This window comes from Caballeronia sp. LZ032, assembly GCF_031451315.1.
Classification (GTDB): Bacteria; Pseudomonadota; Gammaproteobacteria; order Burkholderiales; family Burkholderiaceae; genus Caballeronia.
The window spans coordinates 2294633-2352303 of record NZ_JARUXP010000001.1 but is presented as its reverse complement, the minus strand read 5'-3'; the positions used below and the strand labels follow the sequence as shown (position 1 = coordinate 2352303).

At 61.3% G+C, this 57671-nt stretch carries 53 protein-coding genes, 1 other RNA gene and 1 pseudogene; 37 read left to right on the top strand and 18 right to left on the bottom strand.

The annotated features are described in order from the left end of the window. Window positions 1–177 precede the first annotated feature (177 nt). The 6 genes from QCE69_RS11035 (at window position 178) to QCE69_RS11010 (ending at window position 3859) form a co-directional block, all read left to right on the top strand. A complete protein-coding gene (locus QCE69_RS11035) occupies window positions 178–387 on the top strand; it encodes an AlpA family phage regulatory protein (RefSeq protein ID WP_309930693.1) in 210 nt (69 codons plus the stop codon). Beyond that, a complete protein-coding gene (locus QCE69_RS11030; protein WP_309930691.1) occupies window positions 388–687 on the top strand; it encodes a hypothetical protein in 300 nt (99 codons plus the stop codon). It abuts the gene before it with no gap. Next, the gene (locus QCE69_RS11025) at window positions 671–1546 is read left to right on the top strand and encodes a Rha family transcriptional regulator (protein WP_309930689.1); all 876 of its coding nucleotides are present in this window, start codon (window positions 671–673) and stop codon (window positions 1544–1546) included. The genes QCE69_RS11030 and QCE69_RS11025 overlap by 17 nt, the downstream gene beginning before the upstream one ends. A gap of 284 nt (window positions 1547–1830) precedes the next feature. Next, entirely contained in the window at window positions 1831–2409 is a 579-nt protein-coding gene (locus tag QCE69_RS11020) for a hypothetical protein (RefSeq protein ID WP_309930688.1), read from the top strand. Further along, window positions 2406–2780 (top strand): hypothetical protein, encoded by a 375-nt coding sequence (locus QCE69_RS11015; RefSeq protein ID WP_309930686.1) that lies wholly within the window; start codon window positions 2406–2408, stop codon window positions 2778–2780. Before QCE69_RS11020 ends, QCE69_RS11015 begins: the two co-directional genes overlap by 4 nt. A 356-nt stretch (window positions 2781–3136) precedes the next feature. Next, a complete protein-coding gene (locus tag QCE69_RS11010; RefSeq protein WP_309930684.1) occupies window positions 3137–3859 on the top strand; it encodes a hypothetical protein in 723 nt (240 codons plus the stop codon). A gap of 368 nt (window positions 3860–4227) precedes the next feature. Here QCE69_RS11010 and QCE69_RS11005 read toward each other — a convergent pair whose 3' ends face one another. The 8 genes from QCE69_RS11005 to imuA all read right to left on the bottom strand — a co-directional run bounded on the left by QCE69_RS11005 (window position 4228) and on the right by imuA (window position 14664). Next, a complete protein-coding gene (locus tag QCE69_RS11005) occupies window positions 4228–4818 on the bottom strand; it encodes a recombinase family protein (protein WP_309930683.1) in 591 nt (196 codons plus the stop codon). A gap of 518 nt (window positions 4819–5336) precedes the next feature. Beyond that, a complete protein-coding gene (locus QCE69_RS11000; protein ID WP_309930682.1) occupies window positions 5337–6113 on the bottom strand; it encodes a hypothetical protein in 777 nt (258 codons plus the stop codon). After that, window positions 6097–6753 carry an orotidine 5'-phosphate decarboxylase / HUMPS family protein gene (locus QCE69_RS10995; protein ID WP_409021204.1) on the bottom strand — a complete coding sequence of 219 codons (657 nt, stop codon included), beginning with the start codon at window positions 6751–6753 and terminating at the stop codon, window positions 6097–6099. The genes QCE69_RS11000 and QCE69_RS10995 overlap by 17 nt, the downstream gene beginning before the upstream one ends. Beyond that, on the bottom strand, window positions 6750–7166 hold the full coding sequence (locus QCE69_RS10990) for a phosphoribosyltransferase family protein (protein ID WP_309930678.1): 417 nt from the start codon (window positions 7164–7166) through the stop codon (window positions 6750–6752). Before QCE69_RS10990 ends, QCE69_RS10995 begins: the two co-directional genes overlap by 4 nt. A 695-nt stretch (window positions 7167–7861) precedes the next feature. Continuing rightward, window positions 7862–8605, bottom strand: coding sequence for a hypothetical protein (locus QCE69_RS10985; RefSeq protein ID WP_309930676.1), 744 nt, complete (start codon window positions 8603–8605; stop codon window positions 7862–7864). 794 nt (window positions 8606–9399) lie between these two features. After that, entirely contained in the window at window positions 9400–12549 is a 3150-nt protein-coding gene (locus QCE69_RS10980) for an error-prone DNA polymerase (RefSeq protein WP_309930673.1), read from the bottom strand. Between the two features lie 14 nt (window positions 12550–12563). Next, a complete protein-coding gene (locus QCE69_RS10975) occupies window positions 12564–14027 on the bottom strand; it encodes a DNA polymerase Y family protein (RefSeq protein ID WP_309930671.1) in 1464 nt (487 codons plus the stop codon). Next, entirely contained in the window at window positions 13951–14664 is a 714-nt protein-coding gene (imuA, locus tag QCE69_RS10970) for a translesion DNA synthesis-associated protein ImuA (RefSeq protein WP_309930669.1), read from the bottom strand. Before imuA ends, QCE69_RS10975 begins: the two co-directional genes overlap by 77 nt. A gap of 506 nt (window positions 14665–15170) precedes the next feature. Between imuA and QCE69_RS10965 the strand changes: the two genes are divergently transcribed. From QCE69_RS10965 to QCE69_RS10950, 4 genes are all read left to right on the top strand, one after another. Continuing rightward, window positions 15171–15527 (top strand): hypothetical protein, encoded by a 357-nt coding sequence (locus tag QCE69_RS10965; protein WP_309930667.1) that lies wholly within the window; start codon window positions 15171–15173, stop codon window positions 15525–15527. Window positions 15528–15565: 38 nt separating this feature from the next. Further along, entirely contained in the window at window positions 15566–16525 is a 960-nt protein-coding gene (locus QCE69_RS10960; protein ID WP_309930666.1) for an SOS response-associated peptidase family protein, read from the top strand. 608 nt (window positions 16526–17133) lie between these two features. Then, on the top strand, window positions 17134–20562 hold the full coding sequence (locus tag QCE69_RS10955) for a hypothetical protein (protein WP_309930663.1): 3429 nt from the start codon (window positions 17134–17136) through the stop codon (window positions 20560–20562). Continuing rightward, window positions 20559–21446: a hypothetical protein gene (locus QCE69_RS10950; RefSeq protein WP_309930662.1), complete on the top strand. Its 888-nt coding sequence runs from the start codon at window positions 20559–20561 to the stop codon at window positions 21444–21446. The genes QCE69_RS10955 and QCE69_RS10950 overlap by 4 nt, the downstream gene beginning before the upstream one ends. 659 nt (window positions 21447–22105) lie before the next feature. On the opposite strand, the gene QCE69_RS10945 is transcribed toward QCE69_RS10950, so the two are convergent. Next, entirely contained in the window at window positions 22106–22399 is a 294-nt protein-coding gene (locus QCE69_RS10945) for a HigA family addiction module antitoxin (RefSeq protein ID WP_309931626.1), read from the bottom strand. Window positions 22400–23437: 1038 nt separating this feature from the next. Between QCE69_RS10945 and QCE69_RS39520 the strand changes: the two genes are divergently transcribed. The 5 genes from QCE69_RS39520 to QCE69_RS10925 all read left to right on the top strand — a co-directional run bounded on the left by QCE69_RS39520 (window position 23438) and on the right by QCE69_RS10925 (window position 26432). Next, entirely contained in the window at window positions 23438–23656 is a 219-nt protein-coding gene (locus QCE69_RS39520; RefSeq protein WP_409021180.1) for a helix-turn-helix transcriptional regulator, read from the top strand. Next, a complete protein-coding gene (locus QCE69_RS10940) occupies window positions 23653–24111 on the top strand; it encodes a hypothetical protein (protein ID WP_309930660.1) in 459 nt (152 codons plus the stop codon). The genes QCE69_RS39520 and QCE69_RS10940 overlap by 4 nt, the downstream gene beginning before the upstream one ends. Then, window positions 24108–24362, top strand: a complete 255-nt coding sequence (locus QCE69_RS10935) for a hypothetical protein (protein WP_309930659.1) — start codon at window positions 24108–24110, stop codon at window positions 24360–24362. The genes QCE69_RS10940 and QCE69_RS10935 overlap by 4 nt, the downstream gene beginning before the upstream one ends. Window positions 24363–24366: 4 nt before the next feature. Beyond that, complete coding sequence (locus tag QCE69_RS10930; protein ID WP_309930658.1) at window positions 24367–24873, top strand: hypothetical protein; 507 nt, start codon at window positions 24367–24369, stop codon at window positions 24871–24873. A gap of 80 nt (window positions 24874–24953) precedes the next feature. Next, window positions 24954–26432, top strand: coding sequence for a hypothetical protein (locus QCE69_RS10925; protein WP_309930656.1), 1479 nt, complete (start codon window positions 24954–24956; stop codon window positions 26430–26432). A 126-nt stretch (window positions 26433–26558) separates the two neighbouring features. Here QCE69_RS10925 and QCE69_RS10920 read toward each other — a convergent pair whose 3' ends face one another. The 7 genes from QCE69_RS10920 to ompA all read right to left on the bottom strand — a co-directional run bounded on the left by QCE69_RS10920 (window position 26559) and on the right by ompA (window position 31661). Continuing rightward, complete coding sequence (locus QCE69_RS10920) at window positions 26559–26984, bottom strand: DUF29 domain-containing protein (RefSeq protein WP_309930655.1); 426 nt, start codon at window positions 26982–26984, stop codon at window positions 26559–26561. Beyond that, window positions 26981–27139: a hypothetical protein gene (locus QCE69_RS10915; protein WP_309930654.1), complete on the bottom strand. Its 159-nt coding sequence runs from the start codon at window positions 27137–27139 to the stop codon at window positions 26981–26983. The genes QCE69_RS10920 and QCE69_RS10915 overlap by 4 nt, the downstream gene beginning before the upstream one ends. 320 nt (window positions 27140–27459) lie before the next feature. Continuing rightward, a complete protein-coding gene (locus QCE69_RS10910; protein WP_309930653.1) occupies window positions 27460–28704 on the bottom strand; it encodes a phage integrase central domain-containing protein in 1245 nt (414 codons plus the stop codon). A gap of 165 nt (window positions 28705–28869) precedes the next feature. Next, window positions 28870–29228: a transfer-messenger RNA gene (gene ssrA, locus QCE69_RS10905) on the bottom strand. Window positions 29229–29318: 90 nt separating this feature from the next. Then, window positions 29319–30083 (bottom strand): phosphoglycolate phosphatase, encoded by a 765-nt coding sequence (gph, locus tag QCE69_RS10900; protein WP_309809321.1) that lies wholly within the window; start codon window positions 30081–30083, stop codon window positions 29319–29321. Window positions 30084–30087: 4 nt separating this feature from the next. Next, a complete protein-coding gene (gene ubiG, locus QCE69_RS10895; RefSeq protein ID WP_309902286.1) occupies window positions 30088–30786 on the bottom strand; it encodes a bifunctional 2-polyprenyl-6-hydroxyphenol methylase/3-demethylubiquinol 3-O-methyltransferase UbiG in 699 nt (232 codons plus the stop codon). 212 nt (window positions 30787–30998) lie between these two features. After that, on the bottom strand, window positions 30999–31661 hold the full coding sequence (gene ompA, locus QCE69_RS10890) for an outer membrane protein OmpA (RefSeq protein ID WP_309809318.1): 663 nt from the start codon (window positions 31659–31661) through the stop codon (window positions 30999–31001). A 741-nt stretch (window positions 31662–32402) separates the two neighbouring features. On the opposite strand from ompA, the gene gyrA reads away from it, so the two are divergent. The 16 genes from gyrA to cysM all read left to right on the top strand — a co-directional run bounded on the left by gyrA (window position 32403) and on the right by cysM (window position 50506). Further along, window positions 32403–35042 carry a DNA gyrase subunit A gene (gyrA, locus tag QCE69_RS10885; RefSeq protein WP_309917896.1) on the top strand — a complete coding sequence of 880 codons (2640 nt, stop codon included), beginning with the start codon at window positions 32403–32405 and terminating at the stop codon, window positions 35040–35042. Window positions 35043–35242: 200 nt separating this feature from the next. Next, window positions 35243–35854: a DUF2059 domain-containing protein gene (locus QCE69_RS10880; protein WP_309811638.1), complete on the top strand. Its 612-nt coding sequence runs from the start codon at window positions 35243–35245 to the stop codon at window positions 35852–35854. Window positions 35855–36041: 187 nt separating this feature from the next. Continuing rightward, the gene (gene serC / locus QCE69_RS10875; RefSeq protein WP_309931625.1) at window positions 36042–37124 is read left to right on the top strand and encodes a 3-phosphoserine/phosphohydroxythreonine transaminase; all 1083 of its coding nucleotides are present in this window, start codon (window positions 36042–36044) and stop codon (window positions 37122–37124) included. Window positions 37125–37149: 25 nt separating this feature from the next. Next, window positions 37150–38232 (top strand): prephenate dehydratase, encoded by a 1083-nt coding sequence (gene pheA / locus QCE69_RS10870; protein WP_309930652.1) that lies wholly within the window; start codon window positions 37150–37152, stop codon window positions 38230–38232. A 20-nt stretch (window positions 38233–38252) separates the two neighbouring features. Beyond that, on the top strand, window positions 38253–39233 hold the full coding sequence (locus tag QCE69_RS10865) for a prephenate dehydrogenase/arogenate dehydrogenase family protein (RefSeq protein WP_309930651.1): 981 nt from the start codon (window positions 38253–38255) through the stop codon (window positions 39231–39233). Window positions 39234–39269: 36 nt separating this feature from the next. Then, complete coding sequence (aroA, locus tag QCE69_RS10860; RefSeq protein ID WP_309917884.1) at window positions 39270–40574, top strand: 3-phosphoshikimate 1-carboxyvinyltransferase; 1305 nt, start codon at window positions 39270–39272, stop codon at window positions 40572–40574. A 75-nt stretch (window positions 40575–40649) separates the two neighbouring features. Beyond that, entirely contained in the window at window positions 40650–41357 is a 708-nt protein-coding gene (gene cmk / locus QCE69_RS10855; RefSeq protein ID WP_309930650.1) for a (d)CMP kinase, read from the top strand. A gap of 119 nt (window positions 41358–41476) precedes the next feature. Beyond that, the gene (rpsA, locus tag QCE69_RS10850) at window positions 41477–43207 is read left to right on the top strand and encodes a 30S ribosomal protein S1 (protein ID WP_309809303.1); all 1731 of its coding nucleotides are present in this window, start codon (window positions 41477–41479) and stop codon (window positions 43205–43207) included. Window positions 43208–43230: 23 nt separating this feature from the next. After that, a complete protein-coding gene (locus QCE69_RS10845; protein WP_309809301.1) occupies window positions 43231–43560 on the top strand; it encodes an integration host factor subunit beta in 330 nt (109 codons plus the stop codon). A 311-nt stretch (window positions 43561–43871) separates the two neighbouring features. Continuing rightward, window positions 43872–44165 (top strand): LapA family protein, encoded by a 294-nt coding sequence (locus tag QCE69_RS10840; protein ID WP_309809299.1) that lies wholly within the window; start codon window positions 43872–43874, stop codon window positions 44163–44165. 48 nt (window positions 44166–44213) lie between these two features. Further along, window positions 44214–45389, top strand: coding sequence for a lipopolysaccharide assembly protein LapB (gene lapB, locus QCE69_RS10835; protein ID WP_309809297.1), 1176 nt, complete (start codon window positions 44214–44216; stop codon window positions 45387–45389). A 79-nt stretch (window positions 45390–45468) separates the two neighbouring features. Continuing rightward, window positions 45469–46872, top strand: coding sequence for a UDP-glucose/GDP-mannose dehydrogenase family protein (locus QCE69_RS10830; RefSeq protein WP_309917878.1), 1404 nt, complete (start codon window positions 45469–45471; stop codon window positions 46870–46872). Beyond that, the gene (gene rfaE1 / locus QCE69_RS10825; protein ID WP_309930649.1) at window positions 46838–47824 is read left to right on the top strand and encodes a D-glycero-beta-D-manno-heptose-7-phosphate kinase; all 987 of its coding nucleotides are present in this window, start codon (window positions 46838–46840) and stop codon (window positions 47822–47824) included. Before QCE69_RS10830 ends, rfaE1 begins: the two co-directional genes overlap by 35 nt. A 23-nt stretch (window positions 47825–47847) precedes the next feature. Beyond that, window positions 47848–48840, top strand: coding sequence for an ADP-glyceromanno-heptose 6-epimerase (gene rfaD, locus QCE69_RS10820; RefSeq protein ID WP_309809291.1), 993 nt, complete (start codon window positions 47848–47850; stop codon window positions 48838–48840). Between the two features lie 74 nt (window positions 48841–48914). Next, the gene (locus tag QCE69_RS10815; RefSeq protein ID WP_309917875.1) at window positions 48915–49301 is read left to right on the top strand and encodes a helix-hairpin-helix domain-containing protein; all 387 of its coding nucleotides are present in this window, start codon (window positions 48915–48917) and stop codon (window positions 49299–49301) included. Between the two features lie 302 nt (window positions 49302–49603). Next, window positions 49604–50506, top strand: coding sequence for a cysteine synthase CysM (cysM, locus tag QCE69_RS10810; protein WP_309917872.1), 903 nt, complete (start codon window positions 49604–49606; stop codon window positions 50504–50506). Between the two features lie 77 nt (window positions 50507–50583). Here cysM and mltB read toward each other — a convergent pair whose 3' ends face one another. Continuing rightward, window positions 50584–51756 carry a lytic murein transglycosylase B gene (gene mltB, locus QCE69_RS10805; RefSeq protein ID WP_309917868.1) on the bottom strand — a complete coding sequence of 391 codons (1173 nt, stop codon included), beginning with the start codon at window positions 51754–51756 and terminating at the stop codon, window positions 50584–50586. 385 nt (window positions 51757–52141) lie between these two features. On the opposite strand from mltB, the gene QCE69_RS10800 reads away from it, so the two are divergent. Beyond that, complete coding sequence (locus QCE69_RS10800; protein ID WP_309930648.1) at window positions 52142–53065, top strand: histone deacetylase family protein; 924 nt, start codon at window positions 52142–52144, stop codon at window positions 53063–53065. On the opposite strand, the gene QCE69_RS10795 is transcribed toward QCE69_RS10800, so the two are convergent. Then, entirely contained in the window at window positions 53062–53964 is a 903-nt protein-coding gene (locus QCE69_RS10795; protein WP_309930647.1) for an alpha/beta hydrolase, read from the bottom strand. The two genes, QCE69_RS10800 and QCE69_RS10795, sit on opposite strands and share 4 nt — an antisense overlap. 160 nt (window positions 53965–54124) lie before the next feature. Here QCE69_RS10795 and QCE69_RS10790 point away from each other — a divergent pair, with 160 nt between their 5' ends. From QCE69_RS10790 to QCE69_RS10770, 5 genes and pseudogenes are all read left to right on the top strand, one after another. After that, complete coding sequence (locus QCE69_RS10790; protein WP_309930646.1) at window positions 54125–55159, top strand: methionine ABC transporter ATP-binding protein; 1035 nt, start codon at window positions 54125–54127, stop codon at window positions 55157–55159. Next, window positions 55149–55802 carry a methionine ABC transporter permease gene (locus tag QCE69_RS10785; protein WP_309809278.1) on the top strand — a complete coding sequence of 218 codons (654 nt, stop codon included), beginning with the start codon at window positions 55149–55151 and terminating at the stop codon, window positions 55800–55802. The genes QCE69_RS10790 and QCE69_RS10785 overlap by 11 nt, the downstream gene beginning before the upstream one ends. Before the next feature lie 34 nt (window positions 55803–55836). Further along, the gene (locus QCE69_RS10780) at window positions 55837–56628 is read left to right on the top strand and encodes a MetQ/NlpA family ABC transporter substrate-binding protein (protein WP_309917856.1); all 792 of its coding nucleotides are present in this window, start codon (window positions 55837–55839) and stop codon (window positions 56626–56628) included. Between the two features lie 179 nt (window positions 56629–56807). Further along, window positions 56808–57557, top strand: a complete 750-nt coding sequence (locus QCE69_RS10775; protein WP_309809274.1) for an electron transfer flavoprotein subunit beta/FixA family protein — start codon at window positions 56808–56810, stop codon at window positions 57555–57557. 15 nt (window positions 57558–57572) lie between these two features. Further along, window positions 57573–57671, top strand: a pseudogene (locus QCE69_RS10770) (electron transfer flavoprotein subunit alpha/FixB family protein); the annotation flags it as partial.

Sequence of the window (57671 nt, the reverse complement as noted above, 5' to 3'; positions counted from 1 at the left end):
TACCGCGCTTTGCAGCGCCATCCGCGAATTTCATCGCTGTTCATTGCACTCCCCGGCGGACTTTGTGCAGATGCCCCCTGGGAGACCGCGAAGAACTCTTTTCCACAACATCATTGTGTCCACAACCGCCACAAGAGTCGTGACGGTGTACTACCTCCATTGATCTCGGAGATGAAAATGATGAACGGCGAAGATCGTCTCGATATGAAAGCGACCAGCGCACTGGTCCAGGTCGGCGATTCGACAATTCGACGCTGGGTTGCCGACGGCTGCTTTCCGAAACCGATCGTTCTAGGACCCCGCTCACGCTTTTGGCTGCGCTCGACAGTAGAGTGCTGGCTCGCGGATCGCGGCGTCAGCGTGGGCACTGGCGGGGAGGGCAAGTAAATGGCCAGCATCGAATGGACCGCCGACCTGATAGCCGAGCGCGCGGCTGAGTACATGCGCGTCAGGATCGTGCTTCGCGACGCTCGGTACGCGTATCGGCAGGCTTGCGCCCGCTTCAAGGATCGCCGCAGTGGTGATTTCGTCGACGTAGCTGATCCGGCCTTCCGCCGTGCGACCCGCAAGACCTACGCCGCATACCAGCATGCTCGTGCAGAGGAACGCAACGCCGGGCGCCGACTCGAGACTGCTGTTCGCGGTAGCCAAGTGTTTCACGAGATGTGCAATGACCGCCGTCGTTAATATTGTTGCCGCCCTCGAGGCAGATCGAGGCCTCCTGCGCGTGCGCGACGGCGTACCGGTGGTCGACAGCCTGGTGATCGCGCGCGAGTTTGGCCGACGGCATGACAACGTGCTCCAGACGCTCGATTCGCTGGTTGCCGACGGCACGATCAACCACCTTGATTCCAAGGCCGTTGAATACCGCGATGCTAAGGGCGAGAAGCGCCGCGCGATCGAGCTCGATGAGCGTGGCGCGCTGATCGTGATGCCGTTCGTTGGTGGTCGCAAGTCTCGCCTCGGGCAGAAGCGGCTGGTCGACGCGTTCCTCGAAATGCGCGATCGACTGCGTGCGACGGCCGAGGCTCAGAAGCAGGCAGCGCTGGCGCCCATGTTGAAGTCTCCAGTCGGGGACCTCGCGTTGGCGGAGAGTATCGGCCGCCTGCTGAACGTTTCCCCGAGCGGTCGCGTCGAACTGCTCCGTCACGTGGCCAAGAACCACGGCCTCGACGAGAGCCTGCTGCCGGCCTACGTGGTCGACGCGCCGGCAGACGCCCCGCCGGGATCGAGCGAGGCCACGGCGCCGATAACGCAGCTGCTGAAGGAGCACGATGTGCAGATGGGGCCCGTGGCCTTCAATCGACTGCTGGAGCACGCAGGGTTGCTGGCTAAGCGTATTCGTTGCACGACGCAGGCACGTTTCGAAGGAGGCGAGAAATCCTTCTGGATGATCACGGGAGCCGGATTGCGCTTTGGGAAGAACCTCGTGGATGTGCGTTCGCCGCGCGAGACTGCGCCGCACTGGTTCGTGAGCCGCTTTCCGGACTTGCTTTCCTCTCTGCGTCCGGTGTATCGGAAGCTTCGCCAAGAGGGCTCGCTGTAATGATCAGCGAGGACGCGAAGGCTACTTGAATCGGGCCGGAGAGACTGAACTGGACGGATTCTAGGACCTCGATAGAGTCTCGCACTGGTTTTTCTCGTAAAAAACGCGTGTCAGAGTCTGACACTCAGCGACGTCTATACGTCGGACGCATTGTGAAGGCGGCGATTCTGGACTTTCAGGCTTGATGTGGACGCCCGTCTACACAGCTCGTCTACAAAAGCGCTCGTGATGCGATCGTCTCCCCATCCAATTGCTTGCACTTGAACCACATGGTCTCCCACCGTATGAACGCTGAGAATTGGCAAAACGCTCGCATCCAGTGGGAGAGTGAGCCAACCGCCAGCTATGCACAAGTCGCTGATTCGTTTGGAGTTTCAAAGGCCCTTGTTGGGCGAAAGGCGAAAGAGCAGGGCTGGCAAAAACGTCTCTCGGCAGACGTTGCCGCCGATCGCGCGCATGAAATCGCAGCTTCTGAATTTACACATTCGGCTATTGGGCAACCCGGGCAAGCGCCGGTTGTAGACGCGAATCGCTCCGGAATTCGGCCCGGCTTGCCGACGGTGAGCAGCGGCGTTCCGGTCGACCAAGCTCGTGCCGCTGCCGCGGCATCAGCTGTCGGTCGCCGCGCTGAAGTCGAAATTCGGCACGGCCAGGAGCATGCCGCGGCTCGCAGTCTTCTCTATGGGGCGATGAAGTCTCGGGACTTCGAATCCACAAAACAGGCAAAGCTTGCTCTCGAGAGCTTGAAGATTCTGCATGATCTCGAGCGCCGAGCCTGGCGACTTGATGCTTCTCCGGCGAACGCTCTGCCGGCAGTGTCGATCACGATCAACCGGCGCTCGCGCGCGAAGGACAACACGTGAAGAAAACCAGCACACTCGAAGGCCTCGAAGCCATTGAGATTTCGATGCAACCGAGAACCGATCCGGTGCTGGATCTTTGTTCCGTTGCCGCGCGTGCGCACGTGGCCGCTGATTCGCTCATGAGCGACGATCCACTGCGACACGCTCTCGATCAGGAACTGGATGCGATGCTGTCATCACCGGGAACTGTCGCGAACCAAGAGCGGAACGCCGCATTGCTTGCGCGGCAGCGGGCCGATTGGGAGACCGTGCGCACGCTCGCGGTCGCCGCTGCACGAGCCCGTGACGTCAATGGCGCTAGATGCGCACGCGACGCAGCCGAGGCCTTGGCTTTTGCTTACGCGGGACTGCGCAGCGGGCTCGCGGCATGACTCCGCTGGGTGTGCTCGCAGATTTCCTGGAAGAGGCGGCTGCCGACGCCATTCGGACCTCTATACTCGGCCATCTCAATGTCTCTTGCGGGAACTGACCGGTCGTTCGAGTGACTGGCCACCGGCGGCGGCCAGCGACTAAGGCTGGCCGGAGGCCGCTAATCTACCGTTGGCAATAGCGTTCAGTGGTACGTGGGCATCACCACGTTTGAGAGCGAATCAAGCCGTCGCACGGCTTCTAAGTACGCGCTGGCCTGCCGGTAAAAGGACGAGCAAGAGTCCGTCTTTTTCGCTGCAGCAAATCTCCAGCGCAATCAGATAAACTCGCGGCAAGCAAATCCAACGACGAGGCAGCAGTGGCGGAGGACCCAAAAGAGATTGTCATTGGCGACATCTCAGTGCGACGACTCGAAAGCATAATGCTGGCTGCGGAAAGGCATTTTCAAGGCCGCACGCTTCAATACGCCAATGATAGATTCATCTATGTAAAGCGGGGCACGGACTGGTCGGATCTCGAAAAGCGAGGCATTGACCATGAAGAGTTGCTTCTTGTCTGTGCACCAACGAGTGACCCGCTCATCTCCTACCCGGACACTACCTGGTGGTTCAAGCTGACCTATACGCCTGGCGGAAGGCTCGAGGCTCCTCCAACTGATCGAGGCGGTGGCTACGATTACGTAGCACTCGAGGGCACAAAAGACAGGATGGGTAACGACTACTTAGCCCGGTTTGGCTTGCTGTTCCATTACGGCAACGGAAAACACTACGATGAATTCGCCCATGGGGATTTGCTCACATTAGAAACGCATCTTTCTTTCCTGACTCAGACAACCCTGACGTTGAAAAGATGGGCGCACTCTGGGTACAGCATGATGGTGCGTTGTGGCATCGTAGGATGCGAAGGCAGACGTTCATCAACCGAAATTTCCAACGAATATCTGAATCGATTCTTGGCGCGGAACTCCTACCCAAATTTCGCGACGCTTCGCAATAAATTGGTCTGCAAACATTGCGGCGTACGCCAAGCGGAAATGCAATTGCCCCCAGACGCCTTCTGCTGGCCATTGCTCGTTACATAACCGGATTGATTCGGATGACGCGCGTTGGTGCGTCATCTGCGGAGCAGTTGGTGTAAAGGGCTGCACCGCGGCCGTCCGAGCCCATAAGCGCTCACCGAGTACAACATCCCACATGTACGCCAGCTATTCGAGTGACCGCTCTTCGTGTCGGACCAATGGCGGAATGTGGTCCGACCTCGGACCACCGCACGAATCCTCTTGGAAGATCTACGAAGAGCGAGGAATTGGGGGAGGCTTCGGTCGTTTTGCGGCGGCTCGTGCGCGTATGAGCGCTACCATCACGGCAGTCATGTCAGCTCGTTGTTCTGCTGGAAGCGTCGCAAGGCGTGCTCGCCAGTTAGCGACTGCTGCTGAGACCGATCGCGATTTCATGCGCTTACCTGCATAGCGCGATCGCGGATTCGCATAACAGTTGGCCGCGAGACCGCAAGTGCGCGGGCGATGGCTGAGACGCTTTCGCCTGCAGCCAGGCGGTCGAGAACTGCGTCGCGTTGCTGCTCGCTAAGCGCGCGAGGACGGCCCATGACCTTTCCTTCCGATCGAGCGCGCGCTAAGCCCGCTTGAGTACGCTCGATCAACAGATCCCGTTCGAACTCTGCGACCGCGCCGAGCACGCCCATTGTCATCTTTCCTGCCGCGCTGGTGAGGTCCACGCCACCGAGCGCCATGCAATGCACGCGCACGCCGATGCTCGCGAGGTGCTCGACGGTCGCGCGTACATCCATCGCGTTGCGGCCGAGCCGGTCGAGCTTCGTGACGATCAGCACATCACCATCCTCCAGCCGATCGAGCAGTCGGGAAAAGCCGGGGCGCTCGCGCGCGGCGACGCTGCCGCTGATGTTCTCGGCCACGATGCGGCGCGGCTCGATTGCGAAGCCGGCGGCTGCGACTTCTGCCAGCTGGTTGGCGGTGGTCTGATCTGCGGTGCTCACGCGCGCGTAAAGGAACGTCCTGCTCATTGTGCCTTTGTTCTCCAGATGTCCAAAAACGGTGTACCGATTATGGCCGGTGAACAAAACAAGTCAAGGCTAGTTTTTGAACACCCCTTGTCGGGATGCACATAACCGCTCATTTTTATGCAGGGTTGCGTGTCTATCCTCGGAGTAAGGGATGCTCCAGACGTCTTGATATTTTGAGCTCGAAACCGCGAGCAGACGAGAGCAGAGTGCGTCAGCGCTGGAAGAAATACTTCTGCTTTATGCGATTCGATGCAAGGTCTGTCGTCAGGTCGGAGTGCCCTTCAGCTAAGCAACATGCGCGCTGAGAAGGCAGAGTTCGGCCCGTTTCTGCCGCTCGCACCAGTCAAAGGAAGGCGCTCAAATGAATGAATTACTCCGATACTCGACCAAGGTGCAACGCGCACCTGTCTCTTGAGGTAATGCACGAAATGCAGCTTGATGCACATTTGAGATCAGGAAGCCAAGACAGCCGCCGCTTAGTATCCAATCCGTCGTTACCCCCGAGGGCTTGTTCCGTGTCAGCGGCTGGTAGCTCCGGGTGTGCTGAGGGTTTGCCGAGCAACCGAAAGCACCTGGTAATTGATTGTTGATCCCGTTTTTACAGGGGTTGCACTCTCCCAAAGCACGTCAAAGTATTTCCGAACCGCATCGACTTCTGCTTTTCTGTAAAACTGTATCCCGAGACTAATTTTGCGCGGCGATCGAAGTTCCGGAAAGCTAAATGCTGCCCCTTTTCGCCCAATGCAAATTATCTCAGGTATAGCTGGCGATAGATCAATTAAAAATCGCAAGTTATAATTGTCAAACTTCTTATATTCTTTTAAATATTCTTCCATTCGATCGAGATCTGCGACTGAACGCAGGTGCCATAAGCGTTTAACTAAATGGCCGGAAGCAATTTTATCGAGTATCTGTGCTCTGAATTCTCGACGTGCTCGCGACTCCTCTGATAGATCCCAACTTGTAACCCGAGTTGAAAGAAAATCGTCAGCCGAGTCAGTGCAATGAATTCTTACTAAAGCAGCATTGCGCTGCATTACTGTTTCTCTGTCTAAGTATGTAACCGCACGCTTAGAATTATTGTGAAGGAGTATCCACGGGACTGCAAGAACGCAGAAAACGCTGATTCCGCTCATAACAATCTGACCTGTGCTGAGCGAGATTTTGAACTGTCGCACATCACCAAGATTATCAAGCGATGGCCAAAGTACAAGTGCTGCAACACTAATTAGAAGCGAGATAACCCAAGCTACGAGATTTTGGGCAATTGCTCGAATATCAGCCGGATTGATCATGAGTCAATATCTCCCGTAACCTCTCTATCGATTTCACAGGTTCCGGCGATTCCATCACTGATCTCCCAACAATCACTCCACTAATTGGACGCTGTCGTGCCATCAAGATATTTTCGGCATTAACCCCACCAGCTAGAATGAGATTAGCGCTCGAAGGCAGGGTGGATCGTTGAAGCTTATCTATGGCCCTTGAAAATGCTTCATTGGGGTCAATGCCTTCTCCGTGCATGATAAAATTCCGATACCCCAAGGTAAAGAGACGTATGTTCGCCTCATTAGCTGCTTCCAACGAGAGCCCCAATGCACTGACATATATCGTTATTCCGCGCTTCCCAGCCAGAGCAAGCAGTTTCTTCGCTTGGGGTGCCTCTAAGAGTGCGTGAATACTCAAATGTTTCGCCCCTGCCTCGACGAACGGGAGTAATTGTTTGTCCCATAGATCCAAGCATTTGACGTCAACGTATATCCGATCCGCGTCGAGATGTTTAAGAAATTTTCGGAATATGCCCAGCCCAAACGCGGTGATCAAAGGGGTGCCAATTTCAATTAAGTCGGCTTGTGTTTTGGCTAGCGATTTAACGACACCTTCAAATTTTTGAAGGTTGGGATCGTCGATTGCAACTTGTAGAGTTGGCGTCATTCCCAAGGAAAGCTCGGCGGTAGTTGAAGATGATGGACAAAGAAATCTGGACGCTCAAGGGTTCTGTCTGTGATAAATATGCTCGCCGTTTGAACGAAATTTTTTTCTCGTTCCAGAAGACGCTTCGCTTCTACGAGACTCCTGCCACTCTCTAAACAGTCTTCGATCAAGAGCAGCTTTTTGCCATTTGGCATTGGAGACGGAAGCGAATAGGCAACGAGTGTGGTTCTGTTCGTATCTGCATATCGCAAGCCGACGCTCAAAATTTCCTTCACGCCAAGTTCATCCGAGAGAAGACGGGTCGGAATCCAGCCGCCGCGTGCAAGACCGACAAGATAATCTGGACGAAAACCAGATGCACTAATTCTGTTAGCGAGGGACTTAACGAGACCCAGTACCTCAGAAAAGTCCATCGGTGCCTCGCCTGATGAAGACAGATAAAGTCGATAAAAAGCCGCCGAACAACGACATGCTGGGCTTGGGGTTCGATCTATGGTGTCGGATAACGTCCGGCTGATATGCCAAGATAGTTGAAGGAAATCTCGGCATCTGTGAGGGCAACCCCTCATTATTGATTTGGTCTAAACGTGAGCTAACGCACAGACCATGCCCATAGTGGAATGTTCTTGATCGCTCGTCCGGTACCTTGCAGGCAATGATAGAAGAGAAGAGCTTTGACAGCCGTTGCTGTTTCAGCCATCCGCATTGCCCGATAAACGCCGAGCACGGATGACCGGGCCAGTTACTTAGCTATCCTTGAAAGACCAACTGTGCGACCTGCACGAAGCTTTCGAGTTATGCCTTCGCATGCCACGCGCAAGGTTGGCGAACGTCGATTCGTTCATTGAGCACTCGCCGGCCATGAAGCGTCATTCGTCTGGGCCTTCACTCGGTCATTCGGGTGTCGGCTCGCCTCAGGAAGCGGCCGCGGCATTGAGCGCTCGGACGGCAACTCTGGATTAGGTTCGTCGTGTTCATAACTTGATGAGTGCCATTGTGTACGGAAAACTGCACACTGCAAAACATCGGGATGGGCGGCCGCCTGCGTCCGGTGACTTCGGACAATACTTCTGCGAGTTGGGAGACCAACGGAGTAAAGCCCGAAGGGCTAGGGTCGATGCTTTGCTGTTCTTGCCGAAGCCGCCGTGTGACTGGCAGTACTCGGGGACGAGGCGGGGGCGTTCGCCGGGGGCAGACCCAAGATTCCAGGATTCGATGTCAACATGGGAAGCGTCTGCGGAGGAGGCGAAGCCGCGGTGTTGGCGGTGCTCTTGTCCTCGACGACCGGATAAACCGATTTCACAAAGACAAAGAAGAACGCGAACGACGCCGCGAGAATTAGCAGCCCGACATATGACGATTTGAGCGAAAGTTCTGAACGCCGGGCATTCAGGGTCACTTCACTCGCGCTATCCATCGAGCCCTTGCCGGTCGACGCAAGCTGGTAGGCGGCCATCAACTGAAGCCCGGCAAGCAGGACGCCCGAGAATGTGATGATTACAACCATCCACATCAGTACGATGGTTTCAAACTGCTGGGACACGTAAATCAGCCGCCGGATGTTGAAATCATTCAGCGCAGCCTCGACACTGATACGGGACATACACTGCGCGGAAATCTGGCTTTGTGCTGTCAGATCTGCAGTGCTAGCCCCCATGAGCTTCATCGACTGTCCCTGACAAGCCTGGATTCTGCCCATATAGTCGATCGGTTCGATGTGACTGGCGGGCGGCGCTGGGAAGTATCGCGTGGCGATGTACCCTAGTAGTCCCCCAACAATGAGGGTGATCAGCCACGGCTTGAGCAAAGTCCTTACCCCCTTGGCGGGCAAAGCGATAGCGGAATCGTCCATAACCGGCAGCTCTCTCACTGAACAGAGCCAACATAATTCTGACCGTTGGCGCTGCAATAACAGGCAGCGCCGACCGGGCCGGGCCCGCTAAGGCGACAGTATCCGACGCTCGTTACGCATGTGACGCCCAAGGGCGGCACGGCAGGCGTGGGAATCGGGGGGGCGGGGCCGCCCGCGTTCGGGAGGCATGCCCCGAGCGGACTACTGTAGTAGCCGTCGGGACAGGACCAACATGGCGTAGACGCGAGGGAGACGACGCAAGCCAGCAAGCTCTTAACCAAGTTATTTTTCATTCTGATGCCTCACGACGTGTAGTTGTTTCGCTATCAGATACCGACTGGCGGTGGCGAATAGTCCGATTTAGACGCTTGTAGCGGCCGCGACCATCATCCGCTTGAATCAACTTCTGCTGACGATCGTAGTAAACGCTTGATGCAAACCCTTCGTTTCCGAGGACCGCAGGGATGGCGGACCGGATCCGGCATAAGCTGCGCCGCCCTCTTTAGCATAGGCGCCCGCAGCCCATTTCACCGCGTGTGGAGCGTCCGGAATGTGTCGAAGTTGGTGGGATGCTATGAACGTGGCTGCTGAGCCGTTCGCTGTTGCGGCTGTCTGCAATGCGGCCCACTGCTGACCTTGGAACGCAGCCGGGACGAACGGTGGCTAGGGCCGACGAAAATGTCGACAAGGGCCGCGCTCGACTGGCCGGTCCAGTTTTATCTACAGACGCTCGGCGTACCGAGGGTCGAACGGCCGAGGTGGGTCGTCATGCGCCGGTCGACCTGCAGGGAGAATCAACAGAAGTTTCGGCTGACGGCCGTAAGGCCGCCCAGAAGGTGTGACATATCCACCAGCCGTTGAGCGACAAGGTGTCGGACTTCTCCCTCACATTGCCAGGTACCGTACACAGCCAGCAGTGCGGCGCCCAAAGCCTCTCTGCGTTGCTTCTCAAGCAGCGATGGCCAGATGATGACGTTCACATTCCCCGTTTCGTCCTCGAGCGTGACGAACATTACGCCCTTCGCCGTCCCAGGTCGTTGCCGTACGGTCACAAGTCCACAACCGCGAGCCAAACGTCCATTTCGGAAGGTGCGTAGCGTCGACGCCGGCATCAGTCGCTGCTCGAGAAGCGTGGGACGCAAAAGCGACAAAGGATGTCGCCCAAGAGTCAGCCCTGTCGAGTTATAGTCGCTGACAATATCTTGCGCTTCAGAAGGCGCGCCGAGGGCTGGCGTCTCGTCGTCGATCCGAGTATCAGCCAAGAGATCTCGGTCAGGAACGGCAGCGGCCGACTGCCAGAGCGCGTCGCGCCGGTTGCCCGCGAGCGATTGAAGGGCGTTAGCAGCCGCTAGCACTTGCAGATCATGGCGGTCGAGTTGCGCTCGGCGCGCCAGGTCGCTCACGCTCCCAAACGGTCTCACGGCTCGGGCGTTCTCGATGCGTTGCGCGGCGCCATCGCGCATTCCCTTCAACAGTGAAAGTCCGAGACGGACAACTGGTGCCTGGCAGCCTGGCTGAAGTTCGAGCGCCGAATCCCAGCCACTGATCGTCACATCAATTGGCACGACTTTGACGCCATGACGCTGCGCGTCCTGTACGAGTTGCGAAGGCGAGTAGAAGCCCATTGGTTGCGAATTAAGCATCGCCGTGAGGAAAGCAGCCGGTTCATGGCATTTGAGCCAGCTGCTCGCATACACCAGCAGCGCGAAGCTCGCCGCGTGACTCTCCGGGAAGCCGTATTCGCCGAAGCCTTTGATCTGCTCGAAGATCGCTTCCGCAAATGCCTGGTCGTAACCGCGTTGCTGCATGCCGTTGACGATGCGATCGTAATATCTTTCCAGGCCTCCCTTGCGCTTCCACGCGGCCATTGCCCGTCGTAGTTGATCCGCCTCCCCAGGAGTAAAGCCGGCAGCCAGAATGGCAACCTGCATCACCTGCTCCTGAAAAATTGGCACACCGAGCGTGCGGCCGAGTGCGGTCTCAAGCTCCGGGCTCGGATACGAAACCGGCTCGATCTTCTGCCGCCGCCGCAGATACGGGTGGACTGCGCCGCCCTGGATCGGTCCCGGTCGAACGATGGCCACTTCGATCACGAGATCGTAGAAGGTCTTGGGCTGCATGCGTGGCAGCATACTCATCTGCGCCCGCGATTCGATTTGGAAGACTCCGACCGTATCCGCCTGTGAAATCATCTCGTAGGTTACGGGGTCTTCAGGCGGAATATCCTGCATCTCGAAGCGCTCGCCGCGTTGGTCGGAGACGATATCGAGCGTGCGCCGGATAGCCGAGAGCATGCCAAGCGCGAGCACGTCGATTTTCAGAAGGCCCAGCGCTTCAAGGTCGTCTTTGTCCCATTGAATGGCGCTGCGATCGGCCATCGCCGCATTCTCGACGGGCACGAGCCGCGTAAGCTTGCCGCGGCTGATAACAAAGCCCCCCGAGTGCTGCGATAGATGTCGCGGGAAGTTGAGAATCTGCGCAGCCAGTTTCGCCCACATCGTGATGAGGGGGTTCTGCGGGTCAAGCCCAGACTCCTCGAAGCGGCGTAACAGGTCCTGTGAGTGATCGAACCATTGATGGCTCTTCGCGACCTTGTCGACGATCTGCGGATCGATGCCGAGCGCCTTGCCGGTTTCGCGCAACGCGCCGCGCGGCCGATACGTGGACACCGCTGCCGCGATGGCTGCGCGATCCCGTCCGTATTTGCGATAGATGTACTGGATGACCTCTTCACGCCGCTGATGCTCGAAATCAACGTCGATATCAGGCGGCTCACCGCGTTCCTTGCTGATAAATCGCTCGAACAACATGTTGCCGCGCGAGGGATCGACCTCAGTCACGCCCAGGCAGTAACAGACCGCGCTGTTCGCGGCCGACCCGCGTCCCTGACACAGGATGTGCTGGCTACGTGCGAAACGCACGATGTCGTAGACCGTGAGAAAGTACGCTTCATAGCGCATCTCGCCGATCAACTGTAGTTCGTATTCGATCTGCTTTTGCACGTCATGCGGAATGCCCGCAGGAAAGCGTTTATGCGCGCCGATGTAGGTTTCCTGCCGCAAATACGCCTCGTGCGTAAAACCCTCCGGTACGAGCTCGTCGGGATATTCGTAGCGCAGTTCGTCCAACGAGAACGTGCAGCGCTCGAAGATGTTGAGCGTTTGAGCCACTGCATGAGCTGGATATAAGTTGCTGATCCGAAGGCGTGAGCGAAGATGCTGCTCCGCGTTGGGCGCGAGATCGTAACCGCATTCGGCAACGGGCTTGCCGACGCGGATCGCCGTCATCGTGTCTTGCAGCGGTTTGCGGGAGCGCACATGCATGACCACGTTGCCCAGCGCGACTACCGGCACCCGCTGTTGCTCCGCGACGTACTCGACGCTGCCGCGGTGAATGTCATCCATCGCGCGTTGATGCAGGATCATGCCGACCCAGCCGCGCGACGGAAACGTCGCGTTAAGCCATTCGACCTGCGCGGAGAGCGCCTCTTCTTTTGCCGGAAAATCCGGCACGAGGATCGCCAGACAATCGGACATGCCCCGCAAATGGGCGTATTCCTTGTCGGGTTTCGACAGATCGTGTGGCGTGAGAAGGTACGTACCTTTCGCAGCGCGCATGCGCCCGAGCGTGATCAGCTCCGATAGGTTGCCGTAGCCGTTACGGTTCTGTGCAAGAAGAATAAGGCCGAATGCCGGACGCTTGTCGGCGTGGACGAGTCGAAAGTAAGAGCCGATAATCAGCGGCAGCTTTTCTTCCTTGGCCTGCACGTGTGCGCGCACGACGCCGGCGAGAGAACACTCGTCCGTGATCGCAAGGCCCGAATAGCCGAGTTGCGACGCACGCAGCACCAGCTCTTCGCCGTGCGACGCGCCGTGAAGAAACGAAAAGTTCGTGAACGCGAAAAGCTCTGCGTAGTCAGGAAGCGTTGACGAGAAGAGATCCACGGCAACACCACCGATTATCCAAACAGCCCGTGAAGGAACCAGCGGACTTCTTCCGTCTTCACGCTCGGTCGTTCACGGTAGATCCAGTAGCAGCTTTTATCCGAGGCCTCGGCGACATAGTAGTCGCGCGACACCAGTTCACCGTCGTGCCACCCGGCCTCAATGCGCTCGCCCGTCGAGACGAGTTTGAGGGGTGACCCGTAGAACGGTCGGTGATGCTTGATCATTAGCCGCACGGGCACGTCAAGCAGCCACGCTGGCCGTGGAAGTTCGGCCGGAGGAGGGCATGCTTTCGTTGCCGCCTGCACTGGCACCCATTGATTCGCGTGTTCGGGACGATGATCCGAAGTCGGTGCGGGTCGCAGGACGTTCTCGGCCCCCAGGCGCGCGACCAGCAGTTCGAGCAAGCGATTGTGATCTTGAGCCGATCCGCCGGGCTCAGGGAACAGCGAGTCGCTCGGCGGCTCTGCCGGCTCCACTTTCGATGCTGTCAGGCGCAGGGCAATAACGGCTGCCTCAAGTTCGATGCGCCCGAGGCGTTCCTTCAACAGACGAACGAGATGCTCTTCCTGCCATGTCGGTTCGGCAAGCGCAATATCGATCGTCGTCGGCTCGATCGCCTGACGGCCGCGTTCATGTTCGAGCGTGATTGTCGCCTGCGTGAGCGCGAGCTGCTGCGCGCTCAACCAACCGCACAACTGCACGATCAGCCGTCGCGCGGAAAATAGAACGGCTTCGGCGTGCTCGACGCGATCAGGCAACTCGGTGCGCGCGCTGAACGAAGGCGGCAGCTCCAGCCACTCGTAGAGTTCCGGTGACAGGCCATAGGCGCGGTCAAGCGAATCCAGTAAATCCACACCGCACCTCTTTTTAAGTCCTGCCCGTGGCAGGCGGCGAACATCGTTGAGCACTTGGCAACCAAGGCCGTTGAACCATTCCCCGAAAGACCGAACTTCGGGGACGACCATGAAAGGAAGCTCCCCGAGACTGCGTTCAAGCGAGGCCATTTTGAGTACCCGCCGGCGGCCGCGTTTGGCGAGAAGCCACGCGCCTTGGCCCGTAGGCGCGACGCTCATGCGCGCGGTCACGCCGATGGTGTTGACCGTCTCTCGGATCTGTCGGCAAACGTGTCGGATGCCGCCGAACAGACGCAGACTTGCGGTCACGTCCACGACAATCGTTTCTTCTTCCCGCACCGCTACCTGAGGCGAAAAGCGCAGCAGCGCGAACGCGACTTCGCGTTGCACATCAAGTTCGCGCGTGGGACTGCGGTCGTACATCAACGCATCCACCGCGAGCGTCGTGACGCCACCGCGCTTCATGCCTACCATTACCCCTGCCTCTCTTGCCACCTGATCAAGCACAATGACCTTGTCACGTTCGAGCACTACACAGCCGTGTTCAGCCCGAGGCGAGTACCTCGGCCGAAATACCTCCAGCGAAAGCCGGGGCAGGAAGATGGCGACGAACACGGCCATGAGGGCTGAGCAGAATCGGTGAAGGTTGAAGGTGGATGGACAGTTGGTCGGTGCGGGTAGGTCCTCGTCTCTTGATCACGTCGACGACGATTCCGCCATCGGCCGGCCGTACACCGAGCCGTAACGTCGCAGGCGATGAATCTTGGGCGGCGGAAAGCGGTCGGACCAGAATCAGGAGGGTTTCCGTTGCTTGTGCCGCCAGATGCAAACGCCGCAATGCCTCAGACCGGATATGGTGCTGCCAGACGAGCAGTGCACCGCAACTTCGGGCGTTCAATACGCGCTCGGCGCACCAAAGGGCGTCCGCTGTCTTGGGCGCGCGCAACATCATGAGCTTGTCCAGCGGCACGCCCAGATAGGCGAACGCCAAGCTGTTCGGTATGTGCGGCGCCTGTAAAAGGGCGACTGGCCGCTTGCTCGAGGCGACGAGTGCAGGGTTGAGCAAGCGCATCTCCCCGATGCCTGGCTGTTGCACCAGTAATTCAACCAGCGCGCCAACCGGCCAACCACCGCCGGGCAATTCCGCTGATAGCGCGGCGTAGCCGGTGTCGATGGTTTTGCCATAGGCACGCGCGAGCTGAGACCCACGCCAAAGCGCCGGGTGAATCGACTCGATGTGTTCAGGCAAAGCGGGCATGATCGGTAATAGAGGGGCGTGAAAACACTGTATAAACGTACAGTATCGAGTGTAGCGCAGAAATGGGAGCAGTGATCCGCACCTTTTTATGTAGCCGCGGAAACTTGATTTCTATGCTTGCTCCGAGACACGGACGCCCGAGGTCGACGACCTCGTCGCCAAGTGTGCGAGACGTCTGCCGACGTGACGATTGCTGAGGCTGCGGCCTATGGAAAAGTCGGCGAGCCTTCTTTGCAAGAGAATGGCTAACCCGTGGGTACAGGGTTGCCCGACAAGGTCAAACCATTGTCGGGCTGACGACAGTGTGGGACCGGCACTACTCGCCTGATGGAATCGATCGCGCGCTGGAGCGGAGTTGCCTGCAGCGCGCCGTCGATCTAGGTCGTTGAAAGTGTGTAAGCCGACCGCACTTGCCTACAAGCGGGCAGTGGAAACGGCCGATCTCGCGAGGTGGCGAACGGAGCCGACGAAGGCGGCTAGTATGTTAAGAACCCACGAGGAGCGCCATGGATCTACCCGATATTGACGAGCTGAATGGCGCGCGGGCCGACCTCTTGTGCTTTCTGGTGGCGACGCTTGCCGCCTCGCATGCGCTGACACAGGAGTGGCGGGTGGATCACGCCGTGGATAGCTGCCGCATTTGGCTCAAGCGAAACCTCGTTACGATGAGCTGGCCTGAGCGCGTGCGCATCGGACAGTTGGCCCTCAAAATTGCCCGCCGTGATCTGAAGAGCGCGGGGATCGCCCTCCGTCAGTCCGATGTGCCAATGCTCTTCACTGGCGACATGGGGTTAAACCATGCGAGCACGGTGGTCCAGAAGATGATGAAGCTGTGCCGCGAAGCAACCGGCACGGCAACATAGACGATCAGGCGAACAGCTAAACCTTACAGGAGGCGGCAGTGTGCTACTCGGCGCAGATCCAGGCGGACTATCGACGCTACGTGAAGATGTTTGGCGCACAGATGGATGTCCGCGAGTTCGCGCGCCTGTTCTGGGAACGCGCCGAAGGCAGCAAAGCCAAGATCCCCAAAGCGATGGAGGACGCCTTTCTTCATCCAGAAAACGACGACGAACGCCAGATCAAGGAATTCATCGATCGTTTCAACACAGGGCAGGCGAACACGCTCGAACAGAATCTTTTCAAGCAGCGCACCCGCCTCGCTGATGCTGAGCGTGCGTTACAGACCAAGGTCACGAAAGCGGCGACAGAAAGCCGCCGTATCGCCACCGATAAGATTGATTCCGCTCTTCGTCGGCTCGACGACCTGCGGCGCACAACACCCAAGGATCGCGACTCCCGAATCTTTCCCGGACACTATGCGCCGGTGCTGATCATCGAAAACGGGCAGTACGTCGTGAAGCCGATGCGCTACCAATGTCGTATCGCGGGCAAGCCCGAGAACTATGATCGGCGCTTCCCCGGCACGTATAACGCCCGTCGGGATAACCTTGAAGGGTTCTGGAAGCCATGCTTTGGCCATACGCACGGCATCATGCTGGTGGACGTGTTCTATGAAAACGTCAGCAAGGCCAAGATGGAAGGCACGCTCCTGGAATCGCATGAGCAGGACGAGAATGTTGTACTGGAATTCCGTCCGAACAGCGGCCAGTTGATGCACGCCGCCTGCCTTTGGTCGCGATGGACTGCGCCTGGGGAGCCTGATTTACTCTCCTTCGCCGCGATCACCGATGAACCGCCGCCTGAGGTCGAAGCGGCCGGCCATGACCGTTGTATCGTCCCAATCAAGGCGGAAGACATCGAGGCATGGCTGAGCCCAGGCAGGTCCGATCTCGAAGCGATGTATGCCATTCTTGATGATCGCGACCGGCCATATTATGAGCACCGTCTCGCTGCGTAAACGTTTCTTCTTGCGTCGAGCCCATCGGTGACAGAGTGTCGGGGAACGGAATTTGTTGGACTAGCGCACGGTTAGTTAGACGCGAAAGCACGGAATGGCTTGGACTATCCCGAATCAGCAGCGCTAGCTGGCAAAGCGGGGCTGTCGCGTGAGTCGACGGGCACGTCACGGCCAGAAACAGCGGTTCGGGCACCGACGACGAGCGACCGCAATGAGGTACTTATCCGTCAGCGATTGACGGCATCGTGAGTTTCGGGAGAGCGCCGCGGCTCGCCGCCCCTAGGTCATCGGCATCATCTGAACGACCATAGCGTTGATCGACACTACAGTATTTTCGCTCTCAAAATTGCTCGCCATCGGTGGCGTGATTGTGCTGCTAGAAATTGGGTAACAGGTGCGGCGCTAAGGGGACGCCGCCGGGATACGAACGCCGAGCGTTGCCGCAGCGGCGTGGGACTACCGCCTCTACACAATGTAACGCGATCGTCACCACGCCCTCGGCCACCACTGGTTGCCAGTAATTTGCGGACGACTCCTTGCGCACAGTGCTGGCGACCGCAGAACGCAGGGTAGACTAGTCCCCTATATCATTCTCGCGAGGAGTTGGAGTGTCTGACACGGTTCTGGAGGAGCTAGGGGACGCTGTGGCGAGTAATCGCCCCGTCGTTCTGTTCTTGGGACAGCGATATGCCAACGTGCAAGCGAAGATCGATCCAGTAGTTGCAAGAATTGAGGAGCATCTAGGAGGGGGCGATCCCGAGGCAACATGGACGACATTGCTGCAGCGGCCGTTAAGCGACGAAATCTATCCTTGGATCGTCGAGCGCTTCGAGCGCCAGGTACCCTCCGAAGCCCTTGAACAGGTGTTCGAGGTCGCGTGGAGCGCAGTCTTCACGTCGAGTATCGATCCGCGCATCGTCATGCGGCTCGAGACGCGCGGCCGGATCCCGGAGTCCGTTCTTTCCAAGGATTATTTTCCGCGAGTGCCGCGCAGTCGTGCACGTCCGGGCGTGCATTACCTGTTCGGTCGAGCCGACGAGACCGCGCTGGAAACGCGCGCGCCGCGATCGCGCAAGGACTTCCAGAAACGGCGCACGGTCCACGCAAATCCGCTGGTCAACCGCATTCCCGAGACCACGACCTCGCTCGGCCTGCTTGTGGTCGCAGGTTTTCACACTGACGACTGGCTCTCGGTCGACGAATTGCTCGCTCCCCTGTCGGAGCAGCCAGGGATGCGCATCCTCTGGTTCCTCGCGCACCAAGAGCCGCCGCAGTCCGAGCTCTTTGACGACCTCGTCGCGAGCGGCAACCTGGTCACCGACGAGCGCACTCTCGAGGAGGTGGTGCTCGACTTCGAGATCGCGTCCAGGCCACACCAGGCTGGACAGGCGATCTTCCAGCCAGACTCCGGCACCATCATGCTGGGCTCCGACAAGTTCCTGCGCCTCACTGCGAACCTCCGGCTGCGCATCGAGGCTGCGGCCGCCATCGTGGATGACACATGGACGGATCCGCCAGAGCCGCTTGACAAGCTGCAATTGGAGGAAGCCTTCTGCCGATTCCACGGCGATTTGGTCGGAGCGCGTGGTCTTGTGGAGGGCGTAGCGAGGGGGTTCTCGATCGAGCGAGATTTCGAGAAGTCGCTCTGGAGCCAAGTGGAGCAGTTGGTGCAGCGGCCAGGGCATGACGAGAGCCTCATCGTCATCCACGGGCAGTCGGGTATGGGCAAGAGTCTGGCCGTCGCTCGTCTAGCGTGCACGCTGCGCAGCCGGTTGCAACTGCCAGTGCTGTACTCTTGGGCGCGCGTGCCGCTGGCGATGGAACTGGACGACTTCTGCGAAGCGGCGGAACGCAGCGGGGCTGACTGCACGGTTATTCTGTGCGATTGTAATTCCGAAGTACGCCGCTACCGTGACTTGATGGATGGGCTGAAGAGCCGAGGCCGGCGCGTGATCATCGTCGGCACCTGCTATCGGCTGGATCTCAGCGGCACCAAGTCGAACAAGAATTATCCTGAGGCGCTGGCGACTTTGAGTCCGCACGAGGCCGCGGAAATTAAGTCGCTGATCGCCCGGTTCGATGCGAACGAGGGGATTGATTATCAGCGAGCTGGCTCCCAAGTGTTGCCCATGCTGTACCGCTACTTGGCAGTCAGTCGAGCGCGCATCGTTGGGGGCATCAACGACGAGGCGCGAGCGACGGAGGAGTTGATCCGCCTGCGAGCCAGAAGCGTCCCGCGTCCGCAGCGGATGCAGTCGCAACTTGCGCAGAAGCTGATCGAGGCCGGGCGGGCGGGGAGCGACATGAAAATCTTCGAGTCCGACGAGACGCTCGCGGCGGAGGGCGAAGATGCGGCTGGTCGTTTCGTCGATTACGTGATGGTTGCCGGACGGTTGGACTGCCCTATTCCCGTCAACCTGCTGCTGCGCGCTATTCGTAGCGTCGACGAAAACCTCGACTACGCCCAGATCTTGTACATGTTCGACCGGTTGGACCTATTTCGCTGGAAGATGGCCGACGGCGAGGGCAACGATCTACTAGTGTTTCCGCGATTGCAGCTCGAGGCCGAGCTGATCTGCGCCCGGCGCTTGGGCGGCACCTCGCGCGAGGTGAGTTACATCGTCGAATTGATTTGCGCCACTAGGCTCTCCAGCGTAGACGGGGCGGCGGAACGCGATTTCCTGCTCGACTTGCTGCACAAGATGCATCGAGACGGACCGAGGCTTAACAAATACCAGAAGGGCTATCTGGATTTCGCGCGCGCATTGACAACACTGCGCACGCGTCACAACGTGCATGATGCCAGTCTGATGCTCCAGGAGTCGGCGTTCCGACGCGAATCCATCTTCATCTCAGACGGCACCTCAGATCCAGATGAGCGCGTCCTCGATGAGGAGCGCGATGTGATCCTCGAGGAGGCACGCGATGTGATCGAGATCGCGTTGAAAGACATCGCCAACGGCAAGCTGCCCGCGGGCAGGCGGACGCGGAAGAATCTGTCCGTCGAGCGCGCGACAATCTACTGCTACCAAGCGTGTGGGCTAGCGCGGCGAAAGGCAAATGCCGAACAGATCATGTCGTACTATGGCGCAGCCCGGGTGGCCATCACGGCCGCGGCTTCAACGGGCAACAGCTACCATCCATTCGACATTGCGATCTGGGCGCCCGCGCTGATCGTGAAAGAAAACGTGCTGTCCGATCAGCAGAAGCAGGAATTGCTCGCAGACATCTATTCCACGTTCGACAGCTTCAGCGCGGACGTCAACCTGTGGCGCTACCGCGCCGATTTCGAGGAACGGCGCATGAAGGTCGCGCAAGTGCTGCGCGACAACGAGCTCGAGGACAGCTCGTTCGAGGCGCTCGAACGGCTCAAGCCCGCAGTGGCCTATTATCTGCGGGCTCGCTCGATCTGCCCGGACGCGCTGGACGCGACACGTGCAGTGGACGCGGAGATCAGGAAGCAATCCGACGAGGCAGCTACCTATCTCGAGGATCGCTACGAACATATAGCCCATGACCTGCGAGGCCTCCAGTTGCTGATCCAATTGCGATGGCTGGCGATGTCAGGCGAACGGCTAATGCGACACGATCGAAGCGTCATTCCCCAAGATATCTCTTTCCAGGGGAAGATTTTGAAATACGTTCGGACTTTGAACGAGTTGGCTGGGAGCGGGGCATCGAACGTTTACCGCCTGCTCGAGGCGGCGCTACAATGGATCGTGGGCGATTCTTCGCTGGCCCGCGAGCAATTCAACGAACTGGCCCGCGATTCGAACTTCGAGGACAGCTCGCGCGTAGTGCGCCGTTTGTTGCTGGTCAGCGAGGATCCTGATGGGTATCGAGGCACTGCGGATCGCCTGCGCAAGGAAGGCAATTGGTCCGTCTCGGTGAAGAATTTTTCCGGGAAGATCGACCTTGAGGTCCGTCAATTTAGCAACGAGGACCTGCGAAAGGGGCGAGAATTGCGGGGATTCAATATCGCGTTTAATTTCCTCGGGCCGATCGCCGATCCGATCCGCATCGGGGCCAAGTCATGACGTTCGGGACTCTGTATTCGGAATTGAACATCCTTCGGCGCAGGCTCGCAGGGCACGTGAAGCCGGCGTTGCCAGAGATCACGGTCGAAGCGCCGAGAGGCGATGCCGACGAACTATCCTTTATTCGGCTTGTCGCATGGGGCTACGTTATGCTCAATGAGACGGCACGTGTTCCGCTCGGGTTTCTGAAGTCGTTACCGCCCTGGAGCACGGCGACCGCCTTGCTCCCGAACGTCGGCGCGCTGCGAACGGCTATGAGCCACAACCTAGCGTTCGACAGCACGCGAGACGTAAAGACCATGCGCGTTGCGTCGGACTGGTATTCGAAGTCGTGCGGTGTCGGCTCCCCCAATTCCGAGAGTCACTGGAAGGCTTGTTTCGACGCGCTGCTGAGGGAGTTGTTAGAGGTCTTAGCGCTTGCAATCCGGGCCTGCGACCAACTCACCGATCCAACCGACGGTGCGCGCCTCGTCGCAGAGCTCCAGCTCCGCTTAAATCGCGAGTGGCCCGGGCATCGTTTCGACCCCTACGTCGACCGCGCCGTCGAGAAGTTCGGCTATGGCCTGAATCCCGTCGATGTGCGCGGGTTGCAGCTCACTGCTTGGCGAAAGGTGTTGGCCGCCGCGCGCGAAGACCAGATCGACCGGGTACTGACCCAGCGGATCGAGGCCGATATCCTTGATTACATGTGCCACGCGCTGCCGGCTCCGGCGGATGAGATCGCCCAATTACTGTGCTACGACGACAAGGCCGCCTTGGCCGCGGCGCTGCTGGCATTGCGCGGAGCGGGACCCGACGCAGCAAGAAACGTCCTTGACCGACTGCGCGATCTGTCGAGCGCTGGGGCGGTCCCAACAACTCCAGTGACGAATGTAGCGAGCTGATCGCGCTGGGGTGCCGCACTCGATGGCCGTGTCGCAGAAAGGTCGAGGCAACTGAGACAGGCCAAAGCCTCGAAATGCTGCCCTCTTCGCTAGAGAGGCGCGCGCATGAGCACCGCGACTGTTAGCGGGGCGCCCGGAACAGTCTTCGGCGCGCTTGGTGCGAGAGCGCCGGAATCACTGCTTCACGAGACCGAATCGAGAGGTCTGGCTTCGGCTTAGAGTGACACCGACCGCCGCAAAGCGGACGTTGACAAACCGAGCACGAATGGCCGTAACGGGTCGAATTCGGTCGCCAAGTTTTCGTCAGCCTAGACTTGTTTGTGATGGCGCACCCCGACCTTACGCCCAAGGATGCATCTGATTCCAATCAAGTGTTACCGAAAAGGGACTAGGACCACCGCAAGTTGTCGGTGATAATTTTCCCAAGATCGGTTACTAGTAGTCGGGAAGCCAAGGTCAGAACACAACCATCATTTTGTTCGAACCGTCACCACTCACCAAGGACGCACCTTTCGAGGGGACGGCCAACGTGTGACGTCGGAAACTGGATAGAGGCGTTACCGCGTTAAAACTTTGCTCGATCGCTCTTGCTCGGAAATTGGCTTTGCCTCCGTTGCTGCTGAGAGTACTGGCCGGTCGAGCATACATTCGGGCTATGATCAATCATTTTTCTCCTTGCGCGGCATTATCTCGCGATCGATTTTCGCACCAACCTTGTTCCGCGCTACCTTCAGATCGAACGTCTGCTGCATGTTCAGCCATGACTGTGCATCGCCACCAAAGTAGCGGGCGAGGCGCAGGGCGGTGTCAGGCGTCACGCCTCGTTCTTCTCGCACAATCTGATTTATGCGGTTCGGGCTCACTTGCAGTGATTTAGCGAGTGCGTTGACGCTAATTTCCAAATGCACAAGATACTCCTCGCGCAGGACTTCACCAGGGTGAATTAGACGCATGCCATTGACGGGTAATGGGGCACCGACGCTTCTGTTCGACTCTGTCGTATCCAGACCCTGAATGGAGATTTCGTATGTGGTTGCTGTCGCCTTCAAGATTCTATGTGCTCTTTTGCGTACGGTGTGTTTGGCGATCGCGCAACTGTCGCGATTGCCCACGCATTGGGAACTGTGCCGGTACTCGTCACGGAGTTTGATCACACCTAGTCAGCAAGCTGATTTTCGACGTACCGGTCAAAAGGAAGCCAACTGTTCGCCGAAGCGAACCTCAATCATCCTCGTCCCCGGCCAGCGGCGCTCTGCTACACGGTGGGCCTCCATCAAGCCGCTACAGAGGCCGATGCCCACCTCCCAGCGCTTCCCGTCTTTCTCGAGTTCAATGCTGGCTGGGCGTAGGCAATTCCATTTCTGTGGCTGCGCGCCCTTTGCGTTCGCGCCGTGGAGTATTTCTCGCTCACGGTTGTAACAGGAGATGCATCGGGTCCCTCCAACTAGACGCATACGCCCGATGAGGCGCTTCTTCGAAGCCGCGGTATGCCCGCAGCGGACGCAGGGCAGCGCAGATGCATTTCCATTGCTCGCTCGCAGGGCGGCCCGACGCGCGAGGTTGTCGCGTTGAACGATTTTTGGTGCTTTGACATCTTGAGAAGCTGCCTTCTTTCCACGTTCCGCGTGAAGAGCGGCGCCGATCGGACAGTCAACGCACGAATCGTATCTGGCATTTTCGTAGTTGCGCGCGCATGCGCTTGTGGATATAGCGGCATGGAGGCGAGCGCATTCGAAAAGTTTTATGCCGTGAAGCTCTTTGGACTCGAGCGGGGCAATGACGGGTGTCGCGGGCGTTTTGAGGTGGCGCATTCGAGCAGGACGTGCATTTCGACGTCCCTAGCCTCGCGTCACGACAAATCCTCGAACTCGTTGCAAAAGCCGGTCATTCCTACAATGACGTGCTGAAACCCGGTGCCCCATGACACGTCATGGGTGTTCAGCGCGCGGTCGTGACGAAAACATAGAGGTATCGCAACTAGCGCTACCTCTATGCCAACACCAAAAGAAAGCCTGATCCGGCGACCGGCGGTCCTCGAGATAACGTCGCTTGCGTCGTCGACGCTCGAGCGCCTGCTTGCCACCGGTGATTTCCCAGCCGCTGTTCGCATTTCCCCCGGCACGGTCGCGTGGCGGCAGACGGAGGTCCAGCAGTGGATCAAATCCCGCCCCCGCGTCGGCCGTGGCAATGCAGAGCGGAGGCTACCGTGAGCAAAGGCGCGTTCGAACGATTGGTCAAGGCGCTTCGGGCTGAAGTCAATCCGCGCCCCCCAGCGCAGCCTGAGAATTCGCGTCGCGTTGTCTCCGTGAAGACTCCGGCAGTGCGCGCACCGGCAGCAGCAACGTCCGCGCGATCGCCTGCGGCCAAGGTCGCGGCTTTGTTGCCTGCGCAAAAGCGGATGCCTTCAGGCGCCGCGCGTGTTCTCGGACTGCCAGCAGATCCGCGCGCCTTGAAGGCAGAGCCGGCCAAGCCAGCCGGCAGTGGCTACCGCGTACGCGTTGGCGACAGCGAATTCACCGAGAAGCAAGTGCGCGAAGTGTGCCGGCAGGCGCTTGATGCCCGGCGCCTGCGTCCGAGTGATGCCACGCGAATCGAAACCATCATCAATTTCCGCGGACAGCTTCCAAGTGAGCTGATCACCAAACTCTACACATCGCAACCATGACGCAAGACCTTGAAATCCTTCGGCAGCGTCTGCGAGAGACGCTGCTTTCTGGCGCGGATACCGCGTCGCTGCGCGCCGAAATCGACAGGCGAGAGGTGGAACAACGCCGCTCTGAGGCCCAAGTCGCGCGCAGCAACGCAGAACGAACTGCGACCGTCGATGAAGCCATGTTGAGCGAAGCACGTGCGCGTGCAAACGCATCGGCCAATCGCTTGAAAAAACTCATTACACGCTTCGACCCGGAGAACTGATCCTATGGACCATATCTATAAGGCGCTGGTTAGCGCCGAAGCAGCGCACAAAGCTGCAGCAGCTGCAAACGAACAGATCGCGAACACGATCGCCGCCATCAACCAGCGTCTAGCCGAAAAAGCGCAAGCTCGTGCGCAGCTCGTCGCGGACGTTCAATCGGACAAGATTGACGAAGCGCTGGCTGCCCTGCGGCTCGCCGTTATCGACGCGGACGCCCGAGACTTGTCTGCCTTCCTAGAACAGGAGCAGCAGCGAGAAACAGAGGTCGCCTCTAATGTTGATGTGTCCGCGCGGAAATTGGAGCGTGCGAAAGCGGACGTGGCTGCCTATGAGCAGTCGCAGACGGAAAAGAAACTGGACGGCGCAATTGCCGCGCTCGAGGAAAAACTTCTGCAAGCCCTGGTGGAACGATATATCGCGAGTGGTCGAACCAATCATTCGCTTTGGAAACTCTGGGAGCCGTCACAGAGATTGGCCGATGCAGTCCGGTCCCATCGCGCTCCGATCTAACAACGAAACCACGTTTCCTACGACATTCATATTTCCGCGTCGGTCGCCCTGCCGCGCGGATCCGGGAGTGAACAGAAGCTATGCCGATCAAAACCAGAAAGCCTGGTATCCAGGTGGTTCTTCACAAGAACATTTCGCGCAAGACCACCAGCGGAAAGACGCCTGTGTCCGCCCGTTATGCGGGGCAGTCGAGTGTCGTGGATCTCACCCCTTATTTGTCCGAAAACAACCCCGTTCGCGTCTCGAAATCTGTCCGTGAGCCGTCTGGCACATTCACCTTAGCGCTCGCCGACAAGATCGACACGGACATCCTCGACTCGCTATATTCGGTCATCGAGCCGATGGATTCCATCGTCATCCGGATCTCGGCGTGGAGCGCCACGCCGGACGGCACGAACATGCCGATCATGATGCGGGGCTTCGTCTCGCAGGTGCAGCGGATGGAGGGTATGTCCGCCGATGGCAAGCCCACCCGTACTGTCGTTGTCAGCGGCCACGACTACGGGAAGATCCTGCAAATGATGCAGATCTTCTTCATGCCGAACGCGCCGGAAGACGCGGCGGCCATGATCACGAGCTTCCCGTTCTTCGCGAAGTTCGGCGACTTCGACAATGTGATGGAGACCGGGAAGTTCACGCAGGCAGTGTTCGACAAGGTTGTGAATCCGTATCTTGCAAACATGTCGAAAAATGCGGCGAGCACGGACGCGGTGATGCAAATTGCGACCGATATTCAGGTGACGGAATCGAAGGTGTCCCTCTTTGGGGTGGGCACGTTCAACGGCGCAAATGTCCACGCTCTAATTCATTCCCATGGGGATATCGGCCCCTGGAACGAATTCTTCGTCGAAGACCGTGAGAGCGGTCCAGTCGCTGTCTATCGGCCGAATCCCTTCAAGGATCCGGCGTCCGGTGACTTCCTAATGTCGGGCGTTACTGCGCCGATGGTCGTCGGGATCGACCGCAGCGCGATCGTAAGCATGACTGTGGCGCGTACGGACGCGCATGTCGCGAACTACTTCTGGGCTGATTGCCCGCGGTTCCTGACTAATTATGGTTCGACGGCACGGATGCTTGCGTACAGCAGCCCCCAGGATTCGGCTTCTTTTTACGTGACCGACTATGGGAACGTCGACCCTGCTCTCTACGGGGTGCGAAAGATGGAGGAAACGACCAATCAAGCCGGTCTTGACGAGCCGAACAACGGGAACGGCACGCAGAACGGCCCCTCCCGCAACGCAGCGCAGAATGGCGCTCTCTCCTGGATCTACAATCGCCGTCAGCAGTTGTACGACCTCAACAAGGACAACGTCGTTCTCGAGACGGGCTCGATGCGCCTGAGCGGTCGAGAGTCGATCAAGGCCGGTCGCTACCTGCGACTCACGCACGGTACGATGCAATCCGAGTACTACATCGTGGGCGTGGTGCATGACTTCACGCCCTTCGGCAGCTACTTCACCGAGGTGCAGTTTGAGCGCGGTACCGGCTTCGTTGATCGCATCAACAAGTGGTCGACGCAGCAGGCTCCGTACCATAGCGAAATGGTGACGAAGCAATAGTAGGTGGTCTTGATCTCGGGCGTGTAAGTGCGTCGTGGTAGCCGTCTCGCAAACGTGCTACGGCCCGTTCGGTCCGCGCCATCATCAGGAGCCGATGGAAGGCGGGCAAGGGCGCCGGTGAACACCTCAGGCGTCCGGGATCAGCTTCGTCATCGCCTCGTCAAAGGTCCACGGACATTCTTTGGGGAAGTCTTTCAGACCCGTGTCTGCGCTGAGCCAGCGGCACGCGTCGCCATATCCCTTCGTCAAGTACTCAGGGACGTTTGCGCGCAGGCTGGGGCTCGTGTCGATGACCGTATCGATCATCAAGCGCTGCTCGACTACCTCAGCGTACCAGTTCGGCGTGCGCCGCTCAGCCTGATATTCGTACTTCAACAGATGTTGCACGAGTAGACCAAGTCGGTGCCGCAATTCCCGGCGCGCACGGCCGCCCATGCTTTCCAGTTCCTCTGCGATGTTTTCAATATCGGCCTGATCCTGCTTTCCCTCGCGCAGCAGCCGCGCTTGCTCCAGCGCCCACCGCGCGAGGTCTTGATCGTAGCGGGTGCTCATTGTCGCCCCTCATTCCGATTGATCGACGCCTCAATGCTTTGCAGGGCGCGGTAGATCTGGATGCGGCAGCGGGCCATCCACCCCGCGTGCGGCGGGTTCTCGACCGCCAGATCCCAGTCGGTCGGCAGAATATCGTCGCCGAGCAGATCTTCCATGCCGTCGATCTCGCCTGGCTTCAGTGGTCGGCCGTCGCTCTCAGATACTCTGACCATTTTTCTCTCCCGGCATGCAACGTGTTGTTGAAATCGGATCTTGATAGGACAGACTGCTCGATCGGTTGCGCGTCACCCACTATCGAGGCTCCGGACGAAACGGACTGTTCACGCCGTCGACTCGCTCATGCTCGGCGCTAGGCGGCAGCGGCAGTGTGTCGCTCGGGGTGAGTATCACATCGTCCAACGCCTTCCTCGCGCCGGTTCGACGGCAACCAGCTGGTGCCGTCTACCATCAGCGGAATCGAGACCACCACAGTTTTTCAGCCTACGGCGGGAAGCGGCATGATCTGCGCGCTGGCCTTGAGTTGGTCGAGATAGTTGGCCCAACTTTGCATCATCTCTCGGCGCTGATCGAGAAATACGGTGCGGTCATACGCGCGGCCAAGTGGATTTTTTACGGCGTGGGCCATCTGTGCTTCGACGATCTCCGCTGGAACATGCAGCCGTTCGACCATGATTGTGCGGGCGACGGCGCGGAATCCGTGGCCGGTCATTGTCTCGCCGTCGTAACCAAGGCGCCGCAGCGCAGCATTGACCGTATTTTCGGACATTGGGCGAGTCCGTGTCCGGATGCTTGGGAAAAGGAAGTGCCCGTTGCCCGTCAGCGCATGGAGCTCGCGCAAGATTGTCACGGCTTGGCTGGACAAAGGGACAATATGTGCGCCACCGGTCGCCTTTGCCTGCTTCCGGCGCTTCATCCGCGCGCCGGGGATTTCCCACGTGCCCCCATCTAAATCAAATTCCTCCCAGCCGGCAAAGCGAAGTTCGCCGGGACGCTGGAACAGCATCGGGGCAAGGCGGAGGGCGCAGATGACGGGGAAGGAGCCGGAGTATCCGTCGATCGCGCGCAGCAGCTCGGCGACCTCTTTGGGGTCGGTGATGGCCGCCATGTGCTCTGGATGGACGGGCGGGAGTGCACCGCGAAGGTCGCCGGTGACGTCGCGTTCGGCCCGACCAGTAGCCACGGCGTAGCGGCAGACTTGCCCAACGTTGCCGCGGAGGCGGTGGGCCGTCTCAAGCGCGCCGCGCTTCTCGACTCGGCGTAGGATGTCCAGCACGTCCGGCGGTGTGATGCTTGCCATCGGTCGTCCGCCGATCCAAGGGAACGCATCGACCTCGAGGCGGCGCAAGATGCGGTTGCCATGACTGTCAGACCACGTGGAAATGTACTTGGTGTGCCACTCGCGAGCGATGGCCTCGAAGGAGTTCTCTGCGTTAAGGCGCTGTGTGCGCTTCTCCGCCTTCTTTGCCTCACTGGGGTCGATGCCGGTCGCGAGCCTTTCACGCGCAGATGCTCGCCGGCGGCGGGCCTCTGCAAGCGATATCTCGGGATACTGGCCGAGACTCAGGGTTTTGTCCTTGCCCCCGAAACGGTAGTTCATTCGCCATAACTTGCCGCCCGAGACTGTGAGCTGCAGATACATGCGGTCGCCATCGGTCAGGCGATTGCCTTTGCCATCAGGGTTGTAGCGTGCGTTTTTGGCCTGCAGTTCGGTCAGTGCCATGATGGTGGTATCGGTCGGAAGTAGTTGTCTAATACCACCGAGAATAACACCCCTGAACGCTGGTTTCGATGGGATGCCTTGGAATCAACGGGGAAACAAAAAACCCGCACAGCGTTGGCTGTAGCGGGTTTTCTGTACTTCTCGGGAACATTTGAGAATAGTAATTGGTGGAGGCGGCGGGAATCGAACCCGCGTCCAGAAGCGCTCTACGAACAGTTCTACATACTTAGTTCTGTCATTTGATTTAACTGCCACGACGCGGACGAACACGCTGCGTGACGGCGATTCACTAAATTTTCGACCTTGGCGTCGTGACGCCGCAAAGGCTTATCTGACGTATATGACCTCTCGTGGTATTGCTACCCTAACCCGTCAGCGAATTAGTGAGAGGACGGCTAGCCCTTAGGCTGCCAGTGCGAACGTATCGTCGTTTGCAGTTACGTTTTTCCCATTGATTAACGAGGTGACGGGTCCTCGGTATGCCCTGACCGCTTCACAACCCCTGTCGAAACCAGGTCGCCCCCGAAACGGAACGGTGATTATCCCACGAAACACCAGATGGGGCGAACCGCAGGATTCTCAAGCCGCGCTTTCGGCCGCTTTTCAGCGCTCTCTCAACCGATATCGCGCAGCAACTGCTGCAGCTCTTCCGGCGTGTCCACCACATGGTTGGCATGCCAGCGACGCGGCGGAATGTCGTCGCCGCAATAGCCGTAGGCCGCCGCGACCGTGATCATGCCGGCCGCGAAGCCCGCCTGCACGTCGCGGAGATCGTCGCCGACATAGACGATGCGTTCCGGCGCGACATCGAGCAATTCGGCCGCGTGCAGCAGCGGCGCCGGATGGGGCTTCGAATGCGGCGTCGTGTCGCCGCAGACGAGGCAGCCGGCGCGCGCGTCCAGTCCGAGCAGCGCAACGAGCGGCTCGGACAGCCGCGTCACCTTGTTCGTGACGATGCCCCAGCGCACGCCGCGGGCATCGAGCTGGTCGAGCAGTTCGAGGATGCCGGGAAAGAGCGTCGTCTCGATACACAAATCGGCTTCGTAGTTGGCGAGGAATTCGTCGCGCATCGCCGCGAAGTCGTGATGTTCCGGGCCAATCTCGAACGCGCCGCCCAGCAGCCCACGCGCACCCGCCGACGCAAACGGCCGCAGCAGCTCCAGCGGCCGCATTTCGAGGCCGCGGTCGTGACGCATCTTGTTGACGGCCGCGACGAGGTCGGGCGCGGTGTCGGCGAGGGTGCCGTCGAGATCGAACAGCACGGCCTGGCAGAGCCCGAGGCCGTCCCGCTCGGCGACGCGCTGGGGCAGGGGCGTGGGGTCGTCCGGCAATGGCTGGGTGTCGAGGGTACCCGTAACGAGGGGATCTTCTGGGTTCATGGCGTCAGGCTTCGCGGCGGCAAGCCATCATGTAGTTGATGCTCGTGTCGTTCGACAATCCGAAGTGCTTCGAGATCGGCCGATAGGTGATGCCCTTGATATCCACGGGCAGCAGCGATGCCGTTCGCGCGAAGGTCGCGAGTTCCGACGGCTTGATGAAGCGCGCGTAATCATGCGTGCCGCGCGGCAGCATGCGCGCGATGTATTCGGCCCCGATGACGGCGAACAGGTAGGCCTTCGCGTTGCGGTTGAGCGTGGAGAAGAACACCCAGCCGCCCGGCTTCACGAGCGTGGCGCACGCGGCCACGGTGCCGGCGGGATTCGGCACGTGCTCGAGCATTTCCATGCAGGTGACGACGTCGTAGGAGGCCGGCTCGCGCGCGGCGAGCGCCTCCGCCGAAATCTCCTCATAGGCGACTTCGACACCGCTTTCGAGGCTATGCAGGTCCGCGACGCCCAACGCGCTCGACGAAAGATCGATGCCCTTGACGCTGGCGCCGCGCGTGGCCATCGATTCCGACAAAATGCCGCCGCCGCAGCCGATATCCACCACGCGCTTGCTCATCAGGTGGGCGTGGGCGTCGATCCAGTCGAGACGGACCGGGTTCAGCTCGTGCAGCGGCTTGAACTCGGCGTTCGGGTCCCACCAGCGATGCGCGAGCTCGCTGAATTTCTGTAGTTCGTGGGGATCGACATTGGTCATGTTGGGAATTGCCCTGGATTGAGTCGTGAAACGCTCGGTTATCGATTAGGCCGAGTATATAGGCGTCTCCGAAGGCGGGCAAAAAGGGGCCGGCCCGGGATTGCCGGGAAGGGTGAATCCGCCGTGTCCAGGACATGCCCAGGGACACGCGAAAAGACATAAAAAAACCCCCGCCGAGGCGGGGGTTTGATCTGCGGTAATCCGACTCGCGATTACTGCTGCGGCTGACGCGTCGTGCCGACAACTTCGACTTCCACGCGACGATCCGGCGCGAGGCAGGCGATGAGTTGCTTGCGGTTCTTCTGCTGGCACTTGCCGCCCGTGACCGGGTCACGCTTGCCCTTGCCTTCCGTGTAGATACGGTTGGATTCGATGCCCTTGCTGACCAGGTAAGCCTTGACAGCTTGCGCACGGCGCAGCGACAGACGGTTGTTGTACGCGTCCGAACCGATGCGGTCCGTGTAACCCGTTGCAACCACGACTTCGAGGTTCAGCGCGCCGATCTTCGATGCCAGATCGTCGAGCTGTTGCTTGCCGGCCGGCTTCAGGACTGCCTTGTCGAAGTCGAACAGGGCGTCAGCCTGGTAGGTAACCTTTTGCGACTGGATGACCGGGGGCGGCGGAGCGACCGGTGCCGGCGGCGTCGGTGCTTGCGCGACCAGCGCGCCATCGCACTTTGCGTTTGCCGTAGCCGGGGTCCAGAATGCATCGCGCCAGCACAGTTCGTTCGTGCCGTTCATCCACACATACTCGCCCGTGCCGTTCACCCAGTTGTCATTCACTGCTTGTCGCGAGGCCGGCACCGACTGTGCCGAGGCCGATGCAGCCATAACTGCGGTAGCTGCAATGAACGCGAGCTTTGAAAGTTTATTCATATTTCTCCTCTCGAAATTGAGATTACCGCAGGTTTACTGCGAGCCTGTAGACGAAGACAAGTCATACATTGCTCGAAGTATAACATTCCCTACGGAACAAAACGCCCTGTATAGACTTCGAGCAGTGTCTAACTTTGTGCGTTGGCATTTTGCCATATCGTTCCCTTGCAACGATAAAAATATCCCCGCACCCTCAAGCCCCGCAACCTTATGTGGTGCTTCCGCAACATGATGGGGACAGGAAGCGGCGCACGCCAAAGAAGGCGCAAAACGTGCGCACATTACGTGCCTGAGCGCCATTTTCTGCGGGATTTCAACGCTGAATCTTTTGCCGCCGACAAAACGGCGAGGCGGCATCATAGCCCGTTCACATGACCAACCGACGATACGCGTTCCCGCGATTTTGTAAATGTTTGGAACAGCGTTGCGCATTGCGAACTTCGGGTTCGCCATCCGGTTACGACTGCTGATCCGTGACACACACACTATGTATACGCACGGCGTCCGGTCGAGCAGGTGGCGCATGTTAGAATTTCCTGATGCGCTGCGTTCGCAGTGTGTGAAAAAGCCTGAAGCAAAGCCACGAAGCGAGGCATACAGCGAGGCATGCAGCGGACGTCGGCCCCGGGCCGCGCGGCGCATGTCACGCGGCTGGCGGGCGCGTGACGAGCATTCGAAGCCGGAATTCGACGCTCCCGAACGCGCTGCCGTGTCGCCGCTGCACAGTTCAAGACACGGATAATGGATCAATTCGCCAAAGAGACTCTGCCAATCTCCCTCGAGGAGGAAATGCGCCGTTCGTATCTCGATTACGCGATGAGCGTGATCGTCGGACGTGCGCTTCCCGATGTCCGCGATGGCCTCAAGCCGGTGCATCGCCGGGCGCTGTATTCGATGCACGAGCTGAACAACGACTGGAACCGCGCGTACAAGAAGTCGGCGCGTATCGTCGGCGACGTCATCGGTAAATACCATCCTCACGGCGACGCCTCCGTCTACGAGACCATCGTGCGCATGGCGCAGCCCTTCTCGCTGCGCTACATGCTGGTGGACGGCCAGGGCAATTTCGGTTCGGTCGACGGCGACAACGCCGCCGCCATGCGCTACACCGAAATCCGCATGGCGAAGATCGGCCACGAGCTGCTGGCCGACATCGACAAGGAAACCGTCGACTTCGGTCCGAACTACGACGGCAGCGAAAACGAGCCGCTCGTTCTGCCGGCCCGAATCCCGAATTTGCTCATCAACGGTTCGGCGGGTATCGCGGTCGGCATGGCCACGAACATTCCGCCGCACAACCTGCGCGAAATCGTCGACGCCTGCCTGCATCTGCTGCACACGCCGGAGGCCACGGTCGACGAACTGATCGAGATCGTGCCCGCGCCGGACTTCCCGACCGCCGGCATCATCTACGGCGTCGCCGGCGTACGCGACGGCTATCGCACGGGCCGCGGGCGCGTCGTGATGCGCGCGACCACGCACTTCGAAGAGATCGACCGCGGCCAGCGCATGGCCATCATCGTCGACGAAATCCCGTATCAGGTGAACAAGCGCACGCTGCTCGAGCGCATCGCCGAACTCGTCAACGAGAAAAAGCTGGAAGGCATCTCCGACATCCGCGACGAATCCGACAAGAGCGGCATGCGCGTCGTGATCGAGCTGAAGCGCGGCGAAGTGCCCGAAGTCATCCTGAACAACCTGTACAAGCAGACGCAGCTGCAGGACACGTTCGGCATGAACCTGGTCGCGCTCGTCGACGGCCAGCCGAAGCTCCTGAACCTGAAGGAGATGATCGAATGCTTCCTGTCGCATCGACGGGAAGTGCTGACGCGGCGCACGGTCTACGAACTGCGCAAGGCGCGCGATCGCGGCCACGTGCTCGAAGGCCTGGCGGTGGCGCTCGCGAACATCGACGAATTCATCGCCATCATCAAGGCGGCGCCCACGCCGCCTATCGCGCGTCAGGAATTGATGGCGCGTCCGTGGGATTCGTCGCTCGTGCGCGAAATGCTCACGCGCACCGAAACCGAAGCCTCGGGCGGCCGCGCGGCCTATCGTCCGGAAGGGCTGAATCCCGCGTACGGCCTGCAGGAAGACGGACTGTATCGTCTGTCCGACGTGCAGGCGCAGGAAATCCTGCAGATGCGCCTGCAACGCCTGACCGGTCTGGAGCAGGACAAGATCGTCGGCGAATACCGTGAAGTGATGGCGCAGATCGCCGATTTGCTCGACATCCTCGCGCGTCCGGAACGGATTCGCCAGATGATCGTCGACGAGCTCGGCCAGATCCGTGCGGAGTTCGGCGACGACCGCCGTTCGCGCATCGAGATGAACGCGACCGAGCTCAACACCGAAGACCTGATCACGCCCACGGACATGGTCGTCACCATGTCGCACGCGGGCTACGTGAAGTCGCAGCCGCTGTCCGAATATCGCGCGCAGAAGCGCGGCGGGCGCGGCAAGCAGGCGACGCAGATGAAGGAAGACGACTGGATCGACACGCTGTTCATCGCGAACACGCACGATCACATGCTGTGCTTCTCGAATCGCGGCCGCGTGTACTGGATCAAGGTGTACGAAGTGCCGCAGGGCTCGCGCAATTCGCGCGGCCGCCCGATCGTCAACATGTTCCCGCTGCAGGACGGCGAGAAGATCAACGTCGTGCTGCCGATCAAGGAATTCTCGGCAGACAAGTACGTGTTCATGGCCACGTCGCTTGGCACCGTCAAGAAGACGCCGCTCGAGGCGTTCAGCCGCCCGCTGAAGAAGGGCATCATCGCGGTGGGTCTGGACGAAGGTGACTACCTGATCGGCGCCGCGATCACCGACGGCGAACATGACGTCATGCTGTTCTCCGATTCCGGCAAGGCCGTGCGTTTCGACGAGAACGACGTGCGCGCCATGGGCCGGGAGGCACGCGGCGTGCGGGGCATGCAGCTGGAAGACGGGCAGCAGGTCATCGCTCTGCTGGTGGCGGGCGGCGAAAACCAGTCGGTGCTGACCGCAACGGAAAATGGCTACGGCAAGCGCACGCCGATCAACGAGTACACGCGTCATGGCCGCGGCACGAAGGGCATGATCGCGATCCAGACGTCGGAGCGCAATGGCCGCGTGGTGGCTGCAACGCTCGTCGAGCCGGAAAGCGAGATCATGCTGATCACGAATTCGGGCGTGCTGATTCGCACGCGAGTGTCCGAGATCCGCGAGATGGGCCGCGCAACTCAAGGTGTTACACTCATCAGCCTTGACGAGGGAACCAAGCTGTCGGGCTTGCAGCACATCGCCGAGGCGGAAGCCGAAGCGGAACTCGACGAAGGCGATGCACCGCTGAATGGCAATGAGTCCGGCAACGAATCTGCGCCGGGCGATGAGGATGCCTGATGGCGCTTGTGTTGTGTCGCTCGTTCCAACTCGTCGTAGCCGCGGTTCAAGCCGGGGTTAAGCATTTGTAAGCTTGGATTGGTTAAGCTGCGCGACGCAGCGCGTGAAGATGCTGTAACCGGCCGTCCGCCGATTCGGCTTCAAATAACGCAAACGCTCGTGGCCAGTGCTGAACTGGATATTTTCTACAGGGAGTAATGATGCAAGGACGTTTCAAGCAGTGGATGTTGCTGGCCGCATTCGTGCCGACTTTCGCAATGGCTCAGTCGCTTCAGAACCAGGCGCCGGCCACGTCGGCAGCTCCGGCGCCGGCAGCAGCACCGGTTGATCCGGCCAAGCAAGCCGCGATCAAGGACCTGCTCGATGCCATCGACGCGCAGAAGCTGGTTGGCGCAATCGGCAACAGCGCACAGATGCAGTCGAAGCAACTCGTCCCGGCCATCCTCTCGGACGCGCTCTCGGAGAACAAGTCGCTGAACGACAAGCAAAAGCAGGCTGCCGTCCCGACGCTGCAGAAGAACGCAGTGCCGAAGCTGGTTGACTCCGCGGGCCAGGTTTTCGCGACCGACGCATTCCGCAAGGACGCCATGCAGGCTCAGTACGACGCGTACGCGAAGTACTACACGACGGACGAGATCAAGGATCTGACCACGTTCTACAAGAGCCCGACGGGCCGCAAGTTCATTCAGGTGCAGGACCAGGTTGGCCGTGATGTGGTCAACGGCCTGATGCAGAAGTACATGCCGCAAGCCATCAAGGCAACGCGCACGCAAGCCGACCAGGAAGTGGCGAGCGTCAAGCCGGGCAAGTAAGCACGGCGGCATCGTCCGGACGGACCAGGCGAAGGGGCTGACGGCCCCTTTCGTTGGCGCGTTTCCTGGACAGTGCCATAATGGCTGTTTGCGCGTGAGCGCAAGCAGCCATTTCTTTTTTGGGCGTGAACACGCGGTAATTACCTGGCCGCTGTTCGTTTCGCGCCTGCCATCCGGACTTTCTCAGATGCGCGTGTTCAATTTCTCCGCCGGCCCCGCCGCGATGCCAGAAGAAGTGCTCCAGCAGGCAGCCGATGAAATGCTCGACTGGCAAGGCAGCGGCATGAGCGTGATGGAAATGAGCCACCGCGGCGCCGAATTCATGTCGATCCACGAGGCAGCGCTCACCGACCTGCGTGAACTGCTGAAGGTGCCGGCTTCGCATCGCATCCTGTTTCTGCAGGGCGGCGGTCTCGGCGAGAACGCCATCGTGCCGATGAACCTGTTCGGCGGAAGGCACACGGTGGATTTCGTCGTGACCGGTTCGTGGTCCACGAAGTCGTTCAAGGAAGCGCAGAAATACGGCACGGCCCATCTCGCGGCGAGCGGCAAGACGGAAGCGGGCTTCACGCGCGTGCCGGCCTTCGACGAATGGCAGCTGTCCGACGATCCGGCCTACGTGCATCTGTGCTCGAACGAAACCATCGACGGCGTCGAGGCCTTCGAGATTCCGGATCTCGGCGATATCCCGCTGGTCGCCGACGCTTCCTCGCACATCCTCTCGCGTCCCATGGACATCGCCAAGTACGGCGTGCTCTTCGGCGGCGCGCAGAAGAACATCGGCATGGCGGGCGTCACGGTCGTGATCGTGCGCGAAGACTTGCTGGACCGCGCACTGCCCATCTGTCCGTCGGCGTTCGAGTGGAAGACCGTCGCCGAAAACAATTCCATGTACAACACGCCGCCCACCTATGCGATCTATATCGCGGGGCTCGTCTTCAAATGGCTGAAGAAGCAGGGCGGACTGGAAGCGATCGAAGCGCGCAACGTCGAGAAGGCGAAGCTGCTCTACGACACCATCGATTCCAGTGCTTTCTACGTCAACAAGGTGGAGCGGCAGAACCGTTCGCGCATGAACGTGCCGTTCTTCCTCGCCGACGAATCGCGCAACGCGGATTTCCTGGCCGGCGCGAAGGCGCGCGGGCTGTTGCAACTGAAGGGCCACAAGTCCGTCGGCGGCATGCGGGCATCGATCTACAACGCGGTGCCGGTCGAGGGCGTCAAGGCGCTCGTCGAATACATGAAGGATTTCGAGCGCGCCAGCGCTTAAACCGGCATCACACATCTAGCACCGCATGGACGACGATCTCAATTCGCAACTCAAACCCCTGCGTGAGCGCATCGACGCGCTCGACGCGCAACTTATCGCGCTGCTGAACCAGCGTGCCTCCGTCGCGCTCGAAGTGGGCGAGGTGAAGAAGCATTTCAACGCGCCGGTGTTTCGTCCCGAGCGCGAGCTGCAGGTCATCGCGCGGCTTCAGGAGATGAGCCAGGGTCCGCTCGCCGACGACCACATTGCGTCGATCTGGCGCGAGATCATGGCCGCGAGCCGCGCGCTCGAACAGAGCATCAGCGCGGCATTCCTGGGCCCGGTCGGCACCTATAGCGAACAGGCGATGTTCGAGTATTTCGGACATTCCATCCACGGCGTGCCGTGTCCTTCGATCGACGAAGTGTTCCGCGCGGTCGAAGCCGGCGCGGCCCAGTACGGCGTCGTGCCCGTCGAGAATTCGGCCGAGGGCGCGGTGTCGCGCACGCTCGACCTGTTGCTGTCCACGTCCTTGCTGATCGGCGGCGAGCTAGCCTTGCCGATCCATCACAACCTGCTGACGGCGTCCGGCACGCTCGACGGCGTCAAGCGCGTGTGCGCGCATCCGCAGGCGCTCGCGCAGTGCCAGCGCTGGCTCGCCGCCAATGCGCCGCAGCTCGAGCGGCAGGCGGTATCGAGCAACGCCGAGGCGGCGCGCATGGCGGTGGAAGATGCGACGGTCGCGGCCATCGCCGGCGACCGCGCGGCCACGCATTACGGTCTCGGCGTCGTGTTCTCGATGATCCAGGACGATCCGCACAATCGCACGCGTTTTGTGATCATCGGCCGGGAGCCGACGGGGTCGAGCGGCCACGATCAGACTTCGCTGATCGTCACGGTGAAGAACGAGTCGGGCGCGGTGTTCAAGCTGCTGGAGCCGCTCGCGGCGCACGGCGTGTCGATGAACCGTTTCGAGTCGCGCCCGGCGCGTGCCGGCACGTGGGAGTACTACTTCTACATCGACATCGAAGGTCATCGCGATGATCCGTCCGCCGCCGCCGCCCTCGACGAACTCGGGCGCAAGGCCGCGTTCCTCAAGATTCTCGGTTCGTACCCGCGCGCCCGCTGAGCGGCTCGTTGCCGCCGCGCATGCGTGGCGGTCCGGTTTCCTGCGTCGCACGACGCGCTTTTATCGATGTCCCCGTGGCTGCGTTCTCTTTCAACAAACTCGTTATTCTCGGCGTCGGCCTGATAGGCGGATCGCTCGCGCGCGCGCTGCGTGAACGCGCGGGACTCGCGGGGCGGATCGTCGGCGTGGGGCGTTCGGCGCAGTCGGTGGCGCGCGCGCTCGAGCTAGGCGTGATAGACGAAGCCGTTGCGCTCGACGACACCCCCGCGCTGACGCGCGCGCTCCAGGGCGCCGACCTCGTGCTGCTCGCGGCGCCGGTCGCGCAGACGGGCCCGCTGCTCGCGCGGATTGCGCCGTTGCTGGACCCGCACGCCATCGTCACCGATGCCGGCAGCACCAAGAGCGACGTCGTCGCGGCCGCGCGGCAAGCGCTGGGCGCGCGGATCGCGCAATTCGTGCCGGGGCATCCGATCGCGGGCCGCGAGTCGAGCGGCGTCGATGCGGCGTTGCCGGAGCTGTACGTCGGGCGCAATGTCGTGCTGTGTCCGCTGACGGAGAACGCGCTCGCCGACGTGGAGCGCATCGCCTCGATGTGGCGCGCCACCGGCGCCTGCGTGCGCGAGATGAGCGAGGCGCAGCACGATCGCGTGTTCGCTTCGGTGAGCCACTTGCCGCACGTGCTGTCGTTCGCGCTCGTCGACCAGATTCTTGCCACGCCCGACGCCGAGCTGAAATTCTCGTTTGCGGCGGGCGGATTCCGCGACTTCACGCGCATCGCCGCGTCGAGTCCGGAAATGTGGCGCGACATCTGTCTGGCGAACCGCGCCGCGCTGCTCGCCGAACTGGACGATTACACGGCCGTGCTCGCGCGTTTTCGCGCGGCGATCGAGGCATCGGACGGCGCCGCGCTCGAAGCAGCGTTCGCGCGCTCGCGCGTGGCGCGCCGGGAATGGCAGGAACGTGGCGGCGTCAGGCCGGCCGGTGAAAGCGCGGAAAAGTGAGCCGCGGAGAAGCACGCAGTAAAACAAGGACACACTATGGAACATCTGGATCTCGGACCTTTCTCGCGCGCGTCCGGCACGGTGCGCTTGCCCGGGTCGAAGAGCATCTCGAACCGCGTGCTGCTGCTCGCGGCATTGTCGAGCGGCGAAACCTCGATCACCAATCTGCTCGATTCCGACGACACCCGCGTGATGATCGCCGCGCTCAAGACGCTCGGCGTTGGCGTCCGCGAGGAAGGCGAGCGGATCGTCGTGGCCGGGACGGGCGGCGCGTTTCCGTCGAAGTCGGCGGAGTTGTTCCTCGGCAACGCCGGCACGGCGGTGCGCCCGCTGACCGCGGCGCTGGCCGTCAACGGCGGTGAATACCGCGTGCACGGCGTGCCGCGCATGCACGAGCGGCCGATCGGCGATCTCGTCGACGGGCTGCGTCAGATCGGCGCGCAGATCGACTACGAACTCAACGACGGCTTTCCGCCGCTCAGGATCCACCCGGCGAAGATCGCGGTGGACCGTCCCGTGCGCGTGCGCGGCGACGTGTCGAGCCAGTTCCTCACCGCGCTGCTGATGAGCCTGCCGGTGGCCGAAGGGCGCAACGGGCCGGTGACGATCGAGATCGAGGGCGAGCTGATTTCGAAGCCTTATATCGACATCACCATTCGCCTGATGGAGCGCTTCGGCGTGCGCGTCGAGCGCGACGGCTGGGCGCGCTTCACGATTCCGGCCGGCGCCGGCTATCGCTCGCCGGGCGCGATCATGGTGGAAGGCGATGCGTCGTCGGCCTCGTATTTTCTGGCGGCGGGCGCGATCGGCCACGGTCCGGTGCGCGTGGAAGGCGTCGGGCGGTCGAGCATCCAGGGCGATGTCGGATTCGCCGACGCGCTCAACCGCATGGGCGCGAACATCATGATGGGCGAGGACTGGATCGAGGTGCGGGGCGTCGAGTCCGACGACGGCAGGCTCGCTGCCATCGACATGGATTTCAACCTGATTCCCGATGCCGCGATGACCATCGCGGTGGCCGCGCTGTTCGCGAACGGCACGACGACGCTGCGCAATATCGCGAGCTGGCGCGTGAAGGAAACCGACCGCATCGCCGCGATGGCGACGGAACTGCGCAAGGTCGGCGCGACGGTGGAAGAGGGCGCGGACTATCTCGTGGTCACGCCGCCCGCGACCCTCACGCCGGGCGCCGCGATCGACACCTACGACGATCACCGCATGGCCATGTGCTTCTCGCTGGTGAGCCTGGGCGGCGTGCCGGTGCGCATCAACGATCCGAAATGCGTGAACAAGACGTTCCCGGACTACTTCGAGCGCTTCGCGGCCCTCGTGAAGGCGTAACCGGCGTGCGGTACCGTGAAGCGCGATGACTTTGATTTCAACGGCAACACTAACGGGCCAGTACGGCCAGATTCAATGAAACCGACCCGTCCATTCGACCCCATTCCAGTGATCACCATCGACGGGCCGACCGCTTCGGGCAAGGGCACGGTCGCCGCGGTCGTCGCGGCGACGCTGGGCTTCCACCTGCTCGACAGCGGCGCGCTGTACCGGCTGGCGGCGCTCGCGAGCGTGCGCTATCAGATCGCGACGGACGATGCGGCCGGCCTTGCAAAGCTGATCGAGTCGCTCCATATCACCTTCCGCGAAGGCTGCGCCCAGCTCGATGGCGTGGATGTGTCCGGCGAAATCCGGCAGGAAGAAGTGGGCAACCGCGCCTCTGCCATCGCCGTCCACCACGAGGTGCGTCAGGCGCTGGTCGCGCGCCAGCGGGCCTTCCGCAAGCGCCCGGGACTGGTCGCCGACGGCCGCGACATGGGCACCGTGATCTTCCCGGACGCCACGCTGAAGGTGTTTTTGACGGCGAGCGTCGAGGCGCGCGCTGCCAGACGGCATAAGCAATTGATGCAAAAAGGTTTTTCTGCTAACATAGATGACCTGCTGCGCGATTTGCGCGAACGGGACGCCCGGGACATGAACCGGAGCGTCGCGCCGCTCAAGCCTGCAGCGGATGCGAAGACGCTGGACACCTCCGGTCTGTCCATCGACCAGGCGGTCGAGCAGATCATCGGCTGGTACAGCGGGATTCGCGTAGTGCAACAACAAGCAAGCAGCAAGCAGTAGACGCAGGCAGCAAGGTGTTCCGCCGGGAGGCGGGACGTGTGTAAAACCCCTTAACCCCGTACGGCTTTGCGTTTCACCGGTCCAGCATGGGATTGTTCCCGGACCACCGCGCAAGGGCTGTGCAAATACAGATTTTTATGTCCGACCTGCAAACCTCCACCCCGAATACCGAATCTTTCGCGGCTCTGTTCGAAGAGTCGCTGACCAAGCAGGACATGCGCGCTGGCGAAGTGATCTCCGCCGAAGTCGTGCGCGTCGACCACAACTTCGTGGTCGTCAACGCTGGTCTCAAGTCCGAAGCCTATATTCCGCTCGAAGAATTCCTGAACGACGCGGGTGAAGTGGAAGTGCAGGCGGGCGACTTCGTTTCCGTCGCGATCGACGCGCTGGAAAACGGCTATGGCGACACCATCCTGTCGCGCGACAAGGCGAAGCGCCTCGCTTCGTGGCTGTCGCTGGAAAAAGCGCTGGACAACAACGAACTCGTGACCGGCACGATCACCGGCAAGGTCAAGGGCGGCATGACCGTGATGGTCAACGGCATCCGCGCGTTCCTGCCGGGTTCGCTCGTCGACACGCGTCCGGTCAAGGACACGACCCCGTACGAAGGCAAGACGCTCGAATTCCGCGTCATCAAGCTGGACCGCAAGCGTAACAACGTGGTGCTGTCGCGCCGCGCGGTGATCGAAGCCACGCAAGGCGAAGAGCGCGCAAAGCTGCTCGAGACGCTGAAGGAAGGCGCGATCGTCGAAGGCGTGGTCAAGAACATCACCGACTACGGCGCGTTCGTGGACCTCGGCGGCATCGACGGCCTGCTGCACATCACCGACATCGCATGGCGTCGCGTGCGTCACCCGTCGGAAGTCCTGTCGGTTGGCCAGGAAGTCACCGCCAAGATCCTCAAGTTCGACCAAGAGAAGAACCGCGTTTCGCTGGGCATCAAGCAATTGGGCGACGATCCGTGGGAAGGTATCTCGCGCCGTTACCCGTCGGGCACGCGCCTGTTCGGCAAGGTCACCAACATCACCGACTACGGCGCATTCGTCGAAGTGGAATCGGGCATCGAAGGCCTGGTTCACGTGTCGGAAATGGACTGGACCAACAAGAACGTTGCGCCGTCGAAGGTTGTCCAGCTGGGCGACGAAGTCGAAGTCATGGTTCTCGAAATAGACGAAGACCGCCGCCGTATCTCGCTCGGCATGAAGCAGTGCAAGCCGAATCCGTGGGATGACTTCAGCCGCAACTACAAGAAGGGCGACAAGCTGTCCGGCGCCATCAAGTCGATCACCGACTTCGGCGTGTTCATCGGTCTGCCTGGCGGCATCGACGGTCTGGTTCACCTGTCGGACCTGTCGTGGTCGGAAACCGGCGAAGAAGCCGTCCGCAAGTACAAGAAGGGCGACGAAGTCGAAGCCGTGGTTCTGGGCATCGACGTCGAGAAGGAACGCATCTCGCTGGGCATCAAGCAGCTGGAAGGCGACCCGTTCAGCAACTTCGTCGCGATCAACGACAAGGGCGCCATCGTCGACGGCGTCGTGAAGTCGGTGGATCCGAAGGGTGCTGTCATTGCGCTGAACGCGGATGTCGAAGGCTACCTGCGTGCTTCCGAAATCGCTCAGGACCGCGTGGAAGATGCGCGCAACGTGCTGAAGGAAGGCGACAAGGTCAACGCGATGATCATCAACATCGATCGCAAGTCGCGTGGCATCAACCTGTCGATCAAGGCGAAGGATTCGGCCGAACAGCAGGAAGCCATGCGCAGCCTGCAGGGCGACTCGAACGCCGCCGCGACCGGCACGACCAACCTCGGCGCGCTGCTCAAGGCCAAGCTCGACGGCCAGAACAGCTAAGCCCTTAACGGCACGGCTGCAGAATGACCAAATCGGAATTGGTCGCCCAGTTGGCGTCGCGATTTCCGCAACTTGTCCTCAAGGATGCGGATTTCGCGGTGAAGACGATGCTCGATGCGATGTCGGAGGCCTTGGCCAACGGTCACCGCATCGAGATTCGCGGCTTCGGCAGCTTCGGGCTCAACCGTCGTCCGTCGCGCGTCGGGCGTAATCCCAAGTCGGGGGAGAAAGTGCTGGTGCCGGAGAAATTCGTGCCGCACTTCAAGCCGGGCAAGGAATTGCGCGAACGCGTCGACGGCCGTTCGGGCGAGCCGCTGAAGATGTCGAATGACGATGATTCGGACGATCTCTGATCGGCCGGGTTTGTCGGCGGGGATGCCCCGAACGTATCGTCGGCCAGCGGGCCATCGACCAGAGAAAGCACCCTTCGGGGTGCTTTTTTCATGGGCGCTGCATTTGCACGCGCTGTGTACTCGACGGGTGCGTGGCTTGCTGAAAGACGAGCAAAGCGCCGGCGACTGCCGGTGCGCATAAGCATCAATTACAATACCGGTCACTTTGACCTCGTAACATGCTTCGCTCGCCGTTCCACAATAAACGGCCGCATCCTGCACCGCTGCATGCGCCACGTGTACCACCCGCAACCGCTCCCGCGAGACCTCGTATGAAATTCATTGTCTGGCTGATCCGCGTCCTGGTTTTCGTGCTGCTTCTGGTGCTGGCCCTGGCCAACACCCAGACGGCGACGCTGAATTTCCTCGCCGGCTATGCCTGGCAAGCGCCGCTGATCCTGATCGGCCTGGCGTTTTTCGTCGTTGGATTGCTGGCGGGACTCGTCTCCGCGTTGCCGGCGCGGGTGCGCCTGCGCATGGAGAACGGCCGTCTCAAGCGCGAACTGCGCGTGGCGCGCGAGACGCCGGTGGTGAAGGAAGAACCGCCGATGCCGCCGCTCATCTGAACATGACGCCCGCGGCCGGCAGACACCTCACTCTTCTCGACTAATCGCATGGATCTAGACTTCTGGTGGCTGCTCGTCATTCCCGTCGCGTTCGCGCTGGGCTGGATGACGTCCCGCTATGACCTGAAAACGCTGCTGTCCGAGAATGCGAACCTGCCGCGCTCGTACTTCCGCGGCCTCAACTTCCTCCTCAACGAGCAACACGACAAGGCCATCGACGCCTTCATCGAAGTTGCCAAGCTGGATCCGGAAACCATCGAACTGCACTTCGCGCTCGGCAACCTGTTCCGTCGCCGGGGCGAGACCGATCGCGCGATCCGCGTGCATCAGAACCTGCTGAGCCGCGCCGATCTGCCGGTCGCGGAACGCGATCACGCGCTCTACGAACTGGGCCAGGATTTCCTGAAAGCCGGCTTGCTGGACCGCGCCGAGGAAACCTTCCGCTCGCTCGATTCCGGCGAATACTCGCTCGGCGCGAAACGCGCGCTGCTGACCATCTACGAGATCGAGAAGGACTGGCCGAAGTCCATCGCGACGGCCGAGCAGATCGAGAAGATGGGCGCACCGTCGCTGCACATGGAGATCGCGCATTTCCATTGCGAGCTCGCGCAGGAAGCGTTGCAGCGCAAGAATCCCGATGGCGCGCGCGCGGAGCTGAAACTCGCGCTGGCGTCGAATCCGGACAACGTGCGCGCGACCATCCTCGGCGGCGACGTGGAAGCGGCCGCCGGCAACCTGGACGGCGCGATTGCGCACTGGAAGCGCGTCGAGGAGCAGAACGAGGCGTATCTTCCGCTGGTCGCCGAAAAGCTGATGAAGGCCTACAGCGCGCTCGAGCGCAAGGAAGACGGCGTCGCGCTGCTGACCGAGTACGCGAGCCGCTATCCGTCGAACGATTTGCTCGATGTCGCGTACAAGCACGTGCAGGAACTGCGCGGACTGGAAGCGGCGCACGCGCTGGCGCGCAAGCAAATGGAGAGCGCGCCGAATCTCGCGGGCATGACGCGCCTGCTCGAAGCGCAGGAAGCGACGGCCGAGGAACCGCGCCGCGGCGAACTCGAACTGATGCGCAATCTGGTGAAGCAGCGCACCAAGAATCTGCCGCGTTACACGTGCCAGACCTGCGGTTTCCGCGCGCGGCTATTCTATTGGCAGTGCCCCGGCTGCAGCGGCTGGGAGACCTACGCGCCGCGCCGCGTCGAGCCGATCACGAGTTCGGCCTGAGCCGCGCGAGCAGAATCGGAACACGCGTGAAAGCGGGCGCTGCGTGCGCCCCGGCAATTCAGACCTCACTGGAAAGCGTATGAAAGTGACCATCGTCGGCACGGGTTATGTCGGTCTAGTGACCGGCGCGTGTCTCGCCGAAATCGGCAATGACGTGTTTTGCGTGGATGTCGATCCGCGCAAGATCGAGATTCTCAACAACGGCGGCGTGCCCATCCACGAGCCGGGCCTGCAGGAAATGCTCCGGCGCACGCGCGCCGCGGGCCGCATCCAGTTTTCCACCGACGTGAAAGCGAGCGTCGAGCACGGCGACATCCAGTTCATCGCCGTCGGCACGCCGCCGGATGAAGACGGCTCCGCCGACCTGCAATACGTGCTCGCGGCGGCGCGCAACATCGGCAAGTATTCGAACGGCTTCAAGGTGATCGTCGACAAGTCGACGGTGCCGGTCGGCACGGCGCTCCAGGTGGGACGCGTCGTCGCCGAGGAACTCAAGGCGCGCGGCCTCGACGGCTCGGACAAGCACGGCTTCTCGGTCGTGTCGAACCCGGAGTTTCTGAAAGAAGGCGCGGCCGTCGATGACTTCATGCGGCCCGACCGCATCGTGATCGGCATCGACGACGATCATGCCGGCCAGCTCGCGCGCGAGAAGATGAAGCGCCTGTACGCGCCGTTCAATCGCAATCACGAACGCACGCTCTACATGGACGTGCGCTCGGCGGAGTTCACCAAGTACGCGGCCAACGCGATGCTCGCCACGCGCATCTCGTTCATGAACGACCTGTCGAATCTCGCGGATACCGTCGGCGCCGATATCGAAGCGGTGCGGCGCGGCATCGGCTCGGATCCGCGCATCGGCTATCACTTCCTGTATGCGGGCTGCGGGTATGGCGGCTCGTGTTTCCCGAAGGACGTGCAGGCGCTCGCGCAGACGGCCCGTGAAAACGGCCACACGCTGCGCATTCTCGAAGCCGTGGAAGCCGTCAATGACGACCAGAAGGAAGTGCTCGTCAACAAGATCGTGCGGCGCATGGGCGAGGATCTGCGCGGCCGTACCTTCGCGGTCTGGGGCCTGGCGTTCAAGCCGAACACCGATGACATGCGCGAGGCGTCGAGCCGCCGCATGATCCAGGCGCTGCTGAAGCGCGGCGCGTCGGTGCAGGCCTACGATCCGGTCGCGCGCGACGAGGCCGAACGCGTCTTCGCGCTCGATCTCGCGGATCGTGCGGAGGACATGAAGCGCCTGCACTTCGTGAAGACGCAGCAGGATGCGCTGACGAACGCCGATGCGCTCGTCATCGTGACCGAATGGAAGGAATTCAAGAGCCCCGACTTCGCTCATCTGAAAGGCGCGCTGAAGGCGCCGGTGATTTTCGATGGCCGCAATCTGTACGAACCGGAAGCGATGGCCGAACTGGGCATCGACTACTACGCAATAGGACGTCCCCATGTCGAACTCGACTCCAACGGCTCACGACATTAAGCACGACACCAGGACGGAGATTCCCGTCGTGCCGCGCGCGCGCGTCGCGGCGGCGCGCGTGCTGGTGGTCGGCGACGTGATGCTCGACCGCTACTGGTTCGGCGACGTCAACCGCATCTCCCCCGAAGCACCCGTGCCGGTCGTGCACGTGCAGAAGAAGGAAGATCGCTTGGGCGGCGCGGCCAATGTCGCGCGCAATGCGGCGGCGCTCGGCGCGCAGGCGGGTTTGCTGTGCGTCGTGGGACACGACGAGCCGGGTGAACGCGTGGTCGAATTGCTCGGCGAGAGCAAGGTCGCGGCGCATCTGGAACGCGATCCCGAACTGCTCACGACCATCAAGCTGCGGGTGTTGTCGCGTCAGCAGCAATTGCTGCGCGTGGACTTCGAGAACACGCCGAATCACGAAGTGCTGCGCGCGTGCCTCGAACGCTTTGCCGAGATCCTGCCGCAGCACGACGTGATCCTCATGTCCGACTACGCGAAGGGCGGCCTGACGCACGTCACGCAGATGATCGCCGACGCACGCCGCGCCGGAAAACCGGTCCTGGTCGATCCGAAGGGCGACGACTGGGACCGCTATCGCGGCGCGACGCTCATCACGCCGAACCGCGCGGAATTGCGCGAGGTCGTCGGACAATGGAAGTCGGAAGAAGACCTGCATGAGCGCGTGGCGAAGCTGCGTCGCGAACTCGAATTCGGCGCGCTGCTGCTGACGCGTTCGGAAGAAGGCATGACGCTCTTCACCGAAGGCCGGGTGGTGCATACATCGGCCGAAGCACGCGAAGTGTATGATGTCTCGGGCGCCGGCGACACCGTCATCGCGACGGTCGCCACCATGCTGGGCGCGGGCGTGCCGCTGGTCGATTCCATCGTGTATGCGAACCGCGCGGCGGGCATCGTGGTCGGCAAGCTGGGCACGGCCACCGTCGACTACAACGAACTCTTCGCCTGATTCCCTCTCTCTGATAAACCGCCATGACCATCATCGTTACCGGTGCGGCCGGATTCATCGGCAGCAACATCGTCAAGGCGCTCAATGAGCGCGGCGAACAGCGCGTGATCGCAGTCGACAATCTCACGCGCGCCGACAAGTTCAAGAATCTCGTCGATTGCGACATCGACGATTACCTCGACAAGACCGAATTCGTCGAGCGCTTCAAGCGCGGCGATTTCGGCAAGGTACGCGCGGTGTTCCATGAAGGCGCCTGTTCGGACACGATGGAAACCGACGGCCGCTACATGATGGACAATAACTTCCGCTACAGCCGCGACGTGATGGACACGTGCCTCGCGCAAGGGGCGCAGTTCCTCTATGCATCGTCGGCGGCTACCTACGGCGGATCGAGCAAGTTCGTCGAAGAGCGCGCGTACGAGAAGCCGCTCAACGTCTACGGCTACTCGAAGCTGCTGTTCGACCAGATCGTGCGCCAGGTGTTGCCGCAGGCGAAGAGCCAGATTGTCGGCTTCCGCTATTTCAACGTGTATGGGCCGCGTGAGACGCACAAGGGCCGCATGGCGTCGGTCGCGTTTCACAACTTCAACCAGTTCCGCTCGGAAGGCAAGGTCAAGCTGTTCGGCGAATACAACGGCTATGCAGCGGGCGAGCAGACGCGCGATTTCATCTCGGTGGAAGACGTGGTGAAGGTGAATCTGTTCTTCTTCGATCATCCGGAGAAGTCGGGCATCTTCAATCTCGGCACGGGCCGCGCGCAGCCGTTCAACGACATCGCCTCGACCGTCGTGAACTCCTTGCGCGCGCTCGACGGCGAGGCCACGCTGTCGCTCGCGGAACTCGTGCAGCGCGGCTTGCTGGAATACATCGCGTTTCCGGACGCGCTGCGCGGCAAGTATCAATGCTTCACGCAGGCCGACCAGTCGAAGTTGCGCGCAGCCGGCTACGACGCGCCGTTCTTGACGGTTCAGGAAGGCGTCGACCGCTACGTGCGCTGGCTGTTCGGCCAGCTATAAACGCGCGCCTTCCCTCACTACACTGGGTCTCACGGTCGGCAGGTCGCCGGCCGGTTCCTCACGGAGACTCAGTCATGTTCAAGCACGCACTCTCGTCCCTTGCCGCGCTCGCGCTGATCCTTTCCCTTGGTTCGGCGTTCGCGGCCGTCGACGTCAACACCGCAGATGTCGACGCGCTGCGCGGCGTCAAGGGCATCGGCCCGGCCAAGGCGAAGGCCATTCTCGACGAACGTCAGGCGCACGGCCCGTTCAAGGACGCCGGCGATCTCAGCACGCGCGTGAAGGGCATGGGCGGCAAGACCGTCCAGCGTCTGGAAGCGGAGGGGCTGACCATCGGCGCCTCCACCAAGACAGCAGCTGCACCGCCCGGTAACGCGGCACCGCCCGGCGCGGCCAACGCGGCGGTCGCCACGCCGGTGTCGGCGTCCGCCTCGGCCAAGCCGGTGGTGGTCAAGAAGTAACCGGCAGCGTCGTTGAATGGCTCCGGGCGCGCTCTGGTGCGCAGCGCGTGACCGGGCCTTGGGCTTCGGACTCCTTCAGCCTGTAGAGCGTTTGGGCTCCCCGCGGTGTGCCTCCCGCGGGGCTTTTTGCATGCATGATGGGTGGCTGAAGCTGTCGAAGGGATTACGGCGCCGGCGCAGACCATCCGGGCGGCAGGGCCGCGTGAACGTCGAAAGGACCGCTGGGCTACAATCGACCAACCCCCTTACCTCTGTTTTCACGCCAGCCGTACTCGTGCGTGAAACCTGATTCCGCTCCGCATATGGCTTACATGACTATCGAAGACACGATCGGCAACACGCCGCTCGTGCAGCTCGTCCGCGTCGTGGACGATGAAATCCGCAGCCGCAACAATGTCGTGCTGGGCAAGCTCGAAGGCAACAATCCGGCGGGTTCGGTGAAGGACCGTCCGGCTGCGTCGATGATCCGCAAGGCCGAGGAACGCGGCCGCATCAAGCCGGGCGACACGCTGATCGAAGCCACGAGCGGCAACACCGGCATCGCGCTGGCCATGGCCGCCGCCATGCGCGGCTACAAGATGGTGCTGCTGATGCCCGAGGATCTCTCGGTGGAACGTCGCCAGAGCATGGCGGCGTATGGCGCCGAGATCATCCTGACGCCGGTGAAGGGCGGCATGGAATACGCACGCGACCTCGCCGACCAGATGCAGCGCGACGGCCGCGGCATCATCCTCGACCAGTTCGCGAATCCGGACAACCCGCTCGCGCACTACGAAGCCACGGGCCCGGAACTCTGGAAGCAGACCGAAGGACGCATTACGCACTTCGTGTCGTCCATGGGCACGACCGGCACGATCATGGGCGTGTCGAAGTATCTGAAGGAGCAGAACGAGAAGATCGAGATCATCGGCGCGCAGCCGGAAGAGGGCTCGCGTATTCCGGGCATTCGCAAGTGGCCGGAAGCGTATCTGCCGAAGATCTTCGATCGCAGCCGCGTGGATCGCGTCGAGAACGTGAGCCAGGCCGCGTCGGAAGCCATGGCGCGGCGCCTCGCTTCCGTCGAAGGCATCTTCGCGGGTATTTCGTCAGGAGGCGCGTGTGAAGTCGCGCTGCGTATCGCGCGTCAGGTCGAGAACGCGACCATTGTGTTCATCGTCTGCGATCGCGGCGACCGGTATCTGTCGACGGGCGTGTTTCCCGCTTAAGGTCCAGACGGTTTGTAGCGCTCAATGAGAAAACCCCGGCGTGCCGGGGTTTTCTTCATGTTCGAGCGAACCGCGCGCTATTGTGAATTCGCGCCCGTATCGCCCGCGATCATGCGCGCCTTCACCGCCTCGCCCAGCTGATACACCGCAAGCGCGTAGAAAAAGCTGCGGTTGTAGCGCGTCAGCACATAGAAGTTCTTCAGTCCGAGCGTGTACTCCGTCGCGCGCCCCGGCGTGGGCAGATCGACGACCGTGAGCGGCGTGGCAGCTTCGGCCGCGAGATTCAGGCCCGGCTCGTTGAGCAGCATGCCGGCCTTGGTCAGCTGCGCGAGCGACCACTTCGGCTCCGGCGATCCATCCGCCGCCGCCTGGGCAATGCCCTGGCTGCCTTCGTCGCCGGCAATGCGCCACACCACCGGACGGCCCGCTTCCCAGCCGTTCTGCTTCAGATAATTCGCGACACTGCCGATGGCATCCGCCGGACTCGTGCGCAGGTCGATGCGGCTGTTGCCGTCGTAGTCCACCGCGTACTGCACGATGCTGCTCGGCAGGAACTGCGGAATGCCGATCGCGCCCGTGTAGGAGCCGAGCACCGTGGTCGGATCGATCTGCGAATCGCGCGTCCACACGAGCAGGTCTTCGAGGTTCTTGCGGAAGGTCGCCATGCGCTCGGCGCGGTTCGGCGTGTTCGGGTAATCGAAGGTGAGCGTGGTCAGCGCGTCGAGCGCGCGGAAGTTGCCCATGTAACGGCCGTAGATCGTCTCCACGCCGATGATGCCCACAATGATCTCCGGCGGCACCCCGAACTGCTCGGCGGCGCGCTTGAGCGTCGCCTGATTGGCGCGCCAGAACTTCACGCCCGCATTGATGCGCACCGGCTCGATGAAGCGCGCCTGGTATGCGCGCCAGTTCTTGGTCGCGGGCGTGGGCGAGGGCAGCACCAGCTTCGCCGCCGTGGCCGAATAGCTGACGCGCGCGAACAGGTCGTGCAGCGCGGAGGAATCGAAGTCGTAGCGCGCCACCATGTCGTTGATGAACGCCTCGACATTCGGATTGTTCGCGTAACGCTGCGGCACGATCTCTTCTTCGAACATCTGGCCTTGCGGCGTCGCGGTCTGGGGTTGCTGGGACTGGGCGACGGCGCCGGTTGCGCCGAGGCAGCCGAGCGCGCAGACGAGTGCAGCGAGGAACGCGCGTGGAGTCGGCTTGAACGGGGCCGCGAGGTCGGACGGAGCAAACTGAAAAGTCATGGTGTGCGTGGTTGGGGCGGTTGGAGCGATGCCGGATGTTCGGACGGCACGACGCTCGTGGAGCCGGTCTCGAGTGGGCCTTGATTCTGCCGCGGTGCTTCAGTGCTTCAGGTGGCTCGAGCCGGCCTTTGATCTGGATCGACCGGGGTCGATCCGCAACGATTCTCAACGGGACGCAACGGCCTGCGACGGGCCGCGCGCAGTGGCACGGCCGGCAAGGCGTCGGGGCAGTATAACCGACGCCTCGCGCCCGTACCGGCCAAGTCCGCGGGCGCGGCCGTCATCGGGAACGCTGTGGTAACTTAGCGTCAAAGGCGCGGCCCGAGGTCGTGTATGACGAAAAAAGACGAGACGAGAGCCGACGAAAGCGGCATTGCGAGACATCATGGCGACCGGCTTCTACTCCCACCCCGACTGCCTCCAGCACGACAACGGCCAATGGCATCCCGAATGCCCGGCACGCTTGCAGGCCATTGAAGATCAACTGATCGCGAGCCGCATCGACGCGCTGATCGAACGCGAGGAAGCCCCGCTCGCCGACGAAGCCGAACTTGCGCGCGTGCATACGCAGGCGCATATCGACTACATCAAGAGCCGCACGCCCGAGCACGGACGCAGCGAACTGGACCCCGATACCTCGATGTGCCCCGCGTCCTATCAGGCCGCGTTGCGCGCGGCGGGCGCGGCGGTCGCGGCCACCGATGCCGTCATCGAAGGACGCTATGACAACGCGTTCTGCAGCGTGCGTCCGCCGGGCCATCATGCGGAGCCCGCGCGCGCGATGGGCTTTTGTCTCTTCAACAACGTCGCGATCGCGGCGCGGCATGCGCTCGAGGTGCATGGCCTGCAGCGCGTCGCCATCGTCGATTTCGACGTGCATCACGGCAACGGCACCGAAGCCGCCTTCAGCGGCGACCCGCGCGTGCTGATGTGCAGCTTCTTCCAGCATCCGTTCTATCCGTTCAGCGGCGCCGGCAATCATGCGGACAACATGGTCAACGTGCCGCTCGCCGCGCGCACCAAGGGCATGGAAGTGCGCGAAGTGGTCGACATGCTGTGGCTGCCGCGGCTCGAGGCATTCAAGCCGCAGATGATCTTCTTCTCCGCCGGGTTCGACGCCCATCGCGAAGACGACATGGCCAACATGGGCCTCGTCGAGGACGACTACGCGTGGATCACCGAGCAGATCCGCGGGGTGGCTCAACGTCACGCGCAAGGGCGTATCGTCAGTTGCCTGGAAGGCGGCTACAACCTCTCGGCGCTCGGCCGCAGCGTGGTCGCGCATCTGCGCGCGCTCGCGGAGATCTAGCCGGACGCATGCGTGCGCGCATGCTCGGCGCGCACGAGGATCCAGTCGATGAGTTCACGGATCACGCGATCCCGATCCAGGTCGTTGAGCGTCTCGTGCGCGCCGTCCTGAACCATCGCGAGGGTGCTGTCGGTCGAGCCGACGTGCGCTTCGAATTCACGGCTGCCGGCGGGATCGCAGATGGCGTCGGCGGTGCCGTGGAAGATCCGCAGCGGCAACTCGAGCGTCGCGCGCTGCGCCGCCACGCGCTCCATGCCGGCGAGAATCTGCGCGGCCGTGCGCGCGGGCACCGGACCGTGATGCACAAGCGGATCACGCTGATACGCGCTCACCACACCGCTTGCACGCGACAGCAACGCAGGGTCGATGCTGAACGCGGCCATGCGCGGTGCGATCAGCCCTGCCAGCCGGCTTAGTGCGAGCTTCCAGCGCGGCGTGCCCGGCCCCGGCTTCAGCGCAGGACTCGACAAGATCAGCCCAGCCAGCTTCCTTTGCGGCGCGCGCTCGATCGCATACAGCGCCGCAATCGTTCCGCCCATGCTGTGGCCCATCAGGAAGAGCGGCGTGGCGGCGGGCGGCGTCGCGGCGCAGGCTTCGAGCAGCACGTCGGTATCGCGCAGATAGTCGTTGAAAACGCGCACCTGCACGCGCGGCCCCGACGACTTGCCGTGCCCGCGCAAATCGACCGCAATCAATTCAATGGCCGCCGCATTCAGCGCGAGCGCCAGCGCGTCATAGCGGCCCGCGTGCTCGCCCAGGCCATGCACGAGCGCCACGCGCGCAAGCACCGCCTGCGTCTCGCCGTCCCGCGCCGGTTGCCAGCGATGCAGCAGCAAATCGACGCCATGGCGCGTCGTAACCATGCTTGTCGAATAGAGCGTGCGTGCCTTGCCTGTCATTTCGATGAGTTATTAGGTGATCTGAAATCATTATTAAACAGAATGAAGCCGGTCCTGTAAAATCGCGGGCGAACAGGACAAAACCAGCTTCAGCTTCATCAAGCGGCGGCGGCTGCGCGGGTGCATGCACCTGGCGAGGCCTTCCGCCGTTTGCATTTCCATGATCGAAATTCACAATCTCTCACAACGTTTCGCCGGGCCCCGGGGCTGGGTCGAGGCGTTGCACAACGTCAATCTGACGATTCCCGCCGGCGAAGTCTTCGGCATCATCGGGCGCAGCGGCGCCGGCAAGAGCACGCTGGTGCGCACCATCAACCTGCTGACGCGGCCGAGCGAAGGCAGCGTCGTGGTGGGCGGCCGCGACCTCATGACGCTCTCGCGCGACGACCTGCGGGCCGCGCGCCGCGACATCGGCATGATCTTCCAGCATTTCAACCTGCTCAGTTCGCGCACCGTGTACGGCAACGTCGCGCTGCCGCTCGAACTCGCCGGCAAGAAGCGCGACGAGATCGAAGCCGCCGTGCTGCCGCTGCTCGAACTGGTCGGCCTGACGCAGCACAAGGACAAATATCCCGCGCAGATCAGCGGCGGCCAGAAGCAGCGTGTGGGCATCGCGCGGGCGCTGGCGAGCAAGCCGAAGGTGCTGCTTTCGGACGAGGCCACCTCCGCGCTCGATCCCGAAACCACACGCGCCATTCTCGACCTGCTGCGCCGGATCAATCGCGAACTCGGCCTGACCATCGTGCTCATCACGCACCAGATGGAAGTGATCAAGCAGGTGTGCGACCGCGTCGCGGTGCTGGAGGCGGGGCGCGTGGTGGAAGAGGGCAAGGTCGTCGATGTCTTCATGCGGCCGCATCACGAAGTGACGCGCGCATTGATCGGCGATGTCATCGCGCACGAACTGCCGCCCGCGCTGAAGGCCCGCGTGAGCGAGCGCCTCAAGACCGGCAGCGGACATCTGCTGCGGCTCGCGTTCACGGGCTCAGGCGTCGATCAGCCGATTCTCTCCGAGACCATCCGCCGCTACGAGCTCGATTTCAACATCCTGCATGGCCAGATCGACGAGATCCAGGGCCAGGCGTTCGGCTCGCTCGCGGTGCTGGCGGGCGGGCAACCGGTGAAGGTCGCGGAAGCGATCGACTATCTGCGCTCGCAGGGCGTCGTGGTGGAGGAGTTGTCCCATGTTGAGTGAGATGTTCGACATGTTCGTGCAGTCGTTCTGGGAAACGCTGGTCATGGTCGGCATCTCGGGACTCGTGGGCGCGGCCGTGGGCTTGCCGCTCGGCGTGCTGCTCTATCTGACCGACCGCGACAGCGTGCTGCCCAATATCGCGGTGAACCGCGTGCTCGGCGGCATCGTCAACGCGGTGCGCTCCACGCCGTTCATCATCCTGCTGGTCGCCGTGATTCCGTTCACGCGCCTGATCGTCGGCTCGTCGATCGGCACGGCGGCCGCCGTCGTGCCGCTGACCATCGCCGCCGCGCCGTTCGTCGCGCGCCTTGTCGAGACGGCGCTGCGCGAAGTGGATCGCGGACTCATCGAAGCCGCGCAGGCCATGGGCGCGTCCACCCGCCAGATCGTCTTCAAGGTGCTGCTGCCGGAATCGCTGCCGGGCGTCGTCGCCGGGCTGACCATCACGTTCGTCTCGCTGGTCGGCTATTCGGCAATGGCGGGCGCGATCGGCGGCGGCGGCCTGGGCGATCTCGGCATCCGCTACGGCTATCAGCGCTTCCTGCCGGAAGTGATGATCACCGTCGTCGTGATTCTCATCGTGTTCGTGCAACTCGTGCAGTCGTTCGGCGACTGGCTCGTGCGGCGCCTCAGCCACAAATAAATCATCCCAAGAAATCATCCCAAGAGACCACACCATGCAACGTCGATTCATCCTGAAGTTCGCCGCCGCGCTCCTGAGCGCATCGCTGTTCAACCTCGCTCACGCTGAAGACGCCATCAAGATGGGCGTGACAGGCGGCCCGCACGCGCAGATCATGGACGTGGTGAAGCAGGTCGCCGCGAAGAACGGCCTCAAGATCACGGTGATCGAATTCTCGGACTACGTGCAGCCGAATGCCGCACTCGCCGCCGGCGATCTCGACGCGAACAGCTACCAGCATCTGCCGTATCTCGACGCGCAAGTGAAGGATCGCGGCTACAAGCTCATCCGGATCGCGGATACGGTGACCTTCCCGATGGGCATCTATTCGAAGAAGCTGAAGTCGCTGGCGGCGCTGCCGAACGGCGCGCGCATCGCGGTGCCGAACGATCCGACCAACGGCGGCCGCGCGCTGCTGCTGCTGCAGAAGCAAGGTCTCATCAAGCTGCGCGCCGACGCGGGCCTGAAGGCCACGCCGCTCGACATCGCGGAGAACCCGAAGAAGCTGAAGATCGTCGAACTGGACGCGGCGCAGATTCCGCGCTCGCTCGACGACGTCGACGCTGCCGCCATCAACACGAACTTCGCGATGGAAGCGGGTCTGAAGCCGAAGTCGGATGCGATTGCCATCGAGGATCCGCACGGCCCGTACGTGAACATCATCGCGATCCGCGCCGCCGACAAGGACAAGCCGTGGGTCGCCAAACTGGTGGCGGCGTATCACTCGCCGGAAGTGAAGCAGTTCGTGGAAGGCAAGTACGCGGGTGCGGTCATCACCGCGTGGTAAGCAGCATCAAAAGGTGACGAGTACGGGTTTTCGTGGATGTGAATAGAACGACCGTTCGATAAAAATAGAGAAAATCCTATTGCACGATGACCCGGCCTGCCCGATTGCGGGGAAGTGAGCCGCCGCGTCGCTCGTATAATGACGCTGGGTTGACGTAATCGTAACTTTGGAGCGTGTGGATGAAAATTCTGGTGCCAGTCAAGCGCGTGGTCGACTACAACGTGAAGGTCCGCGTGAAATCGGACAACACGGGCGTCGATATCGCCAACGTGAAGATGTCGATGAACCCGTTCGACGAGATCGCCGTGGAAGAAGCGGTGCGTCTGAGGGAAGCGGGCGTTGCAACCGAAGTGATCGCGGTGTCGTGCGGCGTGACGCAATGTCAGGAAACGCTGCGCACGGCCATGGCAATCGGTGCGGATCGCGGCATTCTGGTCGAATCGGCCGATGAGCTTCAGCCGCTCGCCGTCGCGAAAATCCTGAAAGCGCTGGTCGATCAGGAAAAGCCTGAACTCGTCATTCTCGGCAAGCAGGCCATCGACGACGATTCGAATCAGACCGGCCAGATGCTCGCTGCATTGGCGGGACTGCCGCAAGCGACGTTCGCCTCGAAGGTCGTGATCGCCGATGGCAAAGCCACCGTCTCGCGCGAAGTGGACGGCGGCGCGGAAACGCTGTCGCTGAAGCTGCCGGCCGTCGTGACCACCGACCTGCGTCTCAACGAGCCGCGCTATGTGACGCTGCCGAACATCATGAAGGCGAAGAAGAAGCCGCTCACGACCGTGAAGCCGGCGGATCTCGGCGTGGATGTCGCGCCGCGCCTGAAGACGCTGAAGGTCGTCGAGCCGCCGAAGCGCAGCGCCGGCATCACGGTGCCGGACGTGAAGACGCTGGTCGAGAAGCTGAAGACCGAAGCCAAGGTGCTGTAAAGGAGACGCGAAAAAATGACGATTCTGGTAATTGCGGAACACGACAACGCGTCGATCAAGGCAGCGACGCTCAATACGGTTGCAGCGGCCACGAAGATCGGCGGCGACGTGCAT

Excerpts from the sequence above, each read along its gene's own strand:
- QCE69_RS11000 (WP_309930682.1), bottom strand. The coding sequence starts at position 6,113 with ATGATCAATCCGGCTGATATTCGAGCAATTGCCCAAAATCTCGTAGCT.
- QCE69_RS10930 (WP_309930658.1), top strand. The coding sequence starts at position 24,367 with ATGGACCATATCTATAAGGCGCTGGTTAGCGCCGAAGCAGCGCACAAA.
- QCE69_RS10790 (WP_309930646.1), top strand. The coding sequence starts at position 54,125 with ATGATCGAAATTCACAATCTCTCACAACGTTTCGCCGGGCCCCGGGGC.
- QCE69_RS10950 (WP_309930662.1), top strand. The coding sequence starts at position 20,559 with ATGACGTTCGGGACTCTGTATTCGGAATTGAACATCCTTCGGCGCAGG.
- gyrA (WP_309917896.1), top strand. The coding sequence starts at position 32,403 with ATGGATCAATTCGCCAAAGAGACTCTGCCAATCTCCCTCGAGGAGGAA.
- QCE69_RS10840 (WP_309809299.1), top strand. The coding sequence starts at position 43,872 with ATGAAATTCATTGTCTGGCTGATCCGCGTCCTGGTTTTCGTGCTGCTT.
- QCE69_RS10800 (WP_309930648.1), top strand. The coding sequence starts at position 52,142 with ATGGCGACCGGCTTCTACTCCCACCCCGACTGCCTCCAGCACGACAAC.
- QCE69_RS10780 (WP_309917856.1), top strand. The coding sequence starts at position 55,837 with ATGCAACGTCGATTCATCCTGAAGTTCGCCGCCGCGCTCCTGAGCGCA.
- QCE69_RS11020 (WP_309930688.1), top strand. The coding sequence starts at position 1,831 with ATGAACGCTGAGAATTGGCAAAACGCTCGCATCCAGTGGGAGAGTGAG.
- QCE69_RS10915 (WP_309930654.1), bottom strand. The coding sequence starts at position 27,139 with ATGGAAGATCTGCTCGGCGACGATATTCTGCCGACCGACTGGGATCTG.
- QCE69_RS10945 (WP_309931626.1), bottom strand. The coding sequence starts at position 22,399 with ATGCGTCTAATTCACCCTGGTGAAGTCCTGCGCGAGGAGTATCTTGTG.
- QCE69_RS10990 (WP_309930678.1), bottom strand. The coding sequence starts at position 7,166 with ATGGACTTTTCTGAGGTACTGGGTCTCGTTAAGTCCCTCGCTAACAGA.
- cmk (WP_309930650.1), top strand. The coding sequence starts at position 40,650 with ATGAAACCGACCCGTCCATTCGACCCCATTCCAGTGATCACCATCGAC.
- QCE69_RS10995 (WP_409021204.1), bottom strand. The coding sequence starts at position 6,753 with ATGACGCCAACTCTACAAGTTGCAATCGACGATCCCAACCTTCAAAAA.
- QCE69_RS10880 (WP_309811638.1), top strand. The coding sequence starts at position 35,243 with ATGCAAGGACGTTTCAAGCAGTGGATGTTGCTGGCCGCATTCGTGCCG.
- QCE69_RS10920 (WP_309930655.1), bottom strand. The coding sequence starts at position 26,984 with ATGAGCACCCGCTACGATCAAGACCTCGCGCGGTGGGCGCTGGAGCAA.
- rfaD (WP_309809291.1), top strand. The coding sequence starts at position 47,848 with ATGACCATCATCGTTACCGGTGCGGCCGGATTCATCGGCAGCAACATC.
- gph (WP_309809321.1), bottom strand. The coding sequence starts at position 30,083 with ATGAACCCAGAAGATCCCCTCGTTACGGGTACCCTCGACACCCAGCCA.
- QCE69_RS11030 (WP_309930691.1), top strand. The coding sequence starts at position 388 with ATGGCCAGCATCGAATGGACCGCCGACCTGATAGCCGAGCGCGCGGCT.
- cysM (WP_309917872.1), top strand. The coding sequence starts at position 49,604 with ATGGCTTACATGACTATCGAAGACACGATCGGCAACACGCCGCTCGTG.
- QCE69_RS11025 (WP_309930689.1), top strand. The coding sequence starts at position 671 with ATGACCGCCGTCGTTAATATTGTTGCCGCCCTCGAGGCAGATCGAGGC.
- lapB (WP_309809297.1), top strand. The coding sequence starts at position 44,214 with ATGGATCTAGACTTCTGGTGGCTGCTCGTCATTCCCGTCGCGTTCGCG.
- QCE69_RS10795 (WP_309930647.1), bottom strand. The coding sequence starts at position 53,964 with ATGACAGGCAAGGCACGCACGCTCTATTCGACAAGCATGGTTACGACG.
- QCE69_RS10975 (WP_309930671.1), bottom strand. The coding sequence starts at position 14,027 with ATGGCCGTGTTCGTCGCCATCTTCCTGCCCCGGCTTTCGCTGGAGGTA.
- ompA (WP_309809318.1), bottom strand. The coding sequence starts at position 31,661 with ATGAATAAACTTTCAAAGCTCGCGTTCATTGCAGCTACCGCAGTTATG.
- mltB (WP_309917868.1), bottom strand. The coding sequence starts at position 51,756 with ATGACTTTTCAGTTTGCTCCGTCCGACCTCGCGGCCCCGTTCAAGCCG.
- rfaE1 (WP_309930649.1), top strand. The coding sequence starts at position 46,838 with ATGTCGAACTCGACTCCAACGGCTCACGACATTAAGCACGACACCAGG.
- QCE69_RS10965 (WP_309930667.1), top strand. The coding sequence starts at position 15,171 with ATGGATCTACCCGATATTGACGAGCTGAATGGCGCGCGGGCCGACCTC.
- ubiG (WP_309902286.1), bottom strand. The coding sequence starts at position 30,786 with ATGACCAATGTCGATCCCCACGAACTACAGAAATTCAGCGAGCTCGCG.
- aroA (WP_309917884.1), top strand. The coding sequence starts at position 39,270 with ATGGAACATCTGGATCTCGGACCTTTCTCGCGCGCGTCCGGCACGGTG.
- QCE69_RS10775 (WP_309809274.1), top strand. The coding sequence starts at position 56,808 with ATGAAAATTCTGGTGCCAGTCAAGCGCGTGGTCGACTACAACGTGAAG.
- QCE69_RS10925 (WP_309930656.1), top strand. The coding sequence starts at position 24,954 with ATGCCGATCAAAACCAGAAAGCCTGGTATCCAGGTGGTTCTTCACAAG.
- QCE69_RS10845 (WP_309809301.1), top strand. The coding sequence starts at position 43,231 with ATGACCAAATCGGAATTGGTCGCCCAGTTGGCGTCGCGATTTCCGCAA.
- pheA (WP_309930652.1), top strand. The coding sequence starts at position 37,150 with ATGGACGACGATCTCAATTCGCAACTCAAACCCCTGCGTGAGCGCATC.
- QCE69_RS10985 (WP_309930676.1), bottom strand. The coding sequence starts at position 8,605 with ATGGACGATTCCGCTATCGCTTTGCCCGCCAAGGGGGTAAGGACTTTG.
- QCE69_RS10830 (WP_309917878.1), top strand. The coding sequence starts at position 45,469 with ATGAAAGTGACCATCGTCGGCACGGGTTATGTCGGTCTAGTGACCGGC.
- serC (WP_309931625.1), top strand. The coding sequence starts at position 36,042 with ATGCGCGTGTTCAATTTCTCCGCCGGCCCCGCCGCGATGCCAGAAGAA.
- imuA (WP_309930669.1), bottom strand. The coding sequence starts at position 14,664 with ATGCCCGCTTTGCCTGAACACATCGAGTCGATTCACCCGGCGCTTTGG.
- QCE69_RS10815 (WP_309917875.1), top strand. The coding sequence starts at position 48,915 with ATGTTCAAGCACGCACTCTCGTCCCTTGCCGCGCTCGCGCTGATCCTT.
- QCE69_RS11035 (WP_309930693.1), top strand. The coding sequence starts at position 178 with ATGATGAACGGCGAAGATCGTCTCGATATGAAAGCGACCAGCGCACTG.
- QCE69_RS10910 (WP_309930653.1), bottom strand. The coding sequence starts at position 28,704 with ATGGCACTGACCGAACTGCAGGCCAAAAACGCACGCTACAACCCTGAT.
- QCE69_RS10935 (WP_309930659.1), top strand. The coding sequence starts at position 24,108 with ATGACGCAAGACCTTGAAATCCTTCGGCAGCGTCTGCGAGAGACGCTG.
- QCE69_RS10865 (WP_309930651.1), top strand. The coding sequence starts at position 38,253 with ATGCGTGGCGGTCCGGTTTCCTGCGTCGCACGACGCGCTTTTATCGAT.
- QCE69_RS39520 (WP_409021180.1), top strand. The coding sequence starts at position 23,438 with ATGCCAACACCAAAAGAAAGCCTGATCCGGCGACCGGCGGTCCTCGAG.
- QCE69_RS11005 (WP_309930683.1), bottom strand. The coding sequence starts at position 4,818 with ATGAGCAGGACGTTCCTTTACGCGCGCGTGAGCACCGCAGATCAGACC.
- QCE69_RS10785 (WP_309809278.1), top strand. The coding sequence starts at position 55,149 with ATGTTGAGTGAGATGTTCGACATGTTCGTGCAGTCGTTCTGGGAAACG.